Origin of the sequence: Enterococcus sp. DIV0756 (genome assembly GCF_051710745.1) — a bacterium.
Lineage (GTDB): Bacteria > Bacillota > Bacilli > Lactobacillales > Enterococcaceae > Enterococcus_A.
The window spans coordinates 732501-790171 of record NZ_JBIOLF010000001.1; the positions used below are offsets into that span (position 1 = coordinate 732501).

The window sequence follows — 57671 nt, forward strand, 5'->3', positions numbered from 1 at the left end:
TTCCAAGGTGTTCCGCCAGCAACGCCGTGATTATTTTCATCGGAAACTAATTGGAATAATTGATCGTCATAATCGTGGAATTCAAGGTATTTTTTACCGAAACGTTCTTTAATTTCCCCATGAGCAACAGCTAGATCTGAAAAACGTTGTGCCCAGTAGTCTAACGATGCATCTGTCGGAACACGGAAGCCTGTACGAGAAATGCTGTTAGTTCCCTTTGTTCCTTTTGGAATTTGTGGGAAGTCAAAGAATGTCATATCTGTTCCGGGAGCTCCGGTATCATCAGTAAAGTATAAATGATACGTTTCTATATCATCCTGGTTAACGGTTTTTTTAATCATACGTAAGCCTAAAATATCTGTAAAGAAGCGATAATTTTTTTCAGCGCTTGAAGTCATAGCTGTAACGTGGTGTAATCCGCGAATTTGTGTGTCCATAATAATTTCCTCCTAATATCTTACTAAAAGTAAGTATACGTGTGGTGAATTTTTTTAGCAAGAATATTGCCTTAGGTTGATATTTACTAAAGGAATCAGTAGGATGGAAGCAGGAGGTCGACGATGAAGAATATTGTATTATTTGATTTAGATGGAACGTTAACGGATTCTAGTGAAGGAATATTAAATAGTGTTCGCTATATGTTGGAAAAGACGGGATTAGCGATTCCAGACGAGGCCACGCTGCATAGTTTTATTGGCCCACCTTTAGCAGACACCTTGGGAGAGTTATATGGTTTAAGTGCGGAGGAAGCCAATGAGGCTGTGCAAATCTATCGTGAGTATTATGGAGATCAAGGGATAAATCAGCTGACGGTTTATGCTGGAATAGAAAAAGTGCTCGTAGAATTGGCAGCAAATTATACTTTAGCGATAACAACATCAAAGCCGGAATTTTATGCCAAGCAGATTATTGAGAATCTTGGCTTATCTAACTATTTTTCGGGAATTTTCGGTGCAGACCTAGCCGGTGAACGGTCAAATAAAACCGCTGTGATTGCCTATGCACTAGCGCAGTTAGAAGAAACGACTGCTGTAATGATCGGTGATCGAAAATTTGATATTTTAGGGGCTAAGGCCAATCAGTTGAAAAGTATTGGTGTGTTGTACGGTTTTGGCGATCGGCAAGAGCTGCTGGAAGCGGAGGCAGATTTTATTGTTGCAACTGTCGAAGAGCTACCTGCAGCGATAAAAAAGAGTTTCTAAAATAAAAAACTCCCTCAGATGAGGGAGTTTAATACTATTATTTCGACTTAGTACCAGCCGTTTGCTTGCCAGAAAGCTTGTGCGCCTTCCCATGAACCATAACGAGAAGTTACGTATTGGTCGGCTACACGTTCTTGATTGGCAGCTGAGTAGTCACCATTTAAGTATGAAGCGGATAATTGGTAACGTCCGATGTATTGGCCGTTAGTTGCAGTGTATGAACCACTCGATTCACGTTGTGCGATCCATTCTTTAGCAGAATTGGTGCTTGCTGGTGTTGAAGCTTCAGCAGCAGGTGCAGCGGCTTGTTGTGCAGGAGCTGCTGTTTGTGCTGTTTCTTGAACAGGTGCTTGTGCTGTTTGAGCAGGAGCTGCTTGTTCTTGAACAGGTGTTACGGTTGTATTGCCTTTAGCGTCTGTATCGATCGTTAAGTTTTGACCTTCAAAAATCATGTCAACATTTGAAATTTTGTTTTCTTTAGCGATTGAATCAATCAAACTGTTATCACCAGCAAATTTGATTGAAATTTTTGATAAGGTATCACCAGATTGAACAGTGTAGTTTTCTGCTGCATGTGCATCGTTTGTTCCTAGTGCGAATACTGCACCAGCTGTTAATAAAGTCGTAAGTACAAGAGTTTTTCCAAATTTCATTATGTAAATTCCTCCAAAAAGTTTTTAAATGTAAATCAGTCATTTCGACTACGAGAGTTACTTTACCATCGAATGAGATTGCGTGGGTTATAAACCAGTGACAACACGTTACAGTGTAATGTATTAATATGACAATAAATAACCGAACGTGTGTTTTTGAAATACTTAATCTCTTTTAAGAATAATTAAAATCAGCGTACTGTTAGGGTTTATAGCATGTTTTTCAAGCGGGTAATTTTGAAAGCGCTGCTCAAAGTTGCAATGTTGAAATTTTGTTGTAAAAAATCAGAAAATTCTATACGGAAAAATCAAGGAAATAGGCGATAAGATTCTTAAGAAAAGGTAAACTAACCAAGGTTTGAATGGGGTGGAAAATGAAGATCACGATCAAAGAGGTTGCTCGTCTAGCTGGTGTTTCGGTAACAACCGTGTCTCAGATTCTCAATCAAAAGGGTGGGCGCTTTAGTGAGGCAACAAAAGAGAGGGTTTTAAAAGTGATTGAGGAGCAACAGTATTCCCCAAATTATTTTGCTTCTAATATTATTGCAAAAAAATCTAAGACCATTGGCGTGATCGTTCCGGATTTCGCGGAACAATTCGCTTCAGCGATTGTTCGGCAGATCAGAGATCAATTGGAAAAAAAGGGATATTATTTGATTATTTGCGAATCCAGTCATGATTTTCTAAAGGAACAGGAATTATTGAGCCAATTGGCAAGAATCGCAGTGGAGGGAATTTTTCTATTTACACCAAATGATTACAGCGGGAAGAAAATTATTGAGCATGGGCGATTCCAAGAAATACCGGTTGTTTTTGCTGATCGAGGATTGAACAAGGGCTTTTACGGGACAGTCAAACTTGATGAATATTCAGGTGTTTATCGGGCAATCGAATGGTTGATTGCAGAGGGGCATCAAAAGATCGGTCTTATTATGGACAATGCGGAGCACTACCATTTAGCCGAGCGTTTTGAGGCCTATCAACAAGCCTTGAGTGATCATGAGCTATTAATAGAAGAAAAGTATATTAAGTACATGCCATTGACCATAACAGGCGGTTATCAAGGAGCGACTGATTTGTTGAAGGAAACAGAGGTGAGCGCGATTTTTTGCTGTGATGACATGCTGGCGATTGGTTGCTATCAAGCGGTATATGACAGTGGAAAGAAAATGAATCAGGATATTACGATTATTGGCTTTGATGGCGGCGAAGTCACTCAGATCGTTCGCCCGCAAATAAAAAGTGTTCGGCAGCCGTATCAAGAACTAGGCAAGGCCTACGCCGAAAAAATCCAAATGGCGATTGATCAGCCAGAGCGACGGATGGATGATCGACTTTTTCATGTTATTTTCGAACCATGATTATCGGATTAAAGTAGGATAATTACCTATATCCGACTCTTTTTAATTAATTAATAATTATTTTGAAAGTAGATTGCGTTAAAAATTATAGCTAAAATATTCAATAAGGGCATTTGAAAGGCAAAATTGACTAGGTTTCACAAAAAAATCATAATCTAGTGACCAAATGCCGTTATTTCTTTGGTAGAATATAATGGTAAAAAAATTATAATGCTTTCAACCAACAAGGGTAGTTGGTGAGAAAAGATTAAATGAAAAGTGAGGGTATTTTTTTTGAAGGGTTTTAGGGAGGATTTTTTTCAAGAGAAAACAAAAAGAATCATCATTGTTAGTTTGGTGATTTTACTGGTAATCGTTAGTTTTTATTCATTTAAGAGCATTCACTATGCGGAGCGGTTATTACCGAAAACAAAAATAAATAGTATAAATGTGGGTGGTCTGACACTTGATCAGGCGAATAAAAAAATAAATGCTGAATTAATGGAGGCACCTTTTGAGATTCATCTAGGAAATACCATGTGGAAGCAGATCAAACGAAGCGAATTTGGTTGGCAAACTGATAATCTGGCTGAGCTTAGTAGAATTAAGCAAAATCAAAAACCGTTTGCTTGGGGAATTACCAGTTTACTTGGTAATCAGCACGATTTGCCGAAGACATATGATCAAACGAAAGTAAATCAATTAGTAGAAAATTTAGGAGCGGTACTTCTTCAAACAAATGCAACACGTGTTCCGACGCAGAACGCGACGGTTGAATGGCAAGAAGATAAGTTTGAGATCGTTTCAGAAAAACAAGGAGATACCTTTGATATTGAGGCAGTCAAAAAGGCCTTGAAAGAATATCTGGAAGAGGGAAAGGAATTACTGGATGCGGAGGATTATTATGCTCAGCCGATTTTAACAAAGGAAGACCGTGTTTTAAAGGAACTAAAAGATAAAATGAATCAGCTGGCGAAAGTACAGGCCACCTATACCATTGGTGGAAAGCAAGTAACAATTCCCTCCTCCGAACTTAGCAGTTGGCTAGCGACGAATGAGAAGGCTGAAGTACTTTTGAAGCAGGATAAGGTAACCGCTTTTGTAACTAAGTTGAATGAAGAATACAATACGATAGAAAATCCAACGCCATTCAAAAGTACTTTACGAGGAACGGTGTCGGTTCCTGTAGGAATTTATAATTGGTCAATTGACATTCCTGCCGAGGTTGAAGCCTTAAGCAATCAGATATTGAAAGGTGAAAACTTTAATCGTGTGCCAATAGTAACAAGTGAAATTGAACAGGTGCAGACCAGCATTGAAGGCACGTATGTTGAGGTAGATCTGCAAAATCAGCACATGTGGTATTATAAAGACGGAAAGCTACAATTTGAGACGGATATCGTCAGTGGAAAACCCTCAACACCAACACCGCCAGGGATAAATTACGTTAGAAGTAAATCAACGGATCAGGTTTTACGAGGATTAAATGAAGATGGGTCAAAATATGCCAGCCCAGTTCGCTATTGGATGCCAATTGATCAAACAGGAGTGGGGATTCACGATTCCGACTGGCAATATGCGTATGGAGGCGATTTATGGTTGTATCGCGGCTCTCATGGGTGTATCAATACGCCTCCAGCTAAAATGGATGAACTTTATCCAATGCTGGAAGTAGGTACGCCTGTGTTAGTCTTTTAAAAAAATATACCTAAAGTGTTAACCTAAGGGTTGACACTTTTTTTTGTCTCTAAGAAAAGTCTAAAATTTTCATAGGAATGAATCACTTTACAGCAGGTATTCATATTCGCTTCACGAATGAGCTTTCTCGGCAATACGCTCAAAAGCAGAGTGAGTGTGAGAAGCTTTTTTATGATTTCTAGTAACTGGTATTAGATTTTAGAACCATTTAAAGATTTCTCTTATCGAAATCAAAAAATAAAGAAGAAACTAGAACATTGTTTGTTGCGTCTATTCCTTGTTATATCAACCTTTTGACTTTTAGAAAAAAAATTTAAAGATTAATTGTTGACAAAGGTAAAAAAACCACCTTACCATTGGGTTGTGGTTATAACCAGTTAAAAAAAGGAGAAGCCCATGGAAAACTCTTTTAAAAACAAAGCTTTGTATCATCAGCTTGTAGATTTATTGAAGAATCGGATGGAAAGTAACATGATTCCTCATGATAAATTGCCATCTGAGCGAGAATTGACCGCTCAATACGGAGTAAGTCGGACGACGGTTCGCTTGGCTCTGCAGGAGTTGGAGAATACGGGATACATTTATCGCCGTCACGGCAAAGGAACCTTTGTCTCTGATATCAAGAAGGATGCGGCTGATTTAGGGGGAGCCTACAGCTTTACCGAACAAATGAAAGGCCTTGGTAGACATCCTGAGACTAGAATCTTATCCTTTGAAAAAATTGAAGCGGATAAATTTATCGCACAACGCCTCAATCTTTCTTTGGGAGAGGCGGTTTTCAAATTAAGTCGGTTGCGGATCGCAGATCGTGAACCTCTGATGATTGAAGACAGCTATCTGCCCGTCAAATTTTTCTTGTCGTTAGATGATCGATTGTTAAGAAGCAAACCTTTATATGATCTTTTTTCAGAAGATTTTGAGCAAACGGTCCGTTTAGCAGATGAGGAGCTTTATGCCAGCATCGCTTCAAAGGATGACGCAAAGCAGCTGATGATCCCTGAAGGAGCACCAGTTCTGCATTTAGTTCGTCAGACCTACAATATGAAAAATGAAATCATTGAATTTACTTTGAGCGTCGCTCGTGCGGATCAATTTCATTATCAAATTCGCCATATTCGAAATAGTTAGGAGAAGTGTTGCATGTTTACGATAGAAAAAGAAAAACTTGAGCAAATGGGGGCTGAGATCACAACTCGTGAGATCCGCCAACAGCCGGAACTTTGGGAAGAAACGATTGACCTTTATCAAGCCGCCCAAGCCGAACTAGAAAATTTTTTAGCAGAAGTCCAAAAACAAGCAAAGGGTCAGCGCACACGAGTAATTTTCACTGGTGCGGGAACTTCACAATATGTAGGAGACACGCTCGTTCCTTATTTACGAAAACACGGTGATCGTCAAGCCTTCAATTTTGAAAGTATTGGAACCACTGATATCGTGGCAGAGCCTGAAGAGTATTTAATTAAAGAAGAACCGACCTTACTGGTATCTTTTGCCCGAAGCGGAAACAGTCCTGAAAGCTTGGCAGCAGTTGAAATCGCGAATCAGGTCGTTGATACGATCCATCATTTATCCATCACCTGTGCCGAAGAGGGAAAATTAGCGCAAATTAGTCAAGCCGAAGCCAACAGCTTTCTATTCTTAATGCCAGCGCGCTCAAATGATGACGGCTTCGCTATGACCGGCAGCTTCTCATGTATGACATTAGGCGCGTTATTGACCTTTGATCAGACAGCACTAGCAGAAAAACAAAACTATGTAAAAACACTGAATGCTTTAGGAAACGAAGTGATCGTCCGTGAGCATGAAATCGAAAAAATTGTTGCACTTGATTTTGAACGGATTGTCTATGTTGGCTCAGGAAGTTTAGCTGGATTAACCCGAGAAGCACAATTAAAAATTCTAGAATTAACAGCCGGAAAAATCGCGACGGTCTTTGATTCATCGATGGGCTTCCGACACGGACCAAAATCATTTATTAACGAAAAAACCATCATGTTCGGGTTTATCAATAATGATCCTTACACACGTGACTATGATTTAGATGTGTTAGAAGAAGTTCACGGAGATGAAATCGCTTCCGGTGTCTTTGCCATCACACAACCGGGTGAACGCAATTTCTCTGGTGATAAGTTCGAGTTTGCAACAGGAACCACTTTACTTCCAGATGCTTATTTAGCACTAGGCTATGTCATGGTGGCACAAACCGTTGCGCTCTTAACTTCGGTAAAAGTTGCGAACACACCTGACACACCTTCACCAACCGGAACAGTCAATCGTGTGGTCAAAGGTGTAACGATTCATGAATATAAGTAAGAATCAACTGGGAGGAAGAACCATGCTTACATTAACAACAGGAAAAAAAGCGGCGATGGACCGTTTATCAACAAAGGATGGCATTATCAGTGCCTTAGCAATTGATCAACGTGGCGCGTTAAAAAAGATGATCAAAGCGCTAAATGTCGAACCAACGGATGAACATATTGAGCGCTTTAAGGAATTAGTTTCCAACGAGTTGACACCATATGCTTCTTCGATCTTATTGGATCCTGAATACGGTCTGCCTGCCGCAAAAGCCCGTCATGCGGAAGCGGGATTATTGCTGGCTTATGAGAAAACTGGCTACGATGCAACGACACCAGGACGTTTGCCTGATCTATTGGCGGATTGGTCGGTTTTGCGATTAAAAGAACAAGGTGCCGATGCGATCAAGTTTTTACTTTACTATGATGTGGATGAAGATCAAGCGCTCAATCATCAAAAGCATGTCTTTGTTGAACGCTTAGGTAGTGAGTGTGCGGAAGAAGACCTGCCATTCTACTTAGAATTGGTTTCTTATGATGCGCAAATTTCAGATGCTGGTTCCTTTGACTATGCCAAAGTGAAGCCGCATAAGGTCAATGATATGATGAAGGAATTCTCAAAACCGCAATACAAAGTGGATGTTCTAAAAGTGGAAGTTCCAGTGAATATGAATTTCGTTGAAGGCTTTGGCACGGCTGAAATCGCGTATACCAAAGAAGAAGCAGCCAACTATTTCTTAGAACAAAGCCAAGCGACAGACCTGCCATTCATTTTCTTAAGTGCAGGTGTTTCAACGGAGCTTTTCCAACAAACATTGGTGTTTGCTAAAGATGCAGGTTCCACCTTCAATGGCGTGCTCTGTGGGCGTGCCACCTGGAAAAATGGTGTGAAGCCGTTCATCGAATCAGGTGAGACTGCTGCTCGTGACTGGTTGCAAAGCGAAGGTCGTGAAAATATCGAAAGCTTAAACAACGTGTTAAAACAAACAGCAAGCTCTTGGTACGACAAAGTCCAAGTCGCAGAAGAAGCAGCGATCAATTAGGAGGCGAGCTCGTGATAGTAACGGTAACGATGAACCCGTCCATTGATATTTCCTACCCATTGGAGAAGCTTAAGCTGGACACGGTCAATCGAACGACTCAGGTCGGCAAAACAGCTGGTGGTAAGGGTCTCAATGTCACGCGTGTCATTCATGATTTAGATGGCGATGTTCTAGCAACGGGTGTTTTAGGCGGGTTTCATGGGGCGTATATCGCAGAAGAATTAAAGCGAGCAGGCATTAAGCAGGCGTTTACAGCCATTCAGGAAGAAAGCCGTGACTCGATCGCTATTTTACACGAAGGGAACCAGACGGAAATATTAGAAGCTGGTCCAACGGTTTCAGAAGCGGAACAGCAGGTCTTTTTGGAAAAATTTCAGGAGTTGGTTAAAGAAGCCGAGATTGTCACCATCTCAGGCAGTCTGGCTAAAGGGCTCCCGTTGAATTTTTATCAAAAGCTCGTTCAATTAGCGGAAGAACAAGCGGTAAAAGTCCTTGTGGATACCTCTGGCGAAAGCTTGAGACAGGTATTAGCGGGTGAGCATAAACCCTTTTTGATTAAGCCAAACCTTGAAGAACTAGAAGCTTTATTGGGACAGCCGTTTTCAATTGATGACTTAGAAGAGCTGCAGTCAGCTTTAGCTCAGCCTCTATTTACGGGTGTTGAGTGGATCGTTGTGTCACTAGGTAAAGAAGGCGCACTTGCAAAATATCAAGAGACTTTTTATCGAGTCACGATCCCGATGATTAAAGCAGTCAATCCAGTAGGTTCAGGTGATGCGACGATTGCCGGATTCGCCTATGGCTTATCGCAAAAAATGAACCCAACAGCGCTGATGAAGCTGTGTATGGCAGCGGGCATGGCCAATGCACAAGAAGAGCGAACAGGTCATGTTGATCCGATCAACGTAAGTGTTCATTTTGAGGAGATAAATGTAAAAAAGATCGAGCAATAAGCTCGATCTAGACGGGATTAATTTTTTTTTGAGACCAGTTCAATTTTATAAAAATTCCATTTTTTATAAGATTCGACGTATTCCAATGTCTGTTGCGTGTCCCGTCGTTTGGTCACGCGGACTTGGAGAACAGTCGGTTCACCGGTAGAAATTTCTAAAAGCTTTGCTGCATCTGAAGGAGTCGGAAACTTGATTTCATTTGTTTCGGTAAAATCTTCTTCATTCATGTGGATATTGTAATCCAGCTTAAAGCGTTGGTAGATAGAATTGTAATAGCTCAGTTCTTGATAATTAGGGTTCACATATTGCTCCGGCAAATAGGTCTGTTGATAGATATAGGGCGTCTCATCAGTCTTGCGCAAGCGCTTGATGCAGTAATAAAACGCTGTATCAGGTAACTCGAGCTTACTTAAATAGGCTGGGTCATTTCCCCGCGTAATCGACAAGACTTGTACCTGATCGTTACTGATAGGAAACAATTCGATATCGGAAAATTCGACTATTTTCCCTTTACGGGCACGGGAGACGAAAGAGCCGCGTCCTTGATGGCGCACAATGAAGCCATCTTTGACTAAATCATTCAACGCGCGAATGACAGTGATCGAGCTGACACTGAACATTTCTACCAACTCGGCTTCCGTATAAAATTTGTCGCCATTTTCGAATTTGCCAGAAATAATTTGCTGCTTTAGTTCATCTTTTATGATTTGGTATTTTGGAATGACCATACGAACCTCCAAACAATGAATAGGAATTAAAAGTTTCATTAGAATTCTTTGATTTTTCTGTCTATGGGTTGATTTTAACACATTCTACTCAAATAGACAGAGTTGACTTTCTAATTTAAATAATTTAATATATTAATATACTAAAAACGCTTTCATTTAAGGAGGGAGCCTTTGAAAACATTTGAGATTAAAGAAGATTTTCTTCTAAATGGAGAGCCTTTCAAAATCATGTCAGGAGCGATTCATTATTTTCGGGTCGATCCGAAAGATTGGTATCATTCGCTATATAACTTGAAGGCCTTGGGATTTAATACAGTCGAGACCTATGTACCATGGAATTTGCATGAACCAAAAAAGGGTGCGTTTCATTTTGAAGGAATACTAGACTTGGAACGATTTTTAACAATTGCAGAAGAATTAGAGCTCTATGCAATCGTTAGACCATCACCATACATTTGTGCTGAATGGGAGTTCGGTGGTTTCCCCGCTTGGTTACTAAATGAAGATACACGCATCCGAACAAATGAAACCGGTTATTTGAAGCATGTGGCTGATTATTATGATGTTCTCATAAAGAAACTGGTTCCACATCAGTTGTCAAATGGCGGAAATATTTTAATGATCCAAATTGAGAATGAGTATGGTTCTTATGGAGAAGAAAAAGACTATTTACGTTCGGTTCGAGATTTGATGATAGATAGAGGAATCACGGTTCCGTTTTTCACTTCAGATGGACCTTGGCGTGCGACACTTAGAGCAGGCAGCATGATAGAAGAAGATATTTTGGTTACTGGAAATTTCGGTTCAAAAGCGGAAGAAAATTTTGCATCTATGCAACGCTTCTTCGATGAACACGGGAAAAAATGGCCACTGATGTGCATGGAATTTTGGGATGGTTGGTTCAATCGCTGGAAAGAACCGATTATCAAACGAGATCCTCAGGAGTTGGCACAAGCAGTTAAGGATGTCTTGATCAGAGGCAGTATCAACCTGTATATGTTTCATGGGGGAACGAATTTTGGTTTTATGAATGGCTGTTCCGCACGGGGAGTCATTGATTTGCCGCAAATCACTTCTTATGATTACGGAGCTCCGCTAGATGAGCAGGGCAATCCAACTGAAAAGTATTTCGCGATTCAACAAATGATTCATGAAACGTTTCCTGAGATTCAACAAATGGAACCGTTGACAAAAGGCACAATGGAAGTGAAAAACATTCCGTTGATTGATAAAGTCAGTTTGTTTTCGACCTTAGACACAATTAGCCAACCGGTGAAAACGACATACCCAGAAACGATGGAGGTGTTAGGACAGAATACTGGTTACCTTTTGTATCGCACATCGATCAAAAAAGATGCTGAAGAAGAAAGATTGAGAGTGATCGATGGCCGCGATCGTAGCCAGCTATATCTAAATCAACAATTACAAGCGACACAGTATCAGACGGAAATCGGCGAAGATATCCTTGTTCCGATGACTGAAGAAACCAATCAATTAGACATTTTGATTGAAAATATGGGTCGGGTGAATTACGGACACAAATTATTTGCTGATACACAAAATAAGGGGATTCGAACAGGAGTCATGGCTGATTTACATTTCCTCACTGATTGGTCACAGTATTGCTTGCCGCTGGATTCGTGTGAGACGGTTGATTATTCAAGAGAATGGCAGCCAGGACAACCAAGTTTTTATCGCTATGAAGTAGCGCTTGATGAAGTGGAAGATAGCTTCATCGATCTGTCGAATTTTGGAAAAGGGATTGTTTTCATCAATCAAACAAATATCGGACGTTTTTGGGAAGTTGGACCAACACTGTCGCTGTATATTCCTAAGGGATTATTTAAAGAAGGCAACAATGAAATCGTGATTTTTGAAACAGAAGGCACCTTTCAACCAGAGATTCAGTTAGTCAAAGCACCATTATATAAAGAAATGAAAGAGGGATAAACAATGAGTATTATCGGAGTAAGAATTGACGGACGTTTAATTCATGGACAAGTCGCAAATTTATGGACAACGAAATTAAACATTTCTCGTATTATGGTAGTGGACGATGCCGTTGCACAAAATGATATTGAAAAAAGTGGATTAAAACTAGCTACGCCTGCCGGAGTAAAACTGAGTGTATTGCCGATTGAAAAAGCAGCCAATAATATCCTAGCAGGAAAATATGATTCTCAGCGCTTATTGATCATTGCCCGCAAACCCGATCGTTTATTGAAGTTGGTTGAACTAGGGGTTCCAATCGAAGAAATCAATGTTGGAAATATGTCGCAAACAGATGAAACGCGTTCAATTACCAAATCAATTAATGTCGTCGATCAGGATGTAGAAGTATTCAATCAATTACATGCTAAAGGCGTTCGCTTGATCGCACAAATGGTTCCAAGTGATAAAGCAGAAGACTTTATGAATCTATTAGCGAAATAGGAGGATAAATAAATGGATATCTTATGGTGGCAGATCTTATTATTAACATTATATGCAGGGTATCAAATTCTAGATGAGTTACAAATTTATTCATCACTGAGCGCACCAGTCTTTGCCGGATTATTTGCCGGCCTAGTAATGGGCGATTTAAAAGCAGGACTTATTATTGGTGGTAGTATGCAATTGACCGTACTAGGTGTCGGTACATTTGGTGGGGCATCAAAAATTGATGCTAACTCAGGGACAATCTTAGCAACAGCTTTTTCTGTGGCTTTGGGAATGAATCCCGAGCAAGCAATCGCGGCAATCGCAGTTCCAGTTGCCAGCTTAATGATTCAATTAGACATTTTGGCTCGTTTTGCCAATACGTATTTTGCACATCGGATTGATAAATTAGTCGAAGACATGAATTATAAAGGGATCGAACGTAACTTCCTAATGGGGGCCATTCCTTGGTCATTTTCTCGCATGATTCCAGTCTTTCTAGCATTAGCATTTGGTGGAGGCTTAGTTGAAAAGGTTGTTGCTGTCTTGAATGGAGATTTGAAGTGGTTAGGTGATGGCTTATCTGTAGCCGGAGCAGTTTTACCAGCGGTTGGGTTTGCCATTCTATTACGCTACTTGCCTGTGAAAAAACACTTCCCTTACTTGATCCTAGGATTCACGTTAACTGCGTTATTAGGAACCGTCTTTACGAATATGCAGGTCTTAGGAACGGGTGTTGCTGGTGTTGTGAAGAACTTCGAGGGCGTTTTCAATTCACTTCCTATGCTAGCAATCGCATTAGTCGGATTTGCACTAGCAGCGATCAGCTATAAAAATGGGCAGATGATCCCTAATTCTCCAGCCCCTAAAGATGTTGCTTCGAATGATTCAGATGAAGGAGAGATTGAAGATGACGAAATCTAATTATAAGTTAACAAAGGAAGACTTTAAGCAGATCAATCGCAGAAGCTTGTTCACTTTCCAATTAGGCTGGAACTATGAACGGATGCAAGGATCTGGCTACCTTTATACAATCTTGCCACAATTACGCAAGATTTATGGTGACGATACGCCTGAATTAAAAGAAGTTATGAAAACCCATACACAGTTCTTTAACACCTCAAACTTCTTCAATACAATCGTTACCGGGATCGACTTGGCGATTGAAGAAAAAGAAGGCATTGGTGGTAAAGACACTGTCTCAGGTTTAAAAGCGGGGTTAATGGGACCTTTCGCGGCGATTGGGGATTCGATCTTTGCAGCATTGATTCCGACGATTTTTGGAGCCTTAGCGGCGAACATGGCGATCAATGGAAATCCAACCGGGATCTTCATTTGGATCATCGCACAAATCGCGGTGATGATCTTCCGTTGGAAACAATTGGAGTTTGCTTATCGTGAAGGGATCTCTCTGGTTACCACGATGCAGCATCGTTTAACTGCCTTGACAGATGCGGCAACCTTGCTAGGGGTCTTCATGGTCGGAGCATTGGTTGCGACTATGATTAATGTGAAACTCTCTTGGGCACCAAGCATTGGTGATGTGACATTGAATATGCAAAACAACCTTGATATGATTTTACCGCGTTTGTTGCCAGCAGGTATTGTGGCTGCGATTTATTGGATGCTTGGTAAAAAGAATATGACTTCTACTAAGGCGATCTTTATTGTTTTAGTCGTTTGCGTAGCATTGTCAGCTTTAGGTGTAATTTCTAAATAGAATGCTGTCTATCAAGAAGTCGAAAAAACCGTTTAGCAGCATGATGCACTGTAAAATATAGATATTCGAATGAACGAGGAGTGAATCAATGAGTAAACAATTAGTTTTAGTGAGTCATGGACTTTTCTGTGAAGAATTAAAAAAGAGTACCGAAATGATCATGGGGCCGCAGGAAAGCATTCATACAGTCAGTTTGCTTCCTTCAGAATCGGCGGAAGATTTCCGCGTAAAATTCGAAGCAGCGATAGCGAATTTAGATGATTTTGTTGTGTTAGCTGATCTGATGGGAGGAACGCCTTGTAATGTAGTCTCGCGGATGATTCTTGAAGGACAAGCCATTGATCTATATGCAGGTATGAACATGCCAATGGTGATCGATTTCATTAATAGTGAATTGATTGGTACAGAGCTTGCCTTGGTTGAATCTGCGACAAGCAACATTTGTCACGTGAATGAACGTATCACCGGTGCTGACGATGATGAAGATGAATAATCGTCTATAGAAGATGATTAAGCCAGAGAAATAATTCTCTGGCTTTTTTTGCGAGTTCAGTTTTCGTAGGAAAAGATTTTTCTGCAAATTACTGAGTAAGCAGTTAAGTTGGATTGTATGTGTAGTGAAAATAGGACTCCTTCATAAAAGCTAGCTGTCTGTAATAGCTTCTTTCTAATATGGTATGATTTAGAGGAGGATAAAAGAAAGAATAGGAGACTAAAGTGGATTTCAACGAGAAACTAAAACAATTACGTCAAAATAAACAATGGACGCAAGAAGAATTAGCGGAGAAGCTGTTTATCTCACGAACGGCCGTCTCCAAATGGGAATCAGGCCGTGGCTTTCCCAGTATTGATTCCTTAAAAGCCATTTCGCAAGTTTTTGATATTTCTATCGATGAGTTGCTATCCAATAGCGAACTGCTGTCAATTGCAGAAAGTGAGCAGCAACAGCAGCGGAAAAACTTTCAACATTTGCTTTTAGGTATTTCGGATTGCATGGTTGGCTTATTAATTGTTCTGCCGATTTTTGGTCAAGCACAAGGGGACCATATTGCGTTTGTCTCTTTGTGGCAACTTTCGCAGGAGACGATTATCTTCAAGCTTATTATTTTTTCTTTCGTTATTTTAACAATGCTTTTCGGCATTTTTGAGCTCGTTTTTTCCAATCGAGAAGAACGAATCATTGGATCAATTTCTTTGATTTTATCGTTGTTCGTTGTACTGCTTTTCATCATGACTAGGCATCCATATCCGGCAACGTATGTGTTAATGCTTTTGGCAGTGAAGGGGATTTCCTTATTAAATAGCCGTTGATACGCATCGTCACCTTAAGGTGACGGTGCGCTTCTTTTTGTTTCTGGCAGCCTCTGATACGTTTTATTTGGATAGCTTCCAAATAATTGTTAGGAGAGAATCAGCCATATGAAAATAGCAAAGAAGCAATTAGGAATAGCCATAGGATTATTGATCGTCTTTATTTTATACACGATTTGTTTAATCAACATTGATGTACAAAAAATAGGTCCACATTATTCAGAGGTAGGCTTTGCGACACTGAATCAATCACTATATAATAAAATTGGGACCAATGCCTTTTGGTGTCAAGTGACAGAAGTTTTAGGGATTTTTCCATTAATTATGGTGGGGTATTTTGCATTGCGAGGAGTTTTCCAATTGTATACCCGAAAGAAGCTCTTACTAGTGGACAAGGAAATTCTTGCGCTAGGATTTCTTTATGCTGGAGTCGCCGCTTGCTATGTTCTTTTTGAAAAAGTCATCATTAATTATCGACCGATTTTAGAGGATGGACAGCTAGAAGCATCCTATCCGTCAAGTCATACTTTTCTAGCGATTACAGTTCTGCTGTCAGCTTTTTATGTGTTAAGAAAGGAAACAGGAATGGTCAAAGCAATCATCGCCTATCTGAGTTTGGTGGTCATGCTTGTGCTGGTTATCGGACGCTTTTTGTCTGGATCACATTGGGGAACCGATATTTTTGGCGGAGTTTTATTAGGCCTAACGCTTGTCAGCTTCTACCTCGCAGGACTGAAAGCAGTTCTAAACACAAAAAAAGAACGTTGAGAAATCAACGTTCTTAGAAGAGCCACCTGTCGGGCTTGAACCGACGACCTCTTCCTTACCATGGAAACGCTCTACCAGCTGAGCTAAGGCGGCATAGTTATTTAACACAAGATATAGAATAGCGAAGTAACGGTTATTTGTCAACTGCTTGGACAGAAAAATTTCTAATAGTTGTTCTTCTAAAATTCTTATTTACAACAAAGTCGCCGCTATGAACCAGCGACGACTTTGTTGTATAGATGAGCGACGATATCACTATAGCCTTTTGGTTGCGTCCAAACGTTTGACAACAGGATAATCCCGTTTTGGCCATCTTTTGAGAAATCGACGACTGTCTCGAACCGTGCTTTTACGCCACGTGTGTGGTACTTATTCTTCATGTTATAAATTCCGCTGGCATATTCTTCACCTGGATAAGTATGCCATAATTCCGTGCGCTCTTGACTCGTAAGATATTGGTCCTTATATAACGAGTAGAAATAAGTGTATAAATCTTCCGCCGACATAAATATGTTTCCGGTACCTAATTCATCCGCATAAGAAGATACGGTTGTGGGAGCATAGACTGGGCCGTTTGCGTCTTGTAAATAAGAGAGTGCTTGTTCCTTACTTGTTTCTGAATAAAAACTAGTTTCTTTTAACTTCATAGGATCTTTCAACAGTTTATCAAACAAGCTATTATAATCAGTTTGATAAACTTTTTCCAAAATACCAGCTAGTAGAACGTAATTAACAGGTTGATAGGAATAACCAGCATTTGGTGTGACAGTAGTTTGACGAATCGTCTCCGCCAAAATTTGTTTAGTATCCGTCGTATTTAATGCTGAAATTTTCTTTTCATCAATGCGTAAGCCAGAGCTCATATTCAGCATATCCTTGATAGAAATATTTTCGCTGTTAGAAATTTGTGGATAGAAGGCACTGAGTTTTTGATCCAAGAACAGTTTGCCAGATTTAACAGCCTGCATAATTAAATAAGCAGTTTGTCCTTTTTGAACTGAGCCGATACAGTATTGTGTATTCACTGTATTACGGATCCTTTTTGCCTGATCTTTCCAGCCATAAGCTTTATTCAAAATTACCTGTCCATGTTGAAACACCAAAACAGTTCCACTAAAGTTTTTTTCTAATAGCGTCTGTTCGATGCTAGCAGATGTGGCATTTCTTGGTTCAATTAGTCGTTGATTCATTGAACCAGTAAATAAATTTGGTAATTTGTTTGTTTTAGTTGATGAGGCTTGTTCTACTGAAAGGTGTTCATGATGGCTGTATTTAAAATAAAGCTCTCCTGCTGATAGGATGAGTAGTAGTAAAAGCAAAAAAGTCTTGTTCAATTTATTGTGATTGTTGTGTTTTCTTTTTCGATGCTTGTATCTTGGCATAATAGATCCCCTAATCCTATCTAAAATCGTTCTATTTTTTTAAAATTGTGATTGCATGATGAAATAAAAATTGATATTATAGTGAAGTATTCTTCCGGCATAGCTCAGTTGGTAGTAGCGCATGACTGTTAATCATGATGTCGTAGGTTCGAGTCCTACTGCCGGAGTTCTTAGAGATGATCAAAAGATCATCTCTATTTTTTTACACTTAAAAATTGAATTTTATGTGAATAAAAAGCTTAATTATAAAAAAAATATTGATAAAAGCATGACCTTTTTTTAAAACTAGCGCACCTCCTTTGAACCAAAGGAGAATCCTCGTTATACTGATAGTGAGGGGGGATTCAATGGAGAAACGCGATGCCTATTTTGACAACGCAAAACTTTTCTTGATGATTTTAGTTGTATTTGGTCACTTTTTACAACCATTTGCCAACGATCATCCTCTATATAATGATCTGTACTATTTTATTTTTACGTTTCATATGCCAGCGTTCATCCTTATTTCAGGTTTTTTTGCTAAAAGCGGGCCAAAACCAATTAAAAGTCTGATAAAAAAACTATTGCTTCCATACATTTTTTTCCAACTGTTGTATTCGGGCTATTACACGCTGATTGGCCTACAGGATTCCTTTAGTCTTGACCTAGGAATTCCGCAGTGGTCACTCTGGTTTTTATTGAGCTTATTTTGCTGGAATGTGCTTTTACATTTGACGAACAAATTTGCAGTAAAGCAGGTTTTGATCGCTAGTGTGCTTGTGGCATTGCTTGTGGGTTATTTTCCGATTTTTGATCGTTATTTAGCGATTCAACGAACGTTGACGTTTTTCCCTTATTTCATGGTAGGCTATGTGATTCCGAAGAATTGGGTCGAAAAGCTGAAAACGTATCCGAGAAAATGGATGGCCTTACTGCTATTTAGCGGATTGTTTCTATTTATTCAAGGGAATGATTTGATCAATAAGTATTGGGTCTTTGGTTCAAAGCCTTATGAAGATTATCTCAATCAACCGTTACTGGGTGGTCCTCAACGATTGATCTTTTTTATAGCCGGGTTAATCGGAATCGTTGCTTTCTTGATTATCGTACCCAAAGAACGTCACTTTTTCTCCAATTGGGGGAAAAATACGTTGACGGTGTATTTGCTCCATGGTTTTTTAGTGAAAGGCTTGAGAGCCCTGGAACTTGATTTCGAAATTAGTTCAGTGGAAGTTCTTTTATTATTTATCGGGAGTATGCTGCTGACGGTGATGCTATCAAGTAAGCGAGTTGGTCAGTGGATCAGTAAAGGAAAGCGGGTCTTACAGCCAAGTTTGTAAACTAATTGTCTCTTTGCCTCATTAAGCGTAAAATGAGGGGCAAGGAGGCGTTTTTTTATGGCAAAAATTACGGATGAACGAACCCAAGCTTTTCGAAAAGCTTTTGAACAAAATGCTAAACAAGTCGCATTGCAACGAGGTGTAGTAAAAAATGGTATTCGAGCCTCTGCGGAAAATATTCAGACGCATGTGGAAAATACACCAGTTTTTTCTATTGATCTGGCAACCGGGAAAGTCGCCAATCAAAAACAATCTGGGCGTTGCTGGATGTTCGCGGCGTTAAATACGTTTCGTCATAAACTGTTAACGACATTTCAGTTAAAGGATTTTGAGCTTTCACAAAACTATACCTTCTTTTGGGATAAGTACGAAAAGGCAAATTACTTCTATGAGAATATTTTGAATACAGCTGAACAGCCAGCAACGAGTCGTGAAGTGGCCTTTTTGTTGCAAACACCGCAGCAAGATGGTGGGCAATGGGATATGATTGTGTCTCTTTTCCAAAAATATGGGGTCGTACCGAAAAGTGTCATGCCCGAAAGCAGCAACAGCTCTAACTCCCGCGATCTAAATAATTATCTAAATAAATTATTGCGTAAGCATGCCGTTTTGCTTCGTCAAATGGTGGCAGAGGAAGCAACAGACGAGGAAATTCAAGCGAATCGTGAAGCCATGCTTCAGGAGGTCTACAATCTTTTGGCGATTTCATTAGGTACGCCGCCAACGGAGTTTGATTTCGAATATCGTGATGAGGAAAAAAATTACCATTTGGATCAAAGGTTAACGCCCCAAAGTTTTTATGCTAAATATGTCGGTGTAGATCTGGATGAATACGTCAGTATCATTAATGCACCAACTGAGGATAAGCCTTTCATGAAATCTTACACAGTTGATATGTTGGGTAATGTAGTCGACGGTAAACAGGTAAAATACTTGAATCTTGAAATGGATGATTTCAAAGCTTTAGCGGTAAAACAATTGGAACAAGGCGAATCTGTTTGGTTCGGCTGTGATGTTGGTCAATCCTCCACCCGCGACAGCGGAATCATGGCCTTAGATGCCTATGATGTCGAGGATTTATTTGATGTCGATTTGACCATGACAAAAGCCGAACGTTTAGACTATGGTGAAAGTCTGATGACTCATGCAATGGTTTTGACCGGTGTTGACTTGATTGATGGTCAGGCAAAAAAATGGAAAGTCGAAAACAGTTGGGGTGAAAAAGTCGGTGATAAAGGATTCTTCGTGATGAGTGATGCATGGATGGATGAATACACGTATCAAATCGTCGTTCGCAAAGAATTTTTAACATCAGAGCAACTAGCGGCTTTTGAGGCAGAACCAATTGTTTTAGCTCCTTGGGATCCAATGGGCGCATTAGCGTAATAAAGAACTGGGACAGCTAGGGTTGTCTCAGTTTTTTATTATAAAGAAAGTATCAAATTTTCAAATGAATAACTTACGTTACAGCAGATAGATCCATATCCGGCTTCACGAATGAGCTTTTCTAAGCAAGCTACCCATACAGTTACTGCAAAACACCATTAAGCAGAACTAGCATATCGGCAAGAAGCAAAAATATTTCGAAATTTGAGAAGCACCAAGTAGCTACCAATTAGTGCTCAAAAGCTGAACAAGTTCACGCAGCCTTGCTTCATTTATTAAGAAGAATCATATTTACAATCCGGAGTTTGTTTATTATAGAAAAAGCGTTTTCTTTTTGGATATGCTATACTTTTAACAAAAAGAATGTTCATTCAACAAACGTAAAATAAGAAGGTAACAATTTGGTTGAATGTGTCACAACATTCAGAGAATGAAGAAGGAGGTTGGGTGGATGCCTAAACATTTAGCCGTTCGGCATGCTGAAAATATGCGGGAATTGGGTGGTTATAAAACAAAAGATGGACGGAGGATTGCTCCTCAGAAACTGATTCGTTCTGCGGGGATTAATCACATTGACGCGAAGGATAAAGAATATTTAAGTGGCTATGGGATTAAAAAAGTCGTTGATTTTCGTTCAATTGAGGAACGTGATTCTCAGCCGGACCAAGACATTCCTGAAGCTCAAAACATTTTTTTACCGATTTTTCCTATTGAAGAGACGAAGACAGCCTCAGCTTCACCGAAGAAAATGATGCGGCGGATGCAGAACGGGGAAGATGCGCATAAGCAAATGGTCGAAGTCTATGAACATTTTGTAACAGATGATCATGTACGTGGCCAATACCGTAAGTTTTTTGATTTGGTGTTAGATAACGCCGGTGAGAAAGAGAGCCTATTGTTTCATTGTACTGCGGGGAAAGATCGAACTGGGTTTGCCGCAATGCTTTTACTAAGTTGCTTAGGGGTTAATCAAACAACCATCACAAAAGATTATCTAGCAACGAACCGCTATTTAAAAAAAGCTGTTGAAGAAATGTATCAGAAAGCGAAGCAAGCGGGGGTGCCAACGGCTTCATTAAATGGTATTGAAGACATGATGAGTGCTAAAAAAGAATACTTGCAGACGAGTTTCCACTTGATTAAAGAACATTATGGAACGACGATGAATTTTATTCATGAAGGAATCGGTGTAACTGATCAAGAAATTAAAGACTTGAAGAAAATTTACTTGTTGTAAGGGGTTGATGAGATGGAGGAATTGCTAAACTATTTACAATTACAATCGAAGGCAGTGCCAATTGGCGGAGGAGATATCAATCAAGCGTTTCGAGTAACAGATGGAAAACAGGATTATTTTCTAAAGTACCATCCAAAAATGTCAGCGGATTTTTTTCAAGCTGAAGTTGGTGGATTATCCGAGTTAGGCAAGTTTGTTCGTGTACCTAAAGTTATCCAGAACGGGACTTACATGGAAGGTGCTTTTATTTTGATGGAGTGGATTGAACCGGGAGAAGGAGACCAAAAAGATTTAGCACATGAGTTGAGTAAGATTCATCGGGTAAAAGCAGATTATTTTGGTTATAAAAAAAATAATTTTATCGGGGTTCTTCCACAAATTAATAAATTCTCACATGACTGGTGGGACTTCTATTTTACCTATCGTTTGGAGATTCAAATTGAAATTGCTAAAGGACGAAATCACTGGACAGCAAGACGAGAAAAAAATTATCAGTTATTTAAAGAGTGGGTTTATCAAAAATGGGGTACAATGTCTTTTGAACCAACTTTGCTACACGGTGATTTTTGGAGTGGCAATACGTTTTTTGATACACAAGGTCAACCTGTATTTATTGACCCAGTAGTATCTTATGGACATCGGGAAGTAGATCTTGCCATGTCCCAACTTTTTGGCGGTTTTCGTCAAGAATTCATCGATAGCTATCAAGAAATTTTACCGATGCGAACAGGTTGGGAAGAACGACTAACGATCTATCAGCTTTACTATTTACTCGTTCATCTTAATACCTTTGGTGAGAGTTACGGAGATGCGGTGGATCGTGTCTTAGCTTTAGGAGGAAAGTAATTGGGAAAAAGATACACCTTGAGTCATGAGGTTGCTTATTATGAGTGCGATATCAATCAAAACATGACTTTTCCAGCTTTATTAAGTGTCGCTATCAAAGCGTCATCTGATCAAAGTGATCAATTGGAGCGGGGAACAGAATATATTAATACATTGGGAATTACTTGGGTAATTACTCAAACAGAAATAAGCATTACTCGTTTACCAAAAGTTGGCGAGAAGATCACGGTCGTGACCGAGCCGACAGCATTCAATCGCTATTTCTGTTACCGTAGCTTTTGGGTTTACGATGCGGAGGAAACCGAGTTATTGAAGATTGACATGTCTTTTGTGTTGATGGATGTTGAAAATCGTAAAATGAGTAGTGTAGATGCGAAGCTCATGGCTCCTTATGAATCGCCTCAGGTTAAAAAGATTCATCGCTGGCCCAAAATTGAAAAAGTTGAAGGTGAACAGCATCAATTGTATCATGTTCGTTACTACGATCTGGACAGTAATCATCATGTCAACAATGCCATGTATTTTAACTGGCTGATCGATGTGCTAGGTTATGACTTTATGACACAGCATGAACCGACCTACGTCAATGTAAAATTTGATAAAGAAGTCTTGTACGGAAACGATATCGAAAGCTTTTATGAAATTATTGAGGGAGAAGAAGTCAAAACCCGACATGAAATTCGTCTTGGCGACCAGCTTGCCTGCGAAGCAAATATCTTATGGCAAAAAAGAAGCTGAATCGGAAATTTTTCGATTCAACTTCTTTTTTATCGTATTGCTTAGTTGCTAATTTTAACGAACCATCAGTTTGGTTCAAGTCAAATTATTCTTCCATAAATTGCGTCAATTCTTCTTTTGAGAGCTTGGCGTTCAACGCGATTAATAATTTTAATCGGGCCTTTTGACTGTTGATCCCATTGCAGAAAATTACGCCATGCTGGGCTAATTCGACACCACCACCATGATAATCATAGACCGGTTCAGCGATCCCGTTGAAACAGCGAGAGACTAATACGATGGGCAGTCCTTTTTCCAATAAATGATAGACTGGCGGTAAGGTTTGCGGGGGCAAGTTGCCTGCACCTAATGCTTCGATTACAAGACCATCAACAGAAATAGCGTGATCTAAAATTTGAAAGAAATCTCCCTGCATCCCGGCAAAAACTTTTACGATTGGGATCATTGCATCAAAACTATCAATGTCATAGCGAGTTGTCTTAGGTAGTTCTTGTTTAAAAAGAATCTTTGATTTAGTGACTAAACCTATAGGTCCCAGTGTCGGTGTTCTAAACGTTGCTACATTGGTTGTATGTGTTTTTGTCACATAGCGTGCACTATGAACTTCGTCGTTCATGACAACTAGCACACCTTTATTGACCGCACTTTCCGAAGCTGCAACACGAATCGCACACTCAAAGTTATAGAGACCATCGCTCCCAAGCTCATTGATCGAACGCATCGCACCAGTTAAGATGATCGGCATTAAGTCACCGATGGTTATCTCTAGAAAATAGGCGGTTTCTTCTAGCGTATCTGTTCCATGGGTGATAACGACACTATCAATTCCTTCTTGTTTTGCGGCTTTGATCCGTTCTTTTAGCTGGAACATTGTCTCTAGGGTTATATGAGGAGAAGGCAAATTAGAAAAATCCTCTACAATCAGTTCGATGTCAGCGGGCAATCGTAATTCTTGCCCTGCTGCCAATAAAGGGTTTTCCTTATCGGGACGCACTGCACCGTCAGCATCTTGACTCATTGAGATCGTTCCACCTGTATGTAAAATCAAAATCCGTTTCATTTTCATTACTCCATTCATTATTCGCGCATTGCAATCATTTTTTTGCTATGCTTATTGTATACTATGAAGCAAAAGGAGGCTAGGATACTATGATTCGAATTGGATTAACTTCTTTTAATGAACACAGTAGTTTGACTGGGAAAAAAACCTCCTCTTTGTATGAATATGCCGGTTATTTACCCTTAGTGGAGCTGGATACAAACTATTATGGGATTACTAGCAAAAAATCTGTGGAGAACTGGCTTACTCAAGTTCCAGAGGATTTTCGCTTTGTGGTCAAACTATACGCAGGATTTACAGGACAAGCAAAATGGCAAGAGCATTACTCATCTATGACTGCGATGCAAGAGCATTTTTTGGATACTTTGCAGCCGATGATCGATAGTGGAAAATTATTTTGCTTTTTAGCGCAATTTCCGGCACAATTTAAATGTACGAAAGAAAACGTTGCTTATTTAGAAACCTTGCGGGAACTATTCAATGCTTTGCCTGTGGCGATTGAATTGCGAGACTACAGCTGGTATGGCAAAGAGTTTATGGAAAAGACTCATCAATTAATGAAAACATTGAATTTTAGTTTGGTGATGGTTGATGAACCGCAACTACCGGATACTGTACCTTTGGATACAACGGTAACCAACTCCAATTTCAGCTTATTCCGTTTCCATGGCAGAAACCAAGCCTATTGGAATGATCGCACAGGTGACTGGCGGAAAAAACGTACACTATACCGTTATAATGACGCAGAGCTGAAGCTTTTAGGGGAAAAAATTCAGCATGTAGCAAAGGAAACTGCGGAAGTTGGCGTAATATTCAATAATAATTCTGGTGGAGACGCCGCGGATAATGCGCTCCAGTTGAAAAAGATTTTGGGTTTGGATTATGAAGGATTGAATCCAAGCCAAATCGATTTATTTTAAAATGAGGGAGAACCATGATAAAAGCCATTTTTTTTGATATTGATGGAACCTTGATCACAAGTGATTCAAAAGTGCTGGATAGTACACGCGAAGCAATTCGCTTAGCTCAAAGTCAAGGGATTCTTTGCGGCGTTGCGACGGGGCGGGGACCAGTGAGAATTGATGAACGAATTGAACAACTTCCTTTAGATGTCTTCGTGATGTATAACGGACAATTAGTCTACACTAGAGAAAAAGATATTTATCAGCGTCCATTTTCTGCGGAGACCTTGCAACGAATTGTCAATTTTGCAGACGATGAACATCGACAGATTATGTTTGGCGGACGTCACCGAATGGACGGCAGTCACTTAATGAAATGGTCACAGAATTCTTTACTGAAGAAAATTGCCAGTTGGATGCCGAAATGGTTTCCTGTTAGGCCAACCCGCAGATTGTTGCAGTCCTTCAGTCCAAATCGCCAAAAAGGCCGTTATAAAAAATTAACGATTTTACAGGAGCCAATTTATCAATGTGTGCTTTTTAGCGCAGAAAATGAGGCACAACGTTTACAAGAATTACTGCCGGATTGTTCGTTTCAGCGGTCGAACCCATACTCTGTCGATATTGTTCCTAAAAATGGCTCAAAGTATCGCGGTATTTTGGAGTTTATAAAAGCTGCTGAGATTGCTCCAGAAGAGGTGATGGTTTTTGGCGATCACTATAACGATATCGAAATGATTCAAAAATTCGGGATCGGAGTAGCAATGGGTAACGGACTAGATGAGGTAAAAGAACAAGCGGATTATGTTACCGCAACAAATGAAAATGATGGCATTTATCAAGCCATGAAGCATTTCAATATCATTTAAAGAGGGATAAGTATGTCAAAAGAACCATATCAAATGGCAAGAGCGTTTCACGAAACTTTCGCACCGACACCACCGAACGCACCAAAAGCATTTTCAAAAGAACGGGGGAGCTTTCGCGCAGGTTTTAAAGCGGAGGAAATCGTCGAATTTCTATATGGAGTAGCTGAAGGGGATGAAGCGGAGTTCAAGGAATTGGTGGAGAGACTCCATGAAAGTGTGGATCAGGCGAAGGAAAAAGTTCTGGCAAAAGCCGAAACGGTGGAGGATCCGTTAATTGCCGAAGTGGATGCTTTGACGGATTTACTTTATTTTACGTATGGTTCATTTGCGCTGATCGGTGTTGATCCTCAGCCAATTTTTGAGATTGTCCATCGAGCGAATATGGGAAAACTCTTTCCTGATGGGAAGCCGCGCTACCATCCGGTGACGAACAAAGTGATGAAGCCGGAGGATTGGCAGCAAAAATACGCGCCTGAACCATTGATCAAAGAAGAAATAGACAGACAAAAAGGAAAAGTGAAATGCACCCTGTCAAGTAGACAGCTAAAAAACAAAAATAATGCTATTCAGGAATCGAGTCCTTCGATTCCTGTTTTTTTATGCGGCTTGCTTTCTAAACTCGTTTGGCGAAAGCTCGTTCAACGCTTCGGAATAGCGATAGTTATTGTAGTAACGCATATAACTACTAACAGATTTCTTTAGTTCATCAAAATTTTGATAGCTTTCTTGATAAAATTTCTCTTCTTTAAATGTGCCCCAAAAGTGTTCGATCGGTTGATTATCCAGACAGCGACCAACTCGGGACATGCTTTTGGTGAACCTATAGTTCGTTTCGAGTGCTTTATAGTCATAAGAGGTATATTGAAACCCACGATCACTATGAAGCAGCGGTTTGACGCCAGGATTCTTGCGCATGGCTTTTTTAACAGTAGTCATGACAAGGAGGTTATTATTGGAATGATCGAGCTCCCAAGAAACGATCGAGTGATCATAAAGATCGATGATGGCACTCAAATACGCCTTTCGACCGTTACCGTATCTCAATTCAGTAATATCCGTACACCATTTTTGATTGGGCTTCTCAGCGGTAAACTTCCGGTTTAATACATTTTCTGCGACGTGTGCTTCTGTTGCTTTTACATAGGTCGGACGCTTTTTCTTGATCACTGCTTTGATCCCAAGTGCTTTCATTAAACGGTAATAACGTTTCCGAGAATAGCGCTTCTTAAGTTTTATGTTGAGTTGCATTCGAATTTGTCGATAGCCGATCGCGCCTTTCTTACTGTCGTATTTCTTTTTAATTTCTTTGGCTAGTTTTCGATTCTCAAGTTCTTTCTTGGAGGGTTTCCACTTTAACCATTTATAGTAAGAGGAGCGTGCGACCCCAGCTAATCGACAGAGTTGCGTGATTGAATAATGCTTTTCTTCATGCAATTCAGAAATGGCTTGGTAGAGTTCAACGTTTCTCACTAATGTGAGGGTCGGTTTCGCCGCTGAATCTCTTGTAACTTTTTTGCGAAGTCATTCTCCATTTCTAAATGCCTGTTTCGTGCTTCTAGTTCTTTTACTCGTAATTTCAGCCGTTCTTCTTCGGTTAAGAACTCGCTTGATCTGTTTCGTCCACGGTTATCTTTTAGTGCTTCTTCTCCGTGTTGTTGGTATTTTTTTACCCAAGAATAGACTTGTTGGTATGAAACATCATATTTTTCAATCGCTTGCGTGTAATTCAGCTCGTTAGCGATTGTATATTGAGCGATCTCGATACGCTCTTGATAGGTGGTTTTACGTCCTTTTTTCATGGTTTTGGGTACACAGCCTTTACTGGTAGATTTTGTCGGTTCCCCAGTAGTATAACGTGAAATCCAGTTTCTTAACACAGAAGTCGAAGAAATTTGAAAGAACATTGTGGCTTCTAAAACGGACATCTTCTTATTAATGACAGCCAAAACAGCGGCTTGTTTCAGTGCCTGATCATATCGTTTCCATGTGTTTGATTCTTTCAGCCCTTCTAGACCACCATCCTTATATTTGCGAATCCAATCATTTATAGTTTTCCATGAAAGGGAATGTTTCTTAGCGATACTGTTCATACTACGACGGTCATCTATTACCTCTGAAATGACATAATACTTTTCTTCTGGAGAATAAAGACTTCTCTTAGACATACAAAAACTCCCTATAAAGTAGATTTGGAATTTTTGTTTTTCCTTGTCTACTTTATAGGGAGCATATCAAAGCCAAAAAGTAACGGCTTTTCCTTTTTTTTAATCAAAAAATGTGTAATATAGTGAACGCACAGCTAAACGCTCTTGTTCGCTGCGAATAGCAAAGATAATACTGCGTTCATCGGCACCTTGAGAGATCATCCGCAGATTGACATTTTTTCGAGCCAGAGCAGCGGTGCTGTCAGAAGTTGTCCCTGGACGTTCACGCATGCCTTCACCAACCAGGGCGACTACGGACAGTCCATGCTCGATCGATAGCTGATCCGGTTGAATTTTTTCTTCGATCTGCTTCATCAACTCAGCTTCGATATCACGGGTCAATTGGCGTTCTCTCAAAATAATCGAGATATCGTCAATTCCAGATGGCATATGTTCAAAACAGATATTCAAATTCTCTAGTATTTGTAGGATACGACGTACAATTCCGACTTCTCGGTTTAGTAAGTATTTTCCAACCGTAATGCCACAGAAACCACCGTCACTGGCAACCCCAACCACCTCATTACGGTTTTCATTTTCAAAGGATTTCTTGATTAATGTTCCTTGGCATTCAGGATTGTTGGTGTTTTTAATAATTACGGGAATTTGTGCTTTAAAAGCGGGCATCAGAGCTTCGTCGTGAAAAACAGTAAAGCCGGCATACGTCAACTCACGAATCTCACGATAGGTAGCATATTCAATCAGCTCAGGATCATGGATATATTTTGGACTGGCCGCAAAGATACCATCTACATCCGTAAAGTTTTCGTAAAGATCGACCTTCAAGCCGGCTGCAACAATTGAGCCGGTAATATCTGATCCGCCTCGAGAAAAAGTACAGAGGTGTCCATCTGTCGTGTAGCCAAAGAATCCTGGGATAATCAGGATGTCTTCAGACTCGCGCCATTGATAGATTTTTTCATAGGATTCCTCAAGAATACGGGCGTTTTGCGGTTCATTTGAAACGGTGATGCCCAATTCTTTTGGATTAATATAGCGCGCATTAACACCGCTTTTTTGGAAACAAGCTGCGACTAATTGCGCATTCAAATTTTCTCCACTAGCTAGGAAACTGTCTAAGGCATAGGGATCGGTTTCATCAAACTTTTCTTGTAATTGCCTTAATTCAGTACTAAACGTATGTTCAATGTCTTCATCGACCTGAAATTCCGCCGCGATCTCGGTATAACGTGCGACGATTTCACGAATCAATTCGTCAGTATCGTGTTTGTAAACCACAGCATTATAAAATTGAATCAATAAGTCGGTGACTTTTTTGTCTTTATTGGTTCGCTTTCCTGGAGCAGAAACCACCACGAAACGACGACCTGGGTCATCCGTAACGATCGATAAGACTTTTTTTAGTTGTTCAGCTGAAGCTACGGAGCTTCCGCCAAATTTGATCACTTTCACTTTAATCACCTCTTATTTTAATGTGGCTTTAATATTATCTGAAAAGCGCTACAATTTCAAGGGGATTTGGCGCTTTCTCAAACAGAAAATTTAATAAAATTACACTTTTCTTAAATTTATTGCAATTGAAGCGGTCCGTAAAAAATGCTAGTATGAGGAGTGACTGTGCGATAAACATTTCTAAAGTGATTTCAAAACTAGCTAGTGAAGAGAAAAGTCTTTTGTGTTATAATCTACGTTAGATGTTTTCGCCAAAAAACAGAGAATAATGAACCATTAAATAAACTGAATCTGGATAGTTGAAAGGAAAATCATACATGGGAAGTAATGTAATCATAGGGATCGTTATCGGCTTGGTCATTCTGGCTGCCGTTTTATACTTGATTGGTTATCTGATGAAGAAAAAAAATCAAGAACGCTTAAAAGAACTTGATAAAAGGAAAGAAGCGTTATTCGATCTTCCTGTCGTGGAGGAAGTCGATGAAGTGAAAAAAATGCACCTTGTCGGCCAAAGTCAAAATACTTTCCGTGAATGGAATCAAAAGTGGACCGATGTTTCAACGAAGTCGTTTGCTGAACTTGAAAGTCAAATCTTTGAAGTTGAAAGTCAAAATGAAACCTTCCGTTTCATGAAAGGCAAATCAGCGATCGAAAGTGCGGAGCGCACGATGACTGAGATGGAAGAAGAAGTTGAAGGAATTCGGACTGGTTTGAAAGAATTACGTGAAACAGAAGAACGTAATTCATTAGCCGTTCAACAAGCATTGGATGTTTTTGAAGAATTGAAAAAGGATTTGAAGGAAAAGAAAGACAGCTTCGGTCCTGCTTTACCTGAGATTCAAAAACAGGTAAAAAATGTGGAAATCGAATTCACCCAGTTCGTTACCTTGAATACTTCAGGTGATCCAATTGAAGCTCGAGAAGTGCTGGATGATGCAGAGAAACACACGTATGAAGTGCAAGAAACAATGCAAAAGGTTCCGGCCATTTATGAAGATTTAGAAAAAACCTTCCCAGGTCAGATCGATGAGCTAGAAAAAACGTATAAGAAAATGATGGCTGACAACTTTGTTTTACCAGAGGATGATTTCGAGGAACGTCTGGATAAAGTCAAGAAGCATGTTGAACGCTCGTTAGAGGATCTAGAAAAAATTGAGCTGGGAACTGTGGAAACAGCGAACAAAGAAACAGCTGAATTGATCGATGATCTGTATGTTGTATTAGAAAAAGAATTCGAAGCGAAAAAATATGTTTTAACCAATCGTAAAACGATCGGTGAGTACATTACTCATGCCGCTCACAACAACCATCAACTAATGGTTGAGTTGGATCATACGTCTCAGAGTTATGCGTTGAACAACAACGAATTAGGGCGTGCCCGCGGATTCCAAACAGAAATTGAAGAGTTGGAACGTCGCAACCGCAATATGGAACCGCAAATTGATAAACATGAATTAGCTTATTCTGAGGTTCAAGTGTTTTATAAAGATGCCTTCAAAGTGCTAGATGATATCGAAACAAAACAAGTAGAGATTGATGATGACTTACACGATTTGCGTAAGGGGGAAAAAGAAGCCTCTGAAAAAATCGAGAAGTATGAATTCCGGTTGCGCAACTTAAAACGTTATGTAGAGCAACAACGTTTACCTGGGTTGCCTGGAGATTATTTAGAATTCTTCTTTGTAGCAACAGATCGTGTCGAAGAGCTAAGCAAAGCATTGAACAAGATTCGTATTAACATGCAGGATATCAATAAGTTAGTTAGCCTTTGTGATGAAGACATGGAATTATTAGATCAAAAGACCTATGATTTAGTTGATGCTGCAGCACTGACGGAGCAAATGATGCAATATGCAAACCGTTACCGTCATACCCATCCTGAGATCAAAAATGCGATTGAAAATAGCTTAGAGCTGTTTAACAAAGAGTATCGCTACCAAGATGCTTTGGATGAAATCGGTACGGCCCTTGAACGTGTCGAACCAGGTGCCTTTAAGCGGATTGAAGATTTCTATTTTAACAACCGAGATTTGGTATAAGCTGAGCGTAATCGCTCAGCTTTTTTTTATTTGAATAAGAGGAAAAAGACTTCTGGTATTAGAAAGAGCTTATGAATCTCTTCTTATTTGTAAGGATTACTTGAAGTGTTATGGCATTCTCGCTATAATAGGAAAGAATTTTTGAAGGAAGGTCGAAAAATGATTTATTTTGATAATAGTGCGACGACGGTAATTTATCCATCCGCACTTGATACATATGTAAAAACAAGTCAACGCATTATGGGGAATCCCTCTAGCCTGCATGACTTAGGCACACAAGCGAATCGTTTGTTGCAGCAGGCTCGAAAACAAACGGCAGAATTGTTGAATGTGAAAGCCAATGAAATCTTTTTTACCAGTGGCGGCACAGAAGGCGATAATTGGGTATTAAAAGGCACAGCAATTGCAAAACGAGCGTACGGAAACCATCTCATTATTTCTAGTGTTGAGCATCCAGCTGTTAGTCGAACGGCGGCACAATTAAAAGAACTTGGATGTGAAGTTAGTATCGCGCCGGTTGATCACAATGGGTTTGTAAAAGTCAATCAGCTTGCTGAATTGATTCGCCCTGAAACAATCTTGGTTTCCGTTATGGGTGTTAACAATGAAATGGGTGCAATTCAACCGATCGAAGCGATTAGCAAAGTGTTGGAAGACCATCCCACAATCCATTTCCACGTGGATGCGGTACAAGCGATCGGTAAAGTTGAGGAGGAAAAATGGCTGACACCGCGGGTTGATTTTGCTACTTTTTCTGCCCATAAATTTCACGGTCCTCGTGGAGTTGGTTTTATTTATTGGAAGGAAGGCAAGAAGCTGGCACCGTTGCTAAATGGCGGTGGACAAGAAAGCGGACAGCGAGCAACGACAGAAAATCTCCCCGCAATCGTAGCGATGAGTCGCGCACTACGTCTGCATCTGGATAAAAAAACCGAAAGACCCAATCACACAGCAGTTATTCGTCAATACTTAAAAGAAGCTTTGGCAAGCTATGAGAAGGTAACAATCTTCTCTGGCGATGAGAATTTTGCGCCGCATATTTTAACGTTTGGAATTAAAGGGATTCGTGGGGAAGTCTTGGTTCATGCCTTGGAAGAAAAACAAATTTTCGTGTCAACGACCAGCGCTTGCTCAAGTCGTAAAAAAGTCGATAGCTCGACATTACATGCCATGGGTGTTCCCCATGACGTCGCGACAACGGCAATTCGAGTTAGTTTAGATGAAGCCAATACTATGGCCGAAGCAGAGCAATTCATGGTGATATTCAACCATCTTTACGACAAATTTTCGAAGATCAATTAAGTACGCTTCATGTAAATAGTGATTATGGATGACAGCTGAAGCATTAAAAGTCAAAGAGAAACAAGTCAAGAACTGATACTATAACTAAGGAGAATGATCGTGCAATATACTGAAATTATGGTGCGCTACGGAGAGCTATCAACAAAGGGAAAGAACCGCCGCAGTTTTATTATGCGACTTGCACAAAATGTTCGCGGGGCGCTGGTAGAATTTCCAGCTTTGAAGATTCATGCCGATCGTGACCGAATGCATATTTTATTAAACGGGGAAGACAGCCGTTTGGTATTACCTAAATTAGAAAAGGTTTTTGGGATTCAAACCTTCTCGCCAAGTATTCGCGTAGAAAAAACACTCGATGATTTGAAGCAAATGACGCAGCAAATTATGCAAGAGATTTATACGGGAAAAGAAACCTTTAAGATTACCGCTAAGCGTAGTGACCATCATTTTGAATTAGATAGTCACGGTATCCAGCAGTATCTTGGGGATGCAGTAATGGATGTATGTCCGGATATTAAAGCACAAATGAAGCGTCCAGATATTAATTTGCGAGTAGAAATTCGCCGTGATGGGGCTTACCTTTCCTATGAAACGATCAAAGGAGCCGGTGGATTGCCGGTTGGGACCAGTGGTCGCGGGATGTTAATGTTGTCTGGTGGGATTGATTCCCCTGTAGCGGGTTATTTAGCGATGAAACGTGGGGTTGAACTTGAGGCCGTTCATTTTGCCAGTCCGCCTTACACTAGTGAACAAGCGCTGCAAAAGGCCAAGGATCTGACAGAAAAATTAACGCCCTATGTTGGGGGAATCCAATTTATCGAGGTCCCTTTTACTGAGATTCAAGAAGAGATTAAAGCCCACAGTCCACAAGGCTATTGGATGACATTAACTCGCCGGATGATGCTGCGATTAACAGATGCGATCCGCGAGATGCGTCATGGATTAGTCATTATTAATGGGGAATCACTGGGCCAAGTAGCCTCACAAACACTGCATAGTATGGTGGCCATCAATGAAGTAACGACTACACCAATTATCCGGCCGGTTGTAACAATGGATAAAACCGAAATCATCGAATTGGCAGAGAAGATCGATACTTTTGAATTAGCCATCCAACCGTTTGAGGATTGCTGTACAATCTTTGCACCACCTCAACCTAAGACACGACCAAAACTGGAGAAGGTTTTAGAGTTGGAGGAACGCTTCGATATTGAAGGATTAATGGCTCGCTGTTTAGCTGGATTGAAGATTGAGGAAATCACACCTGCCCGAACAGAAAAAACCGAAGAGTTCGCAGACTTTTTATAATAATTTTGAGCAAGAAGGTATACTTTCTTGCTCTTTTTCTTGCAAAAGATTGTTATTGCTTTTTTTACATGTTAAAATCATTTATGTGAAGTTGTTAACAAACAAATGCGTAAATCATTTTTTAAAGATAATATAGCATGCTAGAAACCAGAAGCTATGACTGAAATTTGCAATTAAAAGAGCAGTTTAGCAGAAGGATATACGGCGTGAGAATCAACCTAATTTTTGTCAAAAAATTATTACACTAAAACGAACAAGGATGTCAGTTCTGCTTTTCGCAGTATATATAGCTCAGAAGAAATAGAAAGCTATGTTTAAAGCAATCAAAAGAGCAGTTTAGCAGAAGGATATACGGCGTGAGAATCGACCTAATTTTTGTCAAAAAATTATTACACTAAAACGAACAAGGAGCAAGCACATGGAGCGGATCATTCAAAAACCCCAACTATCGAAAGCAACAACTAAGAGACTGTCTTTGTATTTACGTTGTTTGAAAGGCTTGGAAAAAAATGGTGTTACTCGCATTAAATCTTCCGAACTCAGTAAAATGACTCAGGTGGGATCGGCGACGATTCGGCGTGACTTTTCCCATTTTGGCGAGCTTGGTCGCAGTGGTTACGGCTACGATGTCAATGATCTGATTAAAGTTTTCAGTGATATGCTGGAGACAAAAGAAGAAAAACGGATCGCGTTGATTGGCTGCGGGAACTTAGGCCAAGCGCTGTTAAACAATAATTTTCGCCGCAATGAAAATTTGAATATCGTTTGTGCATTTGATAACGATCCGGAAAAAGTTGGGAAAGAACTTTGTGGATATCGTATCCATTCGATTGATGAAATGGATGAAGTATTGGCGGAAGAAAAGATCACCGTTGCCATCTCAACCGTTCCTAGTCAAAATGCTCAAGCAGCAATTGACCAAGTGGTTGCAAATGGAGTCACGGCCATTTTAAACTTTGCGCCAGATCCTTTAAAGGTGCCGGATAATGTTCATGTCCATTATATTGATTTAACCTCAGAATTGCAGACATTGATCTATTTTGATGGTCAGTAGGACTTTACAAGTTTCCCACTTCATTGTAGAATGAGTCAGACGATGATCAAGAGGAGTACATGAGTAACAAAGTCCTAGAGAGAAGATGCATGGCTGAAACATCTTCACTTTGACTTATGGAAGGTAGCTTGGGAGTTTTGCGATCTGAAAGAAGTAAGAGCGCACGGCACATGTCCGTTATAGCATGCTTGAGCGGCAGAGTCCTTCTCTGCAATTTAGGTGGTACCGCGTAATTTACGTCCTAGAACACAGTTGTGTTCTAGGATTTTTTTTCGTTGGTTCTGCTTTTCTCAGTTTATTGAAGAGACGAGTTCTAATTAGAAATAACATGGAACGGGACTGTTTAGTAGAATTGTATGCGCACGAAAAAGAGTACCAGTTGCTTTGACTAAAGAAGCTGTACCAGAAATCAATCTTTTAAAATAGGAGGAATTTATATGACTGAAAATTTACCAACAAAATTCAATCCGCAAGAAGTTGAAGCGGGTCGTTACCAGAAATGGTTAGACCAAGATTTATTTAAGCCCTCAGAAGATCAGCAAGCCAAACCTTATTCAATCGTTATTCCGCCCCCAAACGTAACTGGAAAACTGCATTTGGGACATGCTTGGGATACGACGTTGCAAGATATGATCATTCGTCAGAAACGGATGCAAGGCTTTGATACACTATGGCTTCCTGGGATGGACCATGCGGGTATCGCGACGCAAGCAAAAGTTGAAGAAAAATTAAGAGAACAAGGGATTTCACGTTATGATCTTGGTCGTGAAAAATTTGTTGATCAAGTTTGGGAATGGAAAGAAGAATACGCTGGACATATTCGTGAGCAGTGGGCGAAATTAGGCTTATCCCTTGATTATAGCCGTGAACGTTTTACTCTTGATGATGGCTTATCCGATGCAGTACGTAAGGTTTTTGTTTCGTTATACGAGAAAGATTTAATTTATCGTGGCGAATACATCATCAATTGGGATCCGCAAGCAAAAACGGCGTTGTCTGATATTGAAGTCATCCACAAGGATTTAGAAGGTGCTTTCTATCATGTTTCTTATCCGTTAAGTGACGGCAGCGGCGTGTTGGAGATTGCAACGACTCGTCCTGAAACGATGCTAGGAGATACAGCGATTGCTGTCCATCCTGATGATGAACGTTACCAAGACTTGGTTGGTAAGACAGTGATTTTACCATTAGTCGATAAAGAAATTCCGATTATTGCGGACAGCTATGTTGATCGTGAGTTTGGAACAGGGGCAGTGAAAATCACACCTGCTCATGACCCGAATGACTTTGAAGTCGGTAATCGTCATGATTTACCGCGAGTAAACGTGATGAATCCTGATGGCAGTATGAATGAGCTGGCTGGCAAATATGCGGGCATGGATCGTTTCGAAGCACGTAAAGCAATCGTTGCTGATTTGAAAGAAATCGGTCGTCTAATCAAAGTCGAAAAAATGGTTCACAGTGTTGGCCATTCAGAACGTACGGGTGTTGTTGTTGAACCACGTTTATCGACTCAATGGTTTGTTAAGATGGGGCCATTAGCTGATCAAGCAGTGAAAAATCAAAGCACGGATAACGCAGTAGATTTCTTCCCGCCTCGTTTTAACAATACCTTTATGACTTGGATGGAAAATGTGCATGACTGGGTTATTTCACGTCAACTATGGTGGGGACATCGTATTCCTGCTTGGTATCATAAAGAAACCGGCGAAATGTATGTTGGCATGGAAGCTCCTGCGGATAGCGAAAATTGGGAACAAGATCCGGATGTATTGGATACTTGGTTCAGTTCTGCGTTATGGCCGTTTTCTACGATGGGCTGGCCGGACGAAGCAAGTGAAGATTACAAACGCTACTTCCCAACCAGTACCTTAGTGACTGGTTACGATATCATTTTCTTCTGGGTGAGCCGGATGATTTTCCAAAGCTTGGAATTCACAGATGAACGTCCATTTAAAAATGTGTTGATCCACGGGTTGATTCGTGATGAACAAGGCCGCAAGATGAGTAAGTCTTTAGGCAACGGAATCGATCCAATGGACGTGATTGAGAAATATGGGGCTGACGCATTGCGCTGGTTCTTATCAACAGGCTCTGCACCAGGTCAAGATGTGCGCTTCAGTTATGAAAAAATGGATGCAGCTTGGAACTTTATCAATAAAATTTGGAATGCATCTCGTTTCGTAATTATGAACGTTGAAGGCTTTACCGCTGAAGATATTGATTTCTCTGGTGAGAAAACCGTGGCGGATCGTTGGATTCTAACTCGTTTGAATGAAACGGTTGAAAAAGTGACCAGCCTGTTTGATCAATTTGAATTTGGTGAAGCGGGACGTCAATTGTATAACTTCATGTGGGATGACTTCTGTGACTGGTATATCGAGATGAGTAAGGAAATTCTTTACGGTGAAGATGAAGAAGCCAAACAAACAACGAAGAGCATTTTGGTTTATGTACTTGATCAAACCTTACGTCTATTGCATCCAATTATGCCATTCGTGACAGAAGAAATTTGGGCGAAGATTCCGCATACAGGGGAATCATTAGTTGTTGCGGACTATCCGGTGGTTCATCCAGAATACGATGACAAAACAGCCGCAAAAGGTATGGAAGTTTTGAAGGAATTGATTCGTTCAGTTCGCAACATTCGGGCGGAAGTGAATACGCCACTTTCAAAACCGATTACTTTACTGATCAAAACGAACGATCAAAAAATCGATGAATTCTTAATTGAGAACACCAGCTATATCGAACGCTTCTGTAATCCAGAAGAATTGGTGATCGCAAGCGACATTACGGCACCTGACTTGGCGATGTCGGCTGTATTGACTGGCGCAGAAATTTACTTGCCATTAGCCGGTTTGATCAATATTGAAGAAGAAATCAAACGACTTGAAAAAGAATTGGCAAAATGGAACGGTGAAGTCAAACGTGTCCAAGGTAAATTAGCCAACGAACGCTTCGTGGCGAATGCGCCTGAAAACGTGGTTGCTGAAGAACGAGCAAAAGAGAAAGATTATTTAGAAAAACAAGCAGCGGTTCAAGAACGGATCGAAAGTCTGCGAACAATTTCTTAATTGATTAATGAGTTTGTGACAGAAACTACTTCTGGAACACCGTTTATTCAGAAAAAGGAACCATGACAAGACTTTTGTCAGGGTTCCTTTTTTGTTCAGTATACATGAATTTACAAAAATTAAAAGATTTCCTCAGCGCGTATCCATCTTTCTACAGTAAACTTTGCTATACTAGAGGCATGTAAAAAAAGAAATAAATGAGGCGAATACTATTGACGATAGAAGAAGCGATTGATTGGATTCACAGTCGAAAAAAATTTGGATCACGGCCGGGGTTAGATCGTATCCAAGCACTATTAACGAAAGTAAATAATCCAGAAAAAAAAGTCCCTGTGATTCATATTGCCGGAACGAATGGCAAAGGGTCGACTGTTGCTTATTTACGTAGCATGTTGATCGAAGCCGGGGTCACTGTAGGCAGTTTTACTTCGCCTTACATTGAAGAATTTAACGAACGAATCGCCATTGATGCGAAGCCAATCCCAGATAATCAGTTGATTCAATATGTAGAAAAATATCAGCCAATTGTTGCTGAACTTGATCAAGACCCAGCAATTAACGGGATCACGGAATTCGAGATATTGACGGCGATCATGCTTGACTATTTCGCGACAGAGCAAGTCGATGTTGCCGTCGTTGAAGTGGGCTTAGGTGGGTTACTGGATTCAACCAATGTCGTGGACCCCATTTTGACGGCCATCACGACGATTGGCTACGATCATATGGACGTTTTGGGAGATACCCTAAACGAGATTGCCGGACAGAAGGCTGGAATTATTAAAGAAAACATTCCTGTGGTAACGGGGAAAATCACCAAAGGACCGTTAATCGAAATCGTGGAAAAGGCAGCGAACGAGACAGCTAAGATGTATCGTTATGGCGAGGAATATCAAGTAGATTATTTGCGGCCAGATCCTACCTGGGGCGAGCTATTCAACTTTACAGATCAAGCTGGCAAGCTTGCATCACTGAAAGTTCCATTATTGGGACGCCATCAAGTAGAAAATGCGGGTGTGGCAATTGAGCTGTATCATCTCTATTGCGAACAAAAGGGCTTGCCATTTGAGGAAAAAACCATTCAAAAAGGATTATCGAAAGCGCAATGGCCTGCCCGAATGGAAAAAGTCAGCGAGGAACCATTGATCGTTATGGATGGGGCTCATAATGGGCATGCAATCAAACGTTTAGTCGAAAATGTAAAACGCGAATTTCGCGATTATACTATCAATATTCTTTTTTCAGCCTTAGAGACAAAGGATGTTGATCAGATGCTTGCGTTGCTTTCAGAAATTCCTAACGCACATATTTATCTGACCACATTTGAATATCCAAAAGCGTTGGATCTTAGTCGTTTTGACCATTTAGATAGCCGCTTTGAGGTCGTTTCATTATGGCAATTCGGTCTAGGAGAGTTATTAGAGGATATGGGCGCGGATGATTTATTATTAATTACGGGATCTTTGTACTTCGTTTCTGAAGTACGTCAATTATTATTAAACTTAGGAGGTACGAATGAAAAAAGTTAAGGGAATCATTTTCGACATGGATGGCTTACTGTTTGATACAGAATCGATTTACTGTGAAGCAAACTTAGTGGTCGCTGAGAAATACGGTCTGCCTTTCACGGAAGAAGTTTATGCCCGCTTTATTGGCATCTCAGATGAAGAGGTTTGGGCAGAGCTGCATGAAATGTATGCGGATCATGGTAAGGAGACGGTCCAGAAATTCATTGACGAGAGTTGGGGAATGGCTCATGATCGTTTTAAAACTGGCGAGGTTGATTTAAAACCAGGTGTCCATGAATTGCTGACTTATTTGGAGGAAAAAGAAATTCCACGAGTAGTAGCGTCTAGTAATGTACGTCCTATAATTGAGATTTTATTGGAGCATGCAGGTATCCGTGACAAATTTTCAGATATTATCTCAGCTGAAGATGTGAAATTCGCCAAACCTGATCCAGAGATTTTTGTAATCGCATCGAAACGTTTAGGACTAGCACCTGAAGAGTGCTTAGTCTTAGAGGACTCTAAAAATGGCATCTTAGCCGCAGAAGGGGCGGGGGTGCCAGTAGTGATGGTACCGGATATTCTACCGCCAACCAGCGAACTGGAAGGAAAAACCGAAGCTGTATTCTCTACCTTGCATGAGGTAATCGACTTTTTAGAAGCATAAAAATCATCTCCTTTGCGTACTTTAAAGAAAAGTGGCAAAGGAGTTTTTTATGGAAAAAAGTTTGTTATTACAGGAGCTGCCTGAAAGTTCATGGCCGCGGGAGCGTTTGCTTAGAGAAGGTGAGAAACACTTATCTGATCAGGAATTATTAGCAATTATTTTACGAAATGGTTCGCGACAGCAAAATGTGATGGAGCTGGCAGGAAGCATTTTACGAAAATACCCAACACTTTATGAATTAAAGCATACGACGTTACAGGAGCTACAGCAATTTAAAGGAATTGGTGAGACGCGAGCAATTGAATTAAAGGCGATGATGGAATTAGGCTATCGTATCAATCGTGCGTTACAACCAAAAATGGGGAAAATCCAGTCTAGTCTTTCTTTGGGGCAATTGTTGATCACAGAATTAAAAGATTATCAGCAAGAGCATTTAGTCGCCTTCTTTTTGAATACAAAAAATGAAATTATTTTACAGAAGACAATCTTCATCGGCTCATTAAATCAAAGTATTGCCCATCCGAGAGAAATTTTTCGAGAAGCGGTACGAATCAGTGCGGCGCGAGTGGTTTTAGGTCATAATCATCCATCGGGAAACCCAACGCCATCGCAAAATGATTTGGATTTTACCGAGCGTGTTCAGGAGTGTGGAGCAATGATGGGAATCGAGTTGTTAGACCACATTATTGTTGGAGAAACCAAATATTTCAGTTTACGTGAAGAAAAGTACTTAAAGTAACAATTGAAAACCCTTGCGCATAGAATAAGGAGAATGTTAAACTATTATTGTAATTTTGTTTGAGATGCGAGTTGGTATACAGATGTTTCCCTTTTCGTAGGCCGGCAATGTTACACATACTTAATTAAGTGCTTAGGCACGAGGAGGATTTTATTCATGGAAAACGGAACAGTAAAATGGTTTAATGCAGAAAAAGGTTTTGGCTTCATCACTCGTGAAGATGGCAGCGATGTATTCGTACATTTCTCAGCTATCCAAGGCGACGGCTTCAAAACATTAGAAGAAGGACAAGCAGTAACTTTCGATGTTGAAGAAAGCGATCGCGGACCTCAAGCGGCTAACGTAAATAAGCAATAATATGACAAAGCCTTAGAGATTTTTCTCTAAGGCTTTTTATTTTGATTTCATTTAGTAAAAATTGTAGAGCAATAAGAAGCTATTTTTCTAGTGATAATTGGAAAAAGCGTTCTTCTTCTGAACTATCCGTATGGTTTGCATCATTAACGGCTAATGCAGCTTTGCCAATACAATATTGCCAGAAAAAATCAAAGAAGAAGCTGGTACTTTTTTCAGGCTTAATGGTATCAAAAATTTCTTTAGTGACCTGCTTGATTAACTGGATGGTGTCAGAATCTTGTAGGAAAAACTGTTGAAACTCACTTGGATAATCAGTTGCATAATTCGTGATAGCTGTTGAGAGCGCCCGTAAAGATTTTGGTTCCTGATCTTCTAAAAAATCGGTATATTTTAATAAGACGCGGGTGGTCAGAACCGATTTTAACTCAGCCAGATTCGCAAACTCACGGTAGATTGGTTGAGTTGAACAGGCGATGTGTTGAGCGATATTACGAGCATGAAATTTTTTGAAGCCTTCAGTGATAATCAATTGATAAGCACCCTCTATGATTTGGCTTCGTTGCACACGTTGTGTTCTTACCATATTTTATCTTCCTTTATTATGGATTCAAGAGACATAAAATAACGCATGTTAATTTATGTCTCTTTTTAACTAACTTTCATTGTGCAAATAAACCAGTGGATTGTCAATCGATTTTTTGATTTTTTCAGTAAAATAATACTTTTTTTTGAAAAAATCTTATTTTATCCAAGTTTAAAATAACTATAGATATTTTAAAATAAAAAACATCTATCCGAAATAATAACGGATAGATGTTTTTTATTTATCTGGTGTCATGATCATTGGTAGAATCATTGGGTGACGTTCTGTTTGATCAAATAGGAATGGTTGCAAAGCGGCGACCATTGCATTTTTCAATTTTGCTTCGGTACATCCTGTTTCATTCAATGCTTCTCTTAATGCATGGAACAAAATCCGCTGTCCTTCATTGATCATTTCGCCAGATTCACGCATATAGACGAACCCACGAGATAAAATATCTGGACCAGCCAAGATTTCTTTTTTCTCGATATCGACAGTTGCTACAGAAAGCACCAATCCTTCTTCTGAGAGAATTCGGCGATCCCGTAGGACAACATTTCCGATGTCACCAATACCGCTGCCGTCTACATAGACATCACTGGCGTTAAAATGACCAGCTCGTCTCGCACTGTCAGCAGTTAAAGCGAGCATATCACCATTTTCCATGATGAAACAGTTTTCTTCGGGAACACCTGTATCTTGGGCTAAGCCAGTATGGATTTTCAGCATCCGGAATTCCCCATGGATAGGAACAAAATATTTTGGTTTCATCAGGCGCAGCATTAACTTTTGTTCTTGCTGACTACCGTGACCAGAAGTATGGATATTGTTGACCTTGCCATGGATCACTTCAGCACCTGCTTCAGAAAGCAGATTGATCAAATGATTAACACTAGTCGTATTTCCAGGAATCGGTGAACTTGAGAAAATGACGGTATCATCTGGTTGAATTTGGATTTGACGGTGTGTACCATTGGCGATGCGTGAAAGAGCCGCCATTGGTTCACCTTGTGATCCAGTACATAAAATCATCAATTCGTTTGCTGGCAAATGGTTGATTTCATGTGCATCCACGAAAGTTCCATCAGGAACAGTGATATAGCCTAATTTTTGACCATTAACAATCGCATTTTCCATACTGCGTCCGAAGACGGCAATTTTTCGTCCAGTTGCGACCGCAGCTGAAGCGGCTTGCTGCAAACGGGAAATATTAGACGCAAAGGTAGCGAATATGATTCTTCCTTCGACTTTTTCCACGATCCGCAAGATTGACTGGCCGATTGTTTGTTCAGATTTCGTAAACGTTGGGACTTCTGCGTTGGTACTATCAGAAAGCAAGCACAATACGCCTTCTTCACCCAGCTTAGCCATCCGATGCAAGTTCGCGGGTTGACCAACTGGTGTAAAGTCGAATTTAAAGTCCCCTGTTTCCACAATATTTCCGGAAGGTGTCTTAACGACAACCCCTAATGGATCAGGAATACTGTGGGTGGTACGGAAAAAGCTGACAGATGTCTTGCGGAAACGAATCACTGAATCTTCGTCGATCTCGTGTAATTCGGCATCACGCAATAATCCGTGCTCATCCAATTTGTTTTTAATCAAAGCTAAAGCTAATGCACCAGCATAGATTGGGATATTCGCTTGTTTCAATAGGTAGGGTACGCCGCCGATATGATCTTCGTGTCCGTGTGTAATTACTAGCGCCTTAACCTTATTGATATTTTGGACAACATAACTAAAATCAGGAATGACATAATCAATTCCTAGCAAATCATCTTCAGGAAATTTTATTCCAGCATCAATGATGATGATTTCGTCTTGAAATTGAACCCCATACATATTTTTTCCGATTTCGCCCAATCCACCAATGGCAAAGACACCAGTTTCATTGTTTTTTAGCGAGAGTTTCATATTAGAACTCCATTAACTTGAAGTCAGCATTTTCTTTTTCATATTCTAAATGATTGCCTTCTAAAAGTTGAATATATTCCACGTTATATGGGGTATTTTCGCGTAATAAGTTGTGAACCATTTCCTCATTGTCTGCTTCCACATACAATGATTGTGTTTGCTCCCGTTTTGGGTTTCGTTCTTTGGTTTCTTGATAATAAACTTTGTAAATCATGAATCTATCTCCTTTATTTGCTTTATAGCAATTTTTTCCACGACAAAATGAGGGGCGGCTGCCACCTATTTTTTTATGCTCAACGTTTTAGCGTGTACTAAAGCGTTAAGAAGAAGCCTCGTCTTTGCTTCTTGCTTGAAAAAACAATTTCACCGTTCATTGGGTTGTTCTTACAACAATTACCTGTAGTTTATCACAGAATAAATAAGAAGTATAGAAACTAGGAAGGGAAATGAGGATTACTTAGAAATTTTCAGAAAGTATAAAAAGTAAAAATAAAAAAACAATTTTCCAAGCAGGCAGAAGTATTTTTTTTATGCTATATTGGAGTCATTACGGTATAGAAAGAGGCGAGAAAAAATGAAGTTAATGTTGCGCTATACCTTGCGTTACAAAAAGCTATTGTTATTTGATTTTATCAGTGTTTTTGGATTTATTTTGATCGAGTTAGGGTTGCCGACGATTTTGGCAATGATGATCGATAAGGGGATTGGGAATAACGATTTTAATTATATACAGAAGATGGGGATCTTAATGATTGCGATCACTGTGGTTGGAATCATCATGAGTATTTCGTTGCGTTACTTCAGTTCTCAAATCACTTCTAGAATGGTCGCAGCAATTCGCGATGATCTTTTTGAAAAAATCCAAAGTTTCTCTCATTCAGAATATGAGCAGATTGGTGTTCCTTCATTGATTACACGGACCACAAATGATGCCTATCAAATTATGTTATTCATGCAGAATATTTTAACGACAGGCTTTATGACGCCGATGATGTTTGGAATGAGCTTGTATTTAATTGTGCGAACGAGTCCAGGCTTAGGCATGTATGTGTTGTTGGCGCTGCCGATATTATTACTAGCGGTTATTCTGATCGCAAAATACTCGGAACCATTGTCAACAAAGCAACAAAAGAACCTAGATAATATTAACGGTATTCTTCGGGAAAACCTTTCAGGCTTGCGTGTGATTCGGGCGTTTGTTAATGAAAAGTTTGAAGAGATGCGTTTTCGTTTAGTAAATGATGCCTATACAAATAGCTCAAAAAGTCTGTTTCACTTAATGGCAGTCGCTCAACCAGGTTTTTTCTTCCTATTTAATATTGTGATGGTTTTGATCATCTGGAATGGAACAGTGCAAATCAGTGATGGTTCTCTGGAAGTCGGCACGCTGATCGCATTTATCGAATATATTTTTCATGCATTGTTCTCATTTATGTTATTTGCGACGGTTTTCATGATGTATCCACGGGCAAATGTTTCGGCTGAACGGATTCAAGAAGTTTTTGATATGGAACCAATCATCAAAGACAATCCTAAAAAATCGGCAGTACCGACAGAAACAGGTTCAGTGGAATTTCGTAATGTGACCTTTGCCTATCCGGGTCACTCGGAAAGTCCGGTGATTCGCAATGTCAGCTTTACGGCAAAATCAGGCGAGACGGTCGCCTTCATAGGAAGTACCGGTTCAGGAAAATCAACGTTGATCCAATTAATTCCGCGTTTTTACGACGTAACGGAGGGTCAGGTGCTGGTTGACGGACAGGATGTTCGCGATTACCAACTGAAAGATTTACGAAAAAAAATTGGTTATATCCCACAAAAAGCACAGCTGTTTACTGGAACAATTGAAGAAAATTTGCGCTATGGGAAAAAAGATGCCACGCAGGCTGAAATGGAGCAAGCGGTTGAAATTGCCCAAGCGACAGAATTTATCTCACAAAAACCAAAGGGGTACCAAGAAGAATTAGCAGAAGGCGGCAGTAATTTCTCCGGCGGACAAAAGCAACGTTTAGCGATTGCTCGTGCAGTGATTCGTCGTCCTGAAATTTACATCTTTGATGACAGCTTTTCTGCGCTGGATTATCAAACAGATGCCAAGCTTCGGGCGCGCTTGAAGAAGGAAACGACGAATTCGGCAGTTTTGATTGTTGCCCAACGTGTTGGCACAATTATGCACGCGGACAAAATCATTGTATTGAATGAAGGAAACGTTGTGGGTATTGGCACACATCGAGAACTATTAGAGGAATGTCCGATTTATTATGATATTGCTGCCTCACAATTATCGAAGGAGGAATTAGCATGAGAAAAAGCATTTCTTCTTTAAAACGATTGATGCATTATATCAATCCATACAAAGGAACATTCATATTTGTACTCTTTCTTGCAGTTGCGACGCTGGTCTTAGGTACGTGGATGCCCTACTTAACAGGGTTGCCAACAACAGAGGTTAGCAAGAATATCGCACAGGGTGAAGCCATCAATTTTGATTATGTCTTTAAGTGGTTGATAGTGATTGTCATTGTAGGGATTCTTTATTGTGTAACCCAATTAGGGACTGGCTGGTTAATGGCGAATGTCGTGCAATCAGCGATGCGAGATTTACGAGAAGATATCGAAGCAAAGATTAATCGCTTACCAGTTTCTTATTTTGACCGCAATCAGCAGGGGAATATTTTATCGCGGGTAACCAACGATGTGGATGCAGTCAGCAATGCCATGCAGCAGGCAATCATCAAATCAATTAACGCCGTTTTAGGAATTCTACTGGCTGTTGCGATGATGTTCTATATCAATCCTTTGATGGCATTGATTTCGATGATTATGATCCCTTTATCGCTGGTTATCACTCGAAAAATCGTTCAGATTTCTCAAAAGGATTTTCAAGGCATGCAGAATTCACTGGGAGAATTGAATGGATTCGTACAAGAAAATATGACGGGCTTTAGCGTCTTGAAGCTGTATGGACGCGAACAAGAAACGTTGGAGGGCTTTAGTGAAGTGAACCATGAGCTTCGCCGCTTTGGTTTCCGTGCGTCCTTTGTGTCCAGCTTGATGCAGCCGCTGGTTCAATTGACAGCTTATGCCACGTATATAGCGATGGCAATTCTAGGTAGCTGGAATGTCATTCATGGGGTCATTTTGGTCGGTCAGCTGCAAGCCTTTATTCAATATATTTGGCAGGTCAGTCAGCCGATGGGAGAAATCACACAGTTGTCTTCGATGATTCAAAGTGCTTCGGCCTCAGCTAAACGAGTGTTTGAAATCTTAGATGAACCAGAAGAAGTGTTGAACGAAAATGATTTACCATTGCCGGAACCAGTACAAGGAAATGTGGTTTTTGACCATGTTCAATTCAGCTATGATCCGAAGAAACCACTAATCGAGGATTTGAGCTTTGAGGTCAAGGCAGGAGAAACAGTGGCGATCGTCGGACCTACGGGTGCAGGTAAAACAACCTTGATCAACTTGCTGATGCGCTTTTATGATATCAATAGCGGAAGAATTTTGATTGATGGTGTGAACACACAGGAAATGAATCGTTCAGATGTTCGATCGTTATTCGGAATGGTACTGCAGGATGCTTGGTTATACGAGGGAACGATTGGAGACAATATTCGTTTCGGGCGTTTAGAGGCGACGGATTATGAAGTCGTTGACGCAGCGAAAACGGCTAATGTTGATCACTTCATTCGGACGATGCCTGGCGGTTATGAGATGACGATCAATTCTGAGGGAGACAATGTTTCTCTGGGGCAAAAGCAATTGTTGACAATTGCCCGTGCCATCATCTCTGATCCGAAAATCTTGATTTTGGATGAGGCGACTAGTTCTGTCGATACTCGTCTAGAAGGCTTGATTCAAAAAGCGATGGATCGTGTGATGGAGGGGCGCACAAGCTTTGTGATTGCCCATCGCCTATCAACGATTCGCGATGCGGATCATATCTTAGTGATGAAAAATGGTCAGATCATTGAACATGGTACTCACAATGAATTATTAGCACAAGGCGGATTTTATGAACAGCTTTATAATAGTCAGTTTATGGAAGAAGCAGAATAAAGGATTAGAGGCGGCACTTACTAGTGTTGCCTTTTTTAGACTATAAAGAAAGTATAAAATGTTCATATGAATAAATCGCTTTACAGTAGGTATATCCATGCCCAGCTTCACGAATTAGCTTTTCTTATAGCCTGTCCTAGGTGCGTAAGCTGAATAAAAAGGGCGAGACACTGTTTAGTAATGACATTAGTGATGAAAAATAATGATATCTTATTAAGACAAGCTCTTAAGGAAGAGAGACTCGATAAATGCTATACTTATGGTCAAGAGTTTAGAGAACAGGTTTTTAAAATAGTAGATTTTAGTGAGGTAAAGAAGATGACAAATTTTATCGCGGATAGTGCGGATGTCTATGGTGAAGTCGCATTGGGTGAAGGTTCAACGATTTGGTTTCAAAGTGTGTTAAGAGGCGACAGCAACACAATCTCGATCGGGAAAATGACAAATATTCAAGATGGCACGATTGTTCACGTAGATCACGATGCGCCAACAGAGGTGGGAGATTATGTGACGATCGGTCATGCCTGTATTATTCATGGTTGCACCATCCATTCAGGTGCGTTGATCGGAATGGGAGCAACTATTTTGAATCATGCGGAGATCGGAGAAAATAGCTTAATTGGTGCCGGTTCGTTAGTGACGGAGGGCACGGTCATTCCTGCCAACTCGTTAGCTTTTGGTTCTCCAGCTCGTGTGATTCGTCCATTGACACCGGAGGAAATTGAAAAAAATCGGGGGAACGCTCAACATTATTATGAGTTGGGACAAGCGTATTTAAAAAAGGACATTCCTCGTATTCAAGCAAAGGGAGCGGCAGATGAAGGAGACTAGTTTTTTATTGTTACAGGCTCAGTTAAGAGAATTGTTCCCAGCAGATGGTTTAAATCAATTGGCAATATATGAAGATCAAGCAGAACACTTTTTAATTTTTTCTAATCGTGGATTACACGTGTTGGAAGAAGATGAATTAACCAAAGCACCGAAAAATGTTTATTACACGAGTGACAGCTTGAAACCATTTTCGATTCGCCAACAAGCGGGAATATTTGAGTTGATCATAGAAACAGCGGGTGGGCGAAGCTTTATCTTAGCTTTTCCAGATCAAGCGGATGCGCATCAAGCAATGCAAACTCTCATTGAACTTTTAGCTTAAAGACAAGTTAGTGTGCTTTTTTTCTGATTCCCAGTATAATCTTACTAAAAGGAAGTGATAGAAAATGGACGGAAGTAAATTTAATCAAGAGCCAGTAAGTGAAGAAGAATTAGTGGCCCAAGGTTATCGCAAATATCATGGTGAGGGCATTGATATTTACTACAATAAGGATATTTGTGCGCATATTGGAAACTGTGTGAGAGGAAATCCAGAAATTTTTGAGGTGGGTCGCAGACCATGGATTATCCCCGATAATGGTAGCGTTGAAAATGCCAGCTATGTCGTTGATACATGTCCAAGCGGCGCCTTGAAATATATCATCAAAAAATAAATAAACTTTAACGAACAGGAGAATCATAATGGAAATCAGAGAAGAAAAAGAACGATTTGTTTTATTGAATGATGCACAAGAAGAAGCAGGAGAAATGACTTGGTCAAATGCAGGTCCTGAGATTATGATTATTGATCACACGTTTGTTGATCCTACCTATCGAGGTCAAGGTCTAGCAGAAAAATTAGTTGCTGCCGGTGTAGAAAAAGCACGCACCGAAGGGAAAAAAATCATTCCCCTTTGCCCGTTTGCGAAAAAAGAATTTGAAGAAAAATCAGAATATGCAGATGTTTTAAGAAAATAAGTTTGGGACTTCCCTAGTCAAACGACGTCAATTGTGCTAAAGTAAAAATGAGGTAGTTTGGAATAAGGAGGGTCATCTTTTGTATAATTTTATTTTGGGTGTTATCTTAGTTTTGTCAGTGATCATTGTCATTACGATCATGATGCAACCTAGCAAACAAAATAGTGCTGCGAGTGCTTTTACTGGTGGCGCGGATCAATTATTCGGAAAGCAAAAAGCACGCGGCTTTGAGGCTGTGATGCAACGATCAACCGCTGTTTTAGGTGCGGTTTGGATGATTTTGCTCTTCGTATTAATGTTTTTATCAAGCAAGTAAAGCCGGCCTCTCACTTGAGAGGTCTTTTTTATTTTGTATTTACTCTAAATCAAGTACACTTGAAGAGAAGCTAGAAAAACAGTTGCAAATTGGTTCCTCTGCACCGTTACTTAAATGTAGAAAGTGCTGTTTTGTTAGAAAAAATACAAACTGCAAATGAACGATTGTTTTCGTTTTTACAATTACCTAAGTATAAGATAGGAGTGATTACTCATGGCACAAGTCCCAGAATCGTTGTTTTTACCTCACGGAAAACGAGCGGTCTTATTATTACATGCCTATTCAGGTAGTCCCAATGACGTACGGATGCTTGCCCGCTTTTTAGAAAAATTAGATTATACAATTTATGCGCCGCTCTTTACTGGACATGGCACATCTGATCCGCTGGATATTTTACAAGAGCATTCAGAACAGTGGTGGCAAGACAGTCTGAAAGCAGTAGATTTTCTACAAGCAAAGGGATTTCATGAAATGGCGGTGTTGGGTCTTTCAATGGGCGGGACTTTAGCCACTCGCTTATTAAGCGAACTGCCCGATCGTTTTGTCGGGGGTGGTTTTTTCTGTTCACCGATTGCTCCGGTTAAAACCAACGTAACGGAAAACTTCCTATTATATGCGAAACAAGTGTTAGAGCGAAGTGGTGCAGAGGCATCAGAAGAAAAAATTGAAAGCTATCGTCCGTTAGTCGAACAGCAGTTAGCATCAATCGAGAAACAAGCCCAGACTGCCTATGAAAATCTGACACAAATCAAGCGTCCATTTTTTATGGCACAGGCAGGACAAGATGAAATGATTGAAGCTGATGGCGTTTTTCGAACAGCAGAGCGTTTGCAGCAGACGGCTTTTTCACTAAACTGGTATCCGAAAAGTGGTCATGTGATTACTGTGGGACCTGAAAGAAGACAATTAGAACAAGATGTAGCAGATTTTTTAGCTACTCTTGGCTGGAGAGAAAATAATGGAGAGAAAAACAATTAAAGCAGAAATACTGGCTGGGTTGAAAGCAGCCAACAAAAAAAGTCTTTCAATGGAAGAATTAGCAGAAATTTTAAACATGCGCAAAAGTGAGGATTATAAACTTTTAGTCCAAACAGTTGCGCAATTAGAACGGGAAAAGGCCGTAGAGTTTAATAAAAAAGGTCGGATTAAACTGCCTTTTCAACCTATCGAAGTAGAAGGCATCTTTCGTCGGAATGAGCGAGGATTTGGTTTTGTCACGATTGATCCTGAAGAGCCGGATATCTTTATTCCAAAAGAGGCGACAAATTTTGCGATGGATGGCGACACCGTCATGATTGATATTCAAAAAACGGCGGATCTTTTTTCTGATCGCGGCGCGGAAGGTCGGGTTGTATCCATCAAGGAACGGAAAATTCAACAAATTGTTGGAGAATTTACCGCGTTTGATGTCGATGAAATTGCGGAATCTGATCTGTTTGGTTACGTGACACCAAAAGATAAGAAAAGTGCTCAGTTTAAGGTCTTTATTACCGCTGAAGGCATTCAACCTGTTGATGGCAGTGTTGTAATCGTTGAAATTACTCACTACCCAGAAAAAGGCTACGCTACTAGTTTGGAAGGCATGATAACAAAAGTAGTCGGTCATAAAAATGATCCGGGCATGGATATTTTATCAATCGTGATTGCTCAGGGAATTCCAACGCAATTTCCAGATGAGGTCCAGACAGCGTCAGAACAAGTTCCTGACACCATTGCGGAATCTGATTTGATCGGTCGTCGGGATTTGCGTGATCAACAAATCGTGACCATCGATGGTGCCGATGCAAAGGATTTGGATGATGCCGTGACCGTTCGAAAACTGGCTAATGGAAACTATTTTTTAGGCGTACATATCGCCGATGTTTCTTATTATGTAACGGAAGACAGTCTATTGGACAAGGAAGCCTTTGAACGTGGAACGAGTGTTTATTTAACCGATCGGGTGATTCCGATGATTCCGCAGCGCTTATCCAATGGGATCTGTTCATTAAATCCACAGGTGCCGCGCTTAACCATGAGTTGTGAGATGGAGATTGATCCAAGTGGAACAATTGTCCAGCATGAGATTTTCCAAAGTGTCATCCAAACTAGTGAACGGATGACGTACTCGGCGGTAAATGATATTTTGGAAAATGAGAATTCAGAAACGATTACGCGTTATCAAGAGTTAGTTCCAATGTTCCATTTAATGAAGGAACTCCATCAAATTCTTGAATCACGCCGGAATCGACGTGGCGCCATCAATTTCGAGGATCGCGAGGCGAAAATTCTTGTGGATTCTGAAGGATGTCCGACAGATATTGAACTCCGTGAACGTGGCGTGGGCGAAAGATTGATCGAGTCCTTTATGTTAGCCGCGAATGAAACAGTCGCTGAACATTTCAGTCGTTTGAAGCTGCCATTTATCTACCGAATTCATGAACAACCTAAAGAGGAAAAAATGCAACGTTTCTTTGATTTTGCTGCGGCGTTAGGTATTTTAGTCAAAGGAACCAAGAACACGATCACTCCGAAAGATTTACAACAGGTGATTCATGAGGTTGAGGACAAACCAGAAGCAGCTGTGATCAACACCATGCTGCTGCGCAGTATGCAGCAAGCACGGTATTCTGAAGATAATTATGGTCATTATGGATTGGCCGCGGAATATTACACACACTTCACATCACCGATTCGTCGCTATCCTGATTTAATCGTTCATCGGTTGATACGCTCCTATAGTAAGGATCAAAGTGAAGCGGCAAAAGAAAAATGGGCGGAAGTATTACCTGATATTGCCGATCATAGTTCGAAAATGGAACGTCGCTCAGTAGAAGCAGAGCGTGAAGTTGACAGCATGAAAAAAGCGGAATACATGGCAGATAAAGTCGGCGAAGAATTTGATGGCATCATTAGCTCGGTCACAAAGTTTGGTATTTTCATTGAATTACCAAATACGGTTGAAGGCATGATTCATTTAAATGAATTAAAGCAAGATTACTTCCACTTTATTGAAAACCAATTAGCATTAGTCGGTGAACGGACTCGCCAAACCTTTAAGATTGGTCAAAAGGTCCGAGTAAAAGTGACGAAATCCAATCCTCAGACAAGAGAGATTGATTTTGAGCTGCTAGAAGCAGAAGAAATCCCTGCTTTGGAGGTACTTGGAAACAATCAACGAAATCAGCGCCGCAAACCAACTGGTGGACGTAAGAATAATCAGCGTTCTGAAAAAACTTACGGCAAAGGTAAAAATCAAGACCGTCAGAAAACTGGCAAAGAGAAGAAAAAGAAAAAAGGCAAGAAGCCTTTTTATAAATCAGTAGCTAAAAAGAAGAAATCAGGTAGAAAGAAGGGATAATATGCCAAAAGGCGAAGGCAAATTAGTGGCGCAAAATAAAAAAGCACGTCATGACTATACGATCATTGATACGATTGAAGCAGGGATCGTTCTACAGGGGACAGAGATCAAATCGATCCGCAACAGCCGAATCAACTTAAAGGATGGCTTTGCTCGAATTAGAAATGGAGAGGCTTTTTTATATAACGTCCATATCAGTCCCTATGAGCAAGGAAATATTTTCAATCATGATCCGGTACGCACGCGGAAATTATTGATGCATAAAAAACAGATCGCTCGTTTAGCCGGTGAAGTGAAAAACACGGGAATAACATTAGTCCCATTGAAAGTCTATTTGAAAGACGGCTATGCGAAAGTGTTAATTGGTGTCGCTAAAGGGAAACATCAATACGATAAACGGGAGACTTTGAAGCGTAAAGATGTGGATCGGCAAATCAGTCGGACGTTAAAAAACTATTCTCGTTAGCAAAATATTCTTTTTCGCATATTTGATGAGAATTTCTTTACTTCGCAATGGATTTTGATACGATTAGTTACAATCTATACTAGCCTTTTTGTGGGCTAAATTAACGATTGGAGCCGTTTAACTCAAAATAAAATAACTATTAAAAAAAAGAATGCGAGTTATTCGGAAAATTTCAGGAAAATTCTTTGAAATTTTCTTTCTCTGGTGGTAACATACGATAGTATTTTGAGGAGCAGCGCTAAGCAGCCACGAGCTGACGCGAGTCGCTGGGAAGAGAGGTGAACTGAATTGGATGAAAAATCTTGGGTTTTCCATATAGGTCCCGTATGGTTCGATGGTACGGTAACGTCAATGATCATTTTGACATGTTTGATCGTTTTCTTACTGGTTTTTGCATTTACCCGCAATTTATCATTGAAACCCAAAGGAAAGCAAAACGCAATTGAGTGGGTCATTGATTTTACTACGAACATTGTTGGCGACAACATGCCTCGTAAAGAAGTCAGAAATTTTAGTTTGTTCTCATTTACGTTGTTCTTATTTATTTTTGTAGCAAACCAAATTGGATTGGTCACAAAAATCGTTACTGGTGATGAAGTGACTTATTGGAAAAGTCCAACGGCTAACCCTTTTGTAACAATGGGATTGGCTTTGCTCGTATTGGTGTTAGCAAATTACCTAGGTACAGAAAAATTGGGCTTAGGCAGCTACATTAAAAATTCTTTCTTTACACCTTCAGGATTATTTCCTATTAAGTTAATGGAAGAATTTACAAATGTTATTACGTTGGGCCTACGTCTATACGGGAACATTTTTGCCGGTGAAGTATTGCTTTCATTAATCGCAAGCATGGTGACAAGTACAGGATGGTGGACATTACCATTCGCTATCCCGCTTGAAATGATTTGGATCGCATTCTCACTATTTATCGGTAGTATCCAAGCATTCGTTTTCACTACTCTATCTATGGTATATATCAGCCATAAAATCGAGGTAGAATAATAAAAAAAATTAACACACTTTTAGGAGGAAAATTATTATGAACTTTATCGGTGCAGGAATCGCAATCATGGGAGCCGCAATTGGGGCTGGCTATGGTAACGGACAAGTAATCTCAAAAGCAATTGAATCAATGGCGCGTCAACCAGAAATGTCAGGTCAAATTCGTTCAACCATGTTTATCGGTGTTGGTTTGATCGAAGCTGTGCCAATTCTAGGTGTTGTATTAGGTATGTTGATGGTTTTCCAAGGTTAATAATCGACGCTTTTTTGTTGAGACTCATCCCAAAGGTGAGCACCAGAAACGTATAACGCGGTTCTGAAATGAGAAAGAACAGAAAGGAAGACCGAGTATGCTGAATCTAGTTATTGCTGAGGCTGTCAATACAACACTCGGTAATTTAATCGTCGTTACGTTATCATTCGTGATTCTAATGGCGCTATTAAAACATTTCGCGTGGGGTGCCGTTCAAGACATTCTAAAAAAACGTGAAGATAAGATCGCCAATGATCTAGATTCTGCCGAACAATCTCGGATCAAAGCTGCTGAGTTGGAAAAAGAACGCGAAACTCAGTTAGCAAGTTCCCGTAGTGATGCGGCAGAGATCATCAAAAATGCGAAAGAAAGTGGCGAGTTAAGCCGCCAAAACATCATCAAGGATACAAAAGAAGAAGTAACTCGTCTGAAAGATCGCGCACAAGCGGAAATTAAAGATGAACGCGAAAATGCGTTGACTTCTGTTAAAGATGATGTGGCTACACTTTCTCTACAAATCGCAGAAAAAATCTTGAGCAAGGAGCTGTCGCAAGATGCTCATCAAGATTTGATTAACGACTATATGGATAAGTTAGGTAATACGAAACATGAAGCTTGATAAATACACTGTTGGTAAACGTTATGGAAAAGCTTTGTTTGAATTGGCGATCGAAAATAAAGCCGCCGATACCGTTTATCAAGAGTTGTTGACTGTTCGAGAAATCTGCAAAGAAATTCCCGATCTAGGAAATATTTTAACAGATGTCCGGTTAGAAGGTGTCGAGAAAAAAGCAATTATGGATGCTTTTACTGGTGGCTTTGACGGCATCGTTAAAAATTTTCTATTAGTAGTATTTGAGTATAATCGTAGTGACGATCTGCCATTTATGATTGATGAATTTGAACGTCGCTATGATGAACGCAATAAAATCGCACACGGGACAGTCACTACGGCTGTTCCACTCTCTGAAGAAAAGAAACATGAACTTGAAGCAAAAGTCGCTGATGTTTTTGGCTACCAGAAGGCCACGTTAACCCCGATCGTTGATGAATCAATTCTCGGTGGTGTCATTGTTGAAGCCGATCATCAAGTGATCGACGGCAGCCTCGCCAGCCAATTAAATGGTCTACGAGCAGCACTTAGTAAAAAGTAGAGAAGAAGAGGTGAAATGAATGGCCATCAAAGCAGAAGAAATCAGTGCTTTAATCAAAGAACAGATTCAAAATTATGATAATAAGTTGTCTGTGGAAGAAATTGGAACAGTCACTTACGTTGGGGATGGAATCGCCCGTGCCCACGGTTTAGAAAATGCAATGAGTGGAGAACTTTTAGAGTTTTCTAACGGCTCTTACGGAATGGCACAAAACTTAGAAAGCAATGATGTCGGTATCATCGTTCTAGGTGAATTTGAGTCCATTCGTGAAGGAGACAAAGTAAAACGTACCGGTAAGATCATGGAAGTGCCCGTTGGCGAAAACATGATCGGACGTGTTGTGAACCCACTTGGTCAACCGGTTGATGGAATGGGTCCAATTGAAACAACAAAAACACGTCCAGTCGAAGCAATGGCTCCCGGCGTTATGCAACGTAAATCAGTATCAGAACCAATGCAAACAGGCTTAAAGGCCATCGATGCCCTAGTACCAATTGGTCGTGGACAACGTGAATTAATCATTGGTGACCGTAAAACTGGTAAGACGTCCATCGCGATTGATACGATCATTAACCAAAAAGGTCAAGATATGATCTGTATCTATGTTGCTATTGGACAAAAGGAATCCACGGTTCGTTCGCAAGTAGAAACACTTCGTAAATTTGGCGCAATGGATTATACCATCGTCGTAACAGCGGGAGCTTCTCAACCTGCACCGCTATTATTTATCGCGCCTTACGCTGGAACAGCGATGGGTGAAGAATTCATGTACAACGGCAAACATGTGTTAGTTGTCTTTGATGATTTATCCAAACAAGCCGTTGCTTACCGCGAACTGTCATTACTATTACGTCGTCCGCCAGGTCGTGAAGCGTACCCAGGGGATGTCTTTTATTTGCACTCACGTCTATTAGAACGTGCAGCAAAACTTTCAGATGAATTAGGCGGCGGTTCATTGACTGCCCTGCCATTCGTAGAAACGCAAGCTGGAGATATTTCAGCCTATATTCCTACTAATGTAATCTCAATCACTGATGGACAAATTTTCTTAGAAAATGATTTGTTTTATGCGGGTATCCGTCCAGCCGTTGATGCAGGTCTATCTGTATCTCGTGTTGGTGGTTCAGCACAAATTAAAGCGATGAAAAAAGTTGCCGGGACGCTTCGTTTAGACCTTGCCAGCTATCGTGAATTAGAAGCCTTCACCCAATTCGGTTCAGATTTGGATGCTGCAACACAAGCCAAGTTGAACCGT

The 57671-nt window shown here is 40.2% G+C and carries 56 protein-coding genes, 2 tRNA genes, 1 pseudogene and 1 other annotated feature (2 of these 60 cut by a window edge); of the genes and pseudogenes, 47 read left to right on the forward strand and 12 right to left on the reverse strand.

All coding sequences use genetic code 11. The features are described 5' to 3' along the window. Nucleotides 1–437: the 5' portion of a ring-cleaving dioxygenase gene (locus IGI44_RS03475; RefSeq protein WP_438786421.1), read on the reverse strand. 538 nt of this gene lie to the left of the window's left edge; the window shows 437 of its 975 coding nt (coding positions 1–437); the start codon lies at nucleotides 435–437; its stop codon lies off the left edge, out of view. 123 nt (nucleotides 438–560) lie between these two features. On the opposite strand from IGI44_RS03475, the gene IGI44_RS03480 reads away from it, so the two are divergent. Next, on the forward strand, nucleotides 561–1202 hold the full coding sequence (locus IGI44_RS03480; RefSeq protein ID WP_438786422.1) for an HAD-IA family hydrolase: 642 nt from the start codon (nucleotides 561–563) through the stop codon (nucleotides 1200–1202). Nucleotides 1203–1249: 47 nt separating this feature from the next. On the opposite strand, the gene IGI44_RS03485 is transcribed toward IGI44_RS03480, so the two are convergent. Continuing rightward, complete coding sequence (locus IGI44_RS03485; protein WP_438786423.1) at nucleotides 1250–1855, reverse strand: LysM peptidoglycan-binding domain-containing protein; 606 nt, start codon at nucleotides 1853–1855, stop codon at nucleotides 1250–1252. 374 nt (nucleotides 1856–2229) lie between these two features. Between IGI44_RS03485 and IGI44_RS03490 the strand changes: the two genes are divergently transcribed. From IGI44_RS03490 to IGI44_RS03515, 6 genes are all read left to right on the forward strand, one after another. After that, on the forward strand, nucleotides 2230–3216 hold the full coding sequence (locus IGI44_RS03490) for a LacI family DNA-binding transcriptional regulator (RefSeq protein WP_438786425.1): 987 nt from the start codon (nucleotides 2230–2232) through the stop codon (nucleotides 3214–3216). Between the two features lie 273 nt (nucleotides 3217–3489). Beyond that, a complete protein-coding gene (locus IGI44_RS03495; protein WP_438786426.1) occupies nucleotides 3490–4893 on the forward strand; it encodes a L,D-transpeptidase family protein in 1404 nt (467 codons plus the stop codon). Nucleotides 4894–5289: 396 nt separating this feature from the next. Beyond that, nucleotides 5290–6021 carry a GntR family transcriptional regulator gene (locus IGI44_RS03500; RefSeq protein WP_438786427.1) on the forward strand — a complete coding sequence of 244 codons (732 nt, stop codon included), beginning with the start codon at nucleotides 5290–5292 and terminating at the stop codon, nucleotides 6019–6021. A gap of 12 nt (nucleotides 6022–6033) precedes the next feature. Beyond that, complete coding sequence (agaS, locus tag IGI44_RS03505) at nucleotides 6034–7206, forward strand: SIS domain-containing protein (RefSeq protein ID WP_438786429.1); 1173 nt, start codon at nucleotides 6034–6036, stop codon at nucleotides 7204–7206. A gap of 22 nt (nucleotides 7207–7228) precedes the next feature. Further along, the gene (gene lacD, locus IGI44_RS03510; RefSeq protein WP_438786430.1) at nucleotides 7229–8236 is read left to right on the forward strand and encodes a tagatose-bisphosphate aldolase; all 1008 of its coding nucleotides are present in this window, start codon (nucleotides 7229–7231) and stop codon (nucleotides 8234–8236) included. An 11-nt stretch (nucleotides 8237–8247) separates the two neighbouring features. Next, a complete protein-coding gene (locus tag IGI44_RS03515) occupies nucleotides 8248–9189 on the forward strand; it encodes a hexose kinase (RefSeq protein ID WP_438786431.1) in 942 nt (313 codons plus the stop codon). A gap of 17 nt (nucleotides 9190–9206) precedes the next feature. Here the strand turns inward: IGI44_RS03515 and IGI44_RS03520 are convergent, their stop codons facing one another. After that, the gene (locus IGI44_RS03520) at nucleotides 9207–9917 is read right to left on the reverse strand and encodes a GntR family transcriptional regulator (protein WP_438786433.1); all 711 of its coding nucleotides are present in this window, start codon (nucleotides 9915–9917) and stop codon (nucleotides 9207–9209) included. Nucleotides 9918–10088: 171 nt separating this feature from the next. Here IGI44_RS03520 and IGI44_RS03525 point away from each other — a divergent pair, with 171 nt between their 5' ends. From IGI44_RS03525 to IGI44_RS03555, 7 genes are all read left to right on the forward strand, one after another. Continuing rightward, entirely contained in the window at nucleotides 10089–11867 is a 1779-nt protein-coding gene (locus IGI44_RS03525; protein ID WP_438786435.1) for a glycoside hydrolase family 35 protein, read from the forward strand. 3 nt (nucleotides 11868–11870) lie between these two features. Beyond that, the gene (locus IGI44_RS03530) at nucleotides 11871–12350 is read left to right on the forward strand and encodes a PTS system mannose/fructose/N-acetylgalactosamine-transporter subunit IIB (protein ID WP_438786437.1); all 480 of its coding nucleotides are present in this window, start codon (nucleotides 11871–11873) and stop codon (nucleotides 12348–12350) included. 12 nt (nucleotides 12351–12362) lie between these two features. After that, complete coding sequence (locus IGI44_RS03535; protein WP_438786438.1) at nucleotides 12363–13259, forward strand: PTS mannose/fructose/sorbose/N-acetylgalactosamine transporter subunit IIC; 897 nt, start codon at nucleotides 12363–12365, stop codon at nucleotides 13257–13259. Next, on the forward strand, nucleotides 13246–14055 hold the full coding sequence (locus IGI44_RS03540; protein ID WP_316404671.1) for a PTS system mannose/fructose/sorbose family transporter subunit IID: 810 nt from the start codon (nucleotides 13246–13248) through the stop codon (nucleotides 14053–14055). Before IGI44_RS03535 ends, IGI44_RS03540 begins: the two co-directional genes overlap by 14 nt. Before the next feature lie 88 nt (nucleotides 14056–14143). Continuing rightward, on the forward strand, nucleotides 14144–14548 hold the full coding sequence (locus IGI44_RS03545) for a PTS sugar transporter subunit IIA (RefSeq protein ID WP_438786440.1): 405 nt from the start codon (nucleotides 14144–14146) through the stop codon (nucleotides 14546–14548). 224 nt (nucleotides 14549–14772) lie between these two features. Beyond that, complete coding sequence (locus IGI44_RS03550; protein WP_438786441.1) at nucleotides 14773–15366, forward strand: helix-turn-helix domain-containing protein; 594 nt, start codon at nucleotides 14773–14775, stop codon at nucleotides 15364–15366. A gap of 108 nt (nucleotides 15367–15474) precedes the next feature. Further along, entirely contained in the window at nucleotides 15475–16134 is a 660-nt protein-coding gene (locus IGI44_RS03555; RefSeq protein ID WP_438786442.1) for a phosphatase PAP2 family protein, read from the forward strand. Nucleotides 16135–16154: 20 nt separating this feature from the next. On the opposite strand, the gene IGI44_RS03560 is transcribed toward IGI44_RS03555, so the two are convergent. After that, nucleotides 16155–16227: transfer RNA gene (locus IGI44_RS03560), tRNA-Thr, on the reverse strand. Between the two features lie 116 nt (nucleotides 16228–16343). Then, the gene (locus tag IGI44_RS03565) at nucleotides 16344–17516 is read right to left on the reverse strand and encodes a serine hydrolase domain-containing protein (protein ID WP_438786444.1); all 1173 of its coding nucleotides are present in this window, start codon (nucleotides 17514–17516) and stop codon (nucleotides 16344–16346) included. A gap of 93 nt (nucleotides 17517–17609) precedes the next feature. Here IGI44_RS03565 and IGI44_RS03570 point away from each other — a divergent pair. The 6 genes from IGI44_RS03570 to IGI44_RS03595 all read left to right on the forward strand — a co-directional run bounded on the left by IGI44_RS03570 (nucleotide 17610) and on the right by IGI44_RS03595 (nucleotide 23042). Further along, a tRNA-Asn gene (locus IGI44_RS03570) sits at nucleotides 17610–17683 on the forward strand. Between the two features lie 180 nt (nucleotides 17684–17863). Beyond that, a complete protein-coding gene (locus IGI44_RS03575; RefSeq protein WP_438786446.1) occupies nucleotides 17864–18835 on the forward strand; it encodes an acyltransferase family protein in 972 nt (323 codons plus the stop codon). A gap of 57 nt (nucleotides 18836–18892) precedes the next feature. After that, complete coding sequence (locus IGI44_RS03580; RefSeq protein WP_438786448.1) at nucleotides 18893–20221, forward strand: aminopeptidase C; 1329 nt, start codon at nucleotides 18893–18895, stop codon at nucleotides 20219–20221. Nucleotides 20222–20672: 451 nt separating this feature from the next. After that, on the forward strand, nucleotides 20673–21458 hold the full coding sequence (locus IGI44_RS03585; protein WP_438786450.1) for a tyrosine-protein phosphatase: 786 nt from the start codon (nucleotides 20673–20675) through the stop codon (nucleotides 21456–21458). Nucleotides 21459–21470: 12 nt separating this feature from the next. After that, complete coding sequence (locus IGI44_RS03590; RefSeq protein WP_438786452.1) at nucleotides 21471–22304, forward strand: fructosamine kinase family protein; 834 nt, start codon at nucleotides 21471–21473, stop codon at nucleotides 22302–22304. Continuing rightward, nucleotides 22305–23042, forward strand: a complete 738-nt coding sequence (locus IGI44_RS03595) for an acyl-[acyl-carrier-protein] thioesterase (RefSeq protein ID WP_438786453.1) — start codon at nucleotides 22305–22307, stop codon at nucleotides 23040–23042. Between the two features lie 85 nt (nucleotides 23043–23127). Here the strand turns inward: IGI44_RS03595 and IGI44_RS03600 are convergent, their stop codons facing one another. Further along, a complete protein-coding gene (locus tag IGI44_RS03600; RefSeq protein WP_438786455.1) occupies nucleotides 23128–24102 on the reverse strand; it encodes an asparaginase in 975 nt (324 codons plus the stop codon). 89 nt (nucleotides 24103–24191) lie between these two features. Here IGI44_RS03600 and IGI44_RS03605 point away from each other — a divergent pair, with 89 nt between their 5' ends. From IGI44_RS03605 to IGI44_RS03615, 3 genes and pseudogenes are all read left to right on the forward strand, one after another. Continuing rightward, entirely contained in the window at nucleotides 24192–25022 is an 831-nt protein-coding gene (locus IGI44_RS03605; protein WP_438786456.1) for a DUF72 domain-containing protein, read from the forward strand. Between the two features lie 14 nt (nucleotides 25023–25036). Beyond that, complete coding sequence (locus IGI44_RS03610; RefSeq protein WP_438786458.1) at nucleotides 25037–25873, forward strand: Cof-type HAD-IIB family hydrolase; 837 nt, start codon at nucleotides 25037–25039, stop codon at nucleotides 25871–25873. A gap of 12 nt (nucleotides 25874–25885) precedes the next feature. Beyond that, a pseudogene (locus IGI44_RS03615) lies at nucleotides 25886–26383 on the forward strand (HAD family hydrolase); the annotation flags it as partial. Between the two features lie 87 nt (nucleotides 26384–26470). On the opposite strand, the gene IGI44_RS03620 reads toward IGI44_RS03615, so the two are convergent. The 3 genes from IGI44_RS03620 to IGI44_RS03630 form a co-directional block, all read right to left on the reverse strand. After that, nucleotides 26471–27343 carry an IS3 family transposase gene (locus tag IGI44_RS03620; RefSeq protein ID WP_438786459.1) on the reverse strand — a complete coding sequence of 291 codons (873 nt, stop codon included), beginning with the start codon at nucleotides 27341–27343 and terminating at the stop codon, nucleotides 26471–26473. Then, nucleotides 27343–28038 (reverse strand): transposase, encoded by a 696-nt coding sequence (locus IGI44_RS03625; protein ID WP_438786461.1) that lies wholly within the window; start codon nucleotides 28036–28038, stop codon nucleotides 27343–27345. The genes IGI44_RS03620 and IGI44_RS03625 overlap by 1 nt, the downstream gene beginning before the upstream one ends. Nucleotides 28039–28137: 99 nt before the next feature. Continuing rightward, the gene (locus tag IGI44_RS03630; RefSeq protein WP_438786463.1) at nucleotides 28138–29490 is read right to left on the reverse strand and encodes an aspartate kinase; all 1353 of its coding nucleotides are present in this window, start codon (nucleotides 29488–29490) and stop codon (nucleotides 28138–28140) included. A 317-nt stretch (nucleotides 29491–29807) separates the two neighbouring features. On the opposite strand from IGI44_RS03630, the gene IGI44_RS03635 reads away from it, so the two are divergent. The 9 genes from IGI44_RS03635 (at nucleotide 29808) to IGI44_RS03675 (ending at nucleotide 41538) form a co-directional block, all read left to right on the forward strand. Next, entirely contained in the window at nucleotides 29808–31529 is a 1722-nt protein-coding gene (locus IGI44_RS03635; RefSeq protein ID WP_438786465.1) for a septation ring formation regulator EzrA, read from the forward strand. 159 nt (nucleotides 31530–31688) lie between these two features. Next, nucleotides 31689–32831 (forward strand): cysteine desulfurase family protein, encoded by a 1143-nt coding sequence (locus tag IGI44_RS03640; RefSeq protein WP_438786467.1) that lies wholly within the window; start codon nucleotides 31689–31691, stop codon nucleotides 32829–32831. A 99-nt stretch (nucleotides 32832–32930) separates the two neighbouring features. Continuing rightward, complete coding sequence (thiI, locus tag IGI44_RS03645; RefSeq protein WP_438786468.1) at nucleotides 32931–34139, forward strand: tRNA uracil 4-sulfurtransferase ThiI; 1209 nt, start codon at nucleotides 32931–32933, stop codon at nucleotides 34137–34139. Between the two features lie 418 nt (nucleotides 34140–34557). Further along, the gene (locus IGI44_RS03650; RefSeq protein ID WP_216410390.1) at nucleotides 34558–35193 is read left to right on the forward strand and encodes a redox-sensing transcriptional repressor Rex; all 636 of its coding nucleotides are present in this window, start codon (nucleotides 34558–34560) and stop codon (nucleotides 35191–35193) included. A 33-nt stretch (nucleotides 35194–35226) separates the two neighbouring features. After that, nucleotides 35227–35440: a binding site (T-box leader), on the forward strand. Between the two features lie 190 nt (nucleotides 35441–35630). Beyond that, entirely contained in the window at nucleotides 35631–38270 is a 2640-nt protein-coding gene (locus IGI44_RS03655) for a valine--tRNA ligase (protein ID WP_438786470.1), read from the forward strand. Between the two features lie 197 nt (nucleotides 38271–38467). Beyond that, entirely contained in the window at nucleotides 38468–39796 is a 1329-nt protein-coding gene (locus tag IGI44_RS03660) for a bifunctional folylpolyglutamate synthase/dihydrofolate synthase (protein WP_438786472.1), read from the forward strand. Continuing rightward, entirely contained in the window at nucleotides 39783–40442 is a 660-nt protein-coding gene (locus tag IGI44_RS03665) for an HAD family hydrolase (RefSeq protein WP_438786474.1), read from the forward strand. The genes IGI44_RS03660 and IGI44_RS03665 overlap by 14 nt, the downstream gene beginning before the upstream one ends. Before the next feature lie 49 nt (nucleotides 40443–40491). Then, nucleotides 40492–41181 (forward strand): RadC family protein, encoded by a 690-nt coding sequence (gene radC / locus IGI44_RS03670; RefSeq protein WP_438786476.1) that lies wholly within the window; start codon nucleotides 40492–40494, stop codon nucleotides 41179–41181. 156 nt (nucleotides 41182–41337) lie between these two features. After that, nucleotides 41338–41538, forward strand: coding sequence for a cold-shock protein (locus IGI44_RS03675; RefSeq protein ID WP_010781607.1), 201 nt, complete (start codon nucleotides 41338–41340; stop codon nucleotides 41536–41538). A gap of 79 nt (nucleotides 41539–41617) precedes the next feature. Here IGI44_RS03675 and IGI44_RS03680 read toward each other — a convergent pair whose 3' ends face one another. From IGI44_RS03680 to IGI44_RS03690, 3 genes are all read right to left on the reverse strand, one after another. Further along, nucleotides 41618–42121, reverse strand: a complete 504-nt coding sequence (locus tag IGI44_RS03680; RefSeq protein ID WP_438786477.1) for a TetR/AcrR family transcriptional regulator — start codon at nucleotides 42119–42121, stop codon at nucleotides 41618–41620. Between the two features lie 237 nt (nucleotides 42122–42358). Continuing rightward, nucleotides 42359–44035, reverse strand: coding sequence for a ribonuclease J1 (gene rnjA / locus IGI44_RS03685; protein WP_438786478.1), 1677 nt, complete (start codon nucleotides 44033–44035; stop codon nucleotides 42359–42361). 1 nt (nucleotide 44036) lies between these two features. Then, nucleotides 44037–44249, reverse strand: a complete 213-nt coding sequence (locus IGI44_RS03690) for a DNA-directed RNA polymerase subunit epsilon (RefSeq protein ID WP_216411075.1) — start codon at nucleotides 44247–44249, stop codon at nucleotides 44037–44039. 360 nt (nucleotides 44250–44609) lie between these two features. Here IGI44_RS03690 and IGI44_RS03695 point away from each other — a divergent pair, with 360 nt between their 5' ends. From IGI44_RS03695 to atpA, 15 genes are all read left to right on the forward strand, one after another. Then, complete coding sequence (locus IGI44_RS03695; protein WP_438786480.1) at nucleotides 44610–46340, forward strand: ABC transporter ATP-binding protein; 1731 nt, start codon at nucleotides 44610–44612, stop codon at nucleotides 46338–46340. Further along, nucleotides 46337–48097, forward strand: coding sequence for an ABC transporter ATP-binding protein (locus IGI44_RS03700; protein ID WP_438786482.1), 1761 nt, complete (start codon nucleotides 46337–46339; stop codon nucleotides 48095–48097). Before IGI44_RS03695 ends, IGI44_RS03700 begins: the two co-directional genes overlap by 4 nt. 318 nt (nucleotides 48098–48415) lie before the next feature. Continuing rightward, entirely contained in the window at nucleotides 48416–48928 is a 513-nt protein-coding gene (locus IGI44_RS03705) for a gamma carbonic anhydrase family protein (RefSeq protein WP_438786483.1), read from the forward strand. After that, nucleotides 48915–49250, forward strand: a complete 336-nt coding sequence (locus IGI44_RS03710) for a hypothetical protein (RefSeq protein ID WP_438786485.1) — start codon at nucleotides 48915–48917, stop codon at nucleotides 49248–49250. Before IGI44_RS03705 ends, IGI44_RS03710 begins: the two co-directional genes overlap by 14 nt. 64 nt (nucleotides 49251–49314) lie before the next feature. Then, complete coding sequence (locus tag IGI44_RS03715; protein WP_438786487.1) at nucleotides 49315–49581, forward strand: (4Fe-4S)-binding protein; 267 nt, start codon at nucleotides 49315–49317, stop codon at nucleotides 49579–49581. A gap of 28 nt (nucleotides 49582–49609) precedes the next feature. After that, nucleotides 49610–49885, forward strand: a complete 276-nt coding sequence (locus tag IGI44_RS03720) for a GNAT family N-acetyltransferase (protein ID WP_438786488.1) — start codon at nucleotides 49610–49612, stop codon at nucleotides 49883–49885. A 79-nt stretch (nucleotides 49886–49964) separates the two neighbouring features. Next, entirely contained in the window at nucleotides 49965–50201 is a 237-nt protein-coding gene (secG, locus tag IGI44_RS03725) for a preprotein translocase subunit SecG (RefSeq protein WP_071857487.1), read from the forward strand. Nucleotides 50202–50414: 213 nt separating this feature from the next. Next, nucleotides 50415–51179 carry an alpha/beta hydrolase gene (locus IGI44_RS03730; RefSeq protein ID WP_438786490.1) on the forward strand — a complete coding sequence of 255 codons (765 nt, stop codon included), beginning with the start codon at nucleotides 50415–50417 and terminating at the stop codon, nucleotides 51177–51179. Next, complete coding sequence (gene rnr, locus IGI44_RS03735; RefSeq protein ID WP_438786491.1) at nucleotides 51160–53541, forward strand: ribonuclease R; 2382 nt, start codon at nucleotides 51160–51162, stop codon at nucleotides 53539–53541. Before IGI44_RS03730 ends, rnr begins: the two co-directional genes overlap by 20 nt. A gap of 1 nt (nucleotide 53542) precedes the next feature. After that, nucleotides 53543–54007, forward strand: a complete 465-nt coding sequence (smpB, locus tag IGI44_RS03740) for an SsrA-binding protein SmpB (RefSeq protein WP_067623030.1) — start codon at nucleotides 53543–53545, stop codon at nucleotides 54005–54007. A 288-nt stretch (nucleotides 54008–54295) separates the two neighbouring features. Continuing rightward, the gene (gene atpB, locus IGI44_RS03745; protein ID WP_438786492.1) at nucleotides 54296–55009 is read left to right on the forward strand and encodes a F0F1 ATP synthase subunit A; all 714 of its coding nucleotides are present in this window, start codon (nucleotides 54296–54298) and stop codon (nucleotides 55007–55009) included. Nucleotides 55010–55046: 37 nt separating this feature from the next. Beyond that, entirely contained in the window at nucleotides 55047–55262 is a 216-nt protein-coding gene (atpE, locus tag IGI44_RS03750; protein WP_010746753.1) for an ATP synthase F0 subunit C, read from the forward strand. Nucleotides 55263–55359: 97 nt separating this feature from the next. Next, entirely contained in the window at nucleotides 55360–55881 is a 522-nt protein-coding gene (gene atpF / locus IGI44_RS03755; protein ID WP_438786493.1) for a F0F1 ATP synthase subunit B, read from the forward strand. Then, a complete protein-coding gene (gene atpH, locus IGI44_RS03760; RefSeq protein WP_438786494.1) occupies nucleotides 55871–56416 on the forward strand; it encodes an ATP synthase F1 subunit delta in 546 nt (181 codons plus the stop codon). Before atpF ends, atpH begins: the two co-directional genes overlap by 11 nt. 19 nt (nucleotides 56417–56435) lie before the next feature. Then, nucleotides 56436–57671, forward strand: partial view of a F0F1 ATP synthase subunit alpha gene (gene atpA, locus IGI44_RS03765; RefSeq protein WP_438786495.1) — the 5' portion only. The gene runs 291 nt beyond the window's last position; the window shows 1236 of its 1527 coding nt (coding positions 1–1236); it begins with the start codon at nucleotides 56436–56438; its stop codon lies beyond the right edge, outside the window.

Coding starts and splice junctions, on each gene's coding strand:
- IGI44_RS03640 (WP_438786467.1), top strand. CDS start 31,689: ATGATTTATTTTGATAATAGTGCGACGACGGTAATTTATCCATCCGCA.
- rnjA (WP_438786478.1), bottom strand. CDS start 44,035: ATGAAACTCTCGCTAAAAAACAATGAAACTGGTGTCTTTGCCATTGGT.
- agaS (WP_438786429.1), top strand. CDS start 6,034: ATGTTTACGATAGAAAAAGAAAAACTTGAGCAAATGGGGGCTGAGATC.
- IGI44_RS03605 (WP_438786456.1), top strand. CDS start 24,192: ATGATTCGAATTGGATTAACTTCTTTTAATGAACACAGTAGTTTGACT.
- IGI44_RS03580 (WP_438786448.1), top strand. CDS start 18,893: ATGGCAAAAATTACGGATGAACGAACCCAAGCTTTTCGAAAAGCTTTT.
- lacD (WP_438786430.1), top strand. CDS start 7,229: ATGCTTACATTAACAACAGGAAAAAAAGCGGCGATGGACCGTTTATCA.
- IGI44_RS03695 (WP_438786480.1), top strand. CDS start 44,610: ATGAAGTTAATGTTGCGCTATACCTTGCGTTACAAAAAGCTATTGTTA.
- IGI44_RS03705 (WP_438786483.1), top strand. CDS start 48,416: ATGACAAATTTTATCGCGGATAGTGCGGATGTCTATGGTGAAGTCGCA.
- smpB (WP_067623030.1), top strand. CDS start 53,543: ATGCCAAAAGGCGAAGGCAAATTAGTGGCGCAAAATAAAAAAGCACGT.
- atpE (WP_010746753.1), top strand. CDS start 55,047: ATGAACTTTATCGGTGCAGGAATCGCAATCATGGGAGCCGCAATTGGG.
- IGI44_RS03660 (WP_438786472.1), top strand. CDS start 38,468: ATGAGGCGAATACTATTGACGATAGAAGAAGCGATTGATTGGATTCAC.
- atpF (WP_438786493.1), top strand. CDS start 55,360: ATGCTGAATCTAGTTATTGCTGAGGCTGTCAATACAACACTCGGTAAT.
- IGI44_RS03600 (WP_438786455.1), bottom strand. CDS start 24,102: ATGAAACGGATTTTGATTTTACATACAGGTGGAACGATCTCAATGAGT.
- IGI44_RS03720 (WP_438786488.1), top strand. CDS start 49,610: ATGGAAATCAGAGAAGAAAAAGAACGATTTGTTTTATTGAATGATGCA.
- IGI44_RS03635 (WP_438786465.1), top strand. CDS start 29,808: ATGGGAAGTAATGTAATCATAGGGATCGTTATCGGCTTGGTCATTCTG.
- IGI44_RS03700 (WP_438786482.1), top strand. CDS start 46,337: ATGAGAAAAAGCATTTCTTCTTTAAAACGATTGATGCATTATATCAAT.
- IGI44_RS03530 (WP_438786437.1), top strand. CDS start 11,871: ATGAGTATTATCGGAGTAAGAATTGACGGACGTTTAATTCATGGACAA.
- IGI44_RS03710 (WP_438786485.1), top strand. CDS start 48,915: ATGAAGGAGACTAGTTTTTTATTGTTACAGGCTCAGTTAAGAGAATTG.
- rnr (WP_438786491.1), top strand. CDS start 51,160: ATGGAGAGAAAAACAATTAAAGCAGAAATACTGGCTGGGTTGAAAGCA.
- IGI44_RS03500 (WP_438786427.1), top strand. CDS start 5,290: ATGGAAAACTCTTTTAAAAACAAAGCTTTGTATCATCAGCTTGTAGAT.
- IGI44_RS03625 (WP_438786461.1), bottom strand. CDS start 28,038: ATGTCTAAGAGAAGTCTTTATTCTCCAGAAGAAAAGTATTATGTCATT.
- IGI44_RS03485 (WP_438786423.1), bottom strand. CDS start 1,855: ATGAAATTTGGAAAAACTCTTGTACTTACGACTTTATTAACAGCTGGT.
- atpH (WP_438786494.1), top strand. CDS start 55,871: ATGAAGCTTGATAAATACACTGTTGGTAAACGTTATGGAAAAGCTTTG.
- IGI44_RS03490 (WP_438786425.1), top strand. CDS start 2,230: ATGAAGATCACGATCAAAGAGGTTGCTCGTCTAGCTGGTGTTTCGGTA.
- IGI44_RS03555 (WP_438786442.1), top strand. CDS start 15,475: ATGAAAATAGCAAAGAAGCAATTAGGAATAGCCATAGGATTATTGATC.
- IGI44_RS03540 (WP_316404671.1), top strand. CDS start 13,246: ATGACGAAATCTAATTATAAGTTAACAAAGGAAGACTTTAAGCAGATC.
- radC (WP_438786476.1), top strand. CDS start 40,492: ATGGAAAAAAGTTTGTTATTACAGGAGCTGCCTGAAAGTTCATGGCCG.
- IGI44_RS03680 (WP_438786477.1), bottom strand. CDS start 42,121: ATGGTAAGAACACAACGTGTGCAACGAAGCCAAATCATAGAGGGTGCT.
- IGI44_RS03565 (WP_438786444.1), bottom strand. CDS start 17,516: ATGCCAAGATACAAGCATCGAAAAAGAAAACACAACAATCACAATAAA.
- IGI44_RS03690 (WP_216411075.1), bottom strand. CDS start 44,249: ATGATTTACAAAGTTTATTATCAAGAAACCAAAGAACGAAACCCAAAA.
- IGI44_RS03610 (WP_438786458.1), top strand. CDS start 25,037: ATGATAAAAGCCATTTTTTTTGATATTGATGGAACCTTGATCACAAGT.
- IGI44_RS03480 (WP_438786422.1), top strand. CDS start 561: ATGAAGAATATTGTATTATTTGATTTAGATGGAACGTTAACGGATTCT.
- IGI44_RS03545 (WP_438786440.1), top strand. CDS start 14,144: ATGAGTAAACAATTAGTTTTAGTGAGTCATGGACTTTTCTGTGAAGAA.
- IGI44_RS03730 (WP_438786490.1), top strand. CDS start 50,415: ATGGCACAAGTCCCAGAATCGTTGTTTTTACCTCACGGAAAACGAGCG.
- IGI44_RS03675 (WP_010781607.1), top strand. CDS start 41,338: ATGGAAAACGGAACAGTAAAATGGTTTAATGCAGAAAAAGGTTTTGGC.
- IGI44_RS03715 (WP_438786487.1), top strand. CDS start 49,315: ATGGACGGAAGTAAATTTAATCAAGAGCCAGTAAGTGAAGAAGAATTA.
- IGI44_RS03585 (WP_438786450.1), top strand. CDS start 20,673: ATGCCTAAACATTTAGCCGTTCGGCATGCTGAAAATATGCGGGAATTG.
- IGI44_RS03535 (WP_438786438.1), top strand. CDS start 12,363: ATGGATATCTTATGGTGGCAGATCTTATTATTAACATTATATGCAGGG.
- IGI44_RS03650 (WP_216410390.1), top strand. CDS start 34,558: ATGGAGCGGATCATTCAAAAACCCCAACTATCGAAAGCAACAACTAAG.
- IGI44_RS03655 (WP_438786470.1), top strand. CDS start 35,631: ATGACTGAAAATTTACCAACAAAATTCAATCCGCAAGAAGTTGAAGCG.
- IGI44_RS03520 (WP_438786433.1), bottom strand. CDS start 9,917: ATGGTCATTCCAAAATACCAAATCATAAAAGATGAACTAAAGCAGCAA.
- IGI44_RS03590 (WP_438786452.1), top strand. CDS start 21,471: ATGGAGGAATTGCTAAACTATTTACAATTACAATCGAAGGCAGTGCCA.
- IGI44_RS03665 (WP_438786474.1), top strand. CDS start 39,783: ATGAAAAAAGTTAAGGGAATCATTTTCGACATGGATGGCTTACTGTTT.
- IGI44_RS03575 (WP_438786446.1), top strand. CDS start 17,864: ATGGAGAAACGCGATGCCTATTTTGACAACGCAAAACTTTTCTTGATG.